Source organism: Arsukibacterium ikkense (assembly GCF_000987775.1).
GTDB lineage: Bacteria > Pseudomonadota > Gammaproteobacteria > Enterobacterales > Alteromonadaceae > Alishewanella > Alishewanella ikkense.
This window is the reverse complement of record NZ_LAHO01000016.1, coordinates 1-57340: the sequence shown is the minus strand read 5'-3', so window position 1 is coordinate 57340 and position 57340 is coordinate 1. Positions and strand designations below refer to the sequence as shown.

58 protein-coding genes (1 of these 58 cut by a window edge) are annotated in these 57340 nt (G+C 49.3%); 39 read left to right on the top strand and 19 right to left on the bottom strand.

The annotated features are described in order from the left end of the window. The 5 genes from hrpB to WG68_RS15465 all read left to right on the top strand — a co-directional run. Positions 1–1637: the 3' portion of an ATP-dependent helicase HrpB gene (hrpB, locus tag WG68_RS15485; protein ID WP_235357755.1), read on the top strand. The gene continues 916 nt to the left of window position 1, outside the view; the window shows 1637 of its 2553 coding nt (coding positions 917–2553); its start codon lies beyond the left edge, outside the window; its stop codon occupies positions 1635–1637. Beyond that, a complete protein-coding gene (gene mrcB, locus WG68_RS15480) occupies positions 1621–3870 on the top strand; it encodes a penicillin-binding protein 1B (RefSeq protein ID WP_046558632.1) in 2250 nt (749 codons plus the stop codon). The genes hrpB and mrcB overlap by 17 nt, the downstream gene beginning before the upstream one ends. Positions 3871–3912: 42 nt before the next feature. Then, the gene (locus tag WG68_RS15475; protein WP_046558631.1) at positions 3913–6075 is read left to right on the top strand and encodes a winged helix-turn-helix domain-containing protein; all 2163 of its coding nucleotides are present in this window, start codon (positions 3913–3915) and stop codon (positions 6073–6075) included. Between the two features lie 125 nt (positions 6076–6200). Then, positions 6201–6449, top strand: a complete 249-nt coding sequence (locus tag WG68_RS15470; RefSeq protein WP_046558630.1) for a hypothetical protein — start codon at positions 6201–6203, stop codon at positions 6447–6449. Between the two features lie 92 nt (positions 6450–6541). Next, positions 6542–8620: a winged helix-turn-helix domain-containing protein gene (locus WG68_RS15465; protein WP_046558629.1), complete on the top strand. Its 2079-nt coding sequence runs from the start codon at positions 6542–6544 to the stop codon at positions 8618–8620. Positions 8621–8631: 11 nt separating this feature from the next. Here the strand turns inward: WG68_RS15465 and hemL are convergent, their stop codons facing one another. The 4 genes from hemL to WG68_RS15445 all read right to left on the bottom strand — a co-directional run bounded on the left by hemL (position 8632) and on the right by WG68_RS15445 (position 13332). Next, positions 8632–9912: a glutamate-1-semialdehyde 2,1-aminomutase gene (gene hemL / locus WG68_RS15460; RefSeq protein ID WP_046558628.1), complete on the bottom strand. Its 1281-nt coding sequence runs from the start codon at positions 9910–9912 to the stop codon at positions 8632–8634. 61 nt (positions 9913–9973) lie between these two features. After that, positions 9974–10978, bottom strand: a complete 1005-nt coding sequence (locus tag WG68_RS15455) for an aspartate carbamoyltransferase (RefSeq protein ID WP_046558627.1) — start codon at positions 10976–10978, stop codon at positions 9974–9976. A 216-nt stretch (positions 10979–11194) separates the two neighbouring features. Then, positions 11195–11632, bottom strand: a complete 438-nt coding sequence (locus WG68_RS15450; protein ID WP_046558626.1) for a CopD family protein — start codon at positions 11630–11632, stop codon at positions 11195–11197. Then, a complete protein-coding gene (locus WG68_RS15445) occupies positions 11629–13332 on the bottom strand; it encodes a chloride channel protein (protein ID WP_046558625.1) in 1704 nt (567 codons plus the stop codon). Before WG68_RS15445 ends, WG68_RS15450 begins: the two co-directional genes overlap by 4 nt. A gap of 178 nt (positions 13333–13510) precedes the next feature. Here WG68_RS15445 and erpA point away from each other — a divergent pair, with 178 nt between their 5' ends. Further along, on the top strand, positions 13511–13852 hold the full coding sequence (gene erpA, locus WG68_RS15440) for an iron-sulfur cluster insertion protein ErpA (protein ID WP_046558624.1): 342 nt from the start codon (positions 13511–13513) through the stop codon (positions 13850–13852). Positions 13853–13933: 81 nt separating this feature from the next. Here the strand turns inward: erpA and WG68_RS19730 are convergent, their stop codons facing one another. Then, positions 13934–14107: a hypothetical protein gene (locus WG68_RS19730; protein ID WP_162836471.1), complete on the bottom strand. Its 174-nt coding sequence runs from the start codon at positions 14105–14107 to the stop codon at positions 13934–13936. Positions 14108–14359: 252 nt separating this feature from the next. Between WG68_RS19730 and WG68_RS19435 the strand changes: the two genes are divergently transcribed. Continuing rightward, positions 14360–14602: a helix-turn-helix domain-containing protein gene (locus tag WG68_RS19435; protein WP_019675992.1), complete on the top strand. Its 243-nt coding sequence runs from the start codon at positions 14360–14362 to the stop codon at positions 14600–14602. 22 nt (positions 14603–14624) lie between these two features. Here the strand turns inward: WG68_RS19435 and WG68_RS15425 are convergent, their stop codons facing one another. The 5 genes from WG68_RS15425 to WG68_RS15405 all read right to left on the bottom strand — a co-directional run bounded on the left by WG68_RS15425 (position 14625) and on the right by WG68_RS15405 (position 18700). Continuing rightward, positions 14625–15965 carry an AmpG family muropeptide MFS transporter gene (locus tag WG68_RS15425; RefSeq protein WP_046558622.1) on the bottom strand — a complete coding sequence of 447 codons (1341 nt, stop codon included), beginning with the start codon at positions 15963–15965 and terminating at the stop codon, positions 14625–14627. A 63-nt stretch (positions 15966–16028) separates the two neighbouring features. After that, entirely contained in the window at positions 16029–16349 is a 321-nt protein-coding gene (locus tag WG68_RS15420; protein WP_046558621.1) for a hypothetical protein, read from the bottom strand. Positions 16350–16403: 54 nt separating this feature from the next. Continuing rightward, on the bottom strand, positions 16404–16985 hold the full coding sequence (locus tag WG68_RS15415; RefSeq protein WP_046558620.1) for a peptidylprolyl isomerase: 582 nt from the start codon (positions 16983–16985) through the stop codon (positions 16404–16406). 4 nt (positions 16986–16989) lie between these two features. Next, positions 16990–17541, bottom strand: a complete 552-nt coding sequence (locus tag WG68_RS15410) for a YajG family lipoprotein (protein WP_046558619.1) — start codon at positions 17539–17541, stop codon at positions 16990–16992. Positions 17542–17545: 4 nt separating this feature from the next. Next, positions 17546–18700 (bottom strand): methyltransferase, encoded by a 1155-nt coding sequence (locus WG68_RS15405; protein WP_046558618.1) that lies wholly within the window; start codon positions 18698–18700, stop codon positions 17546–17548. A gap of 32 nt (positions 18701–18732) precedes the next feature. On the opposite strand from WG68_RS15405, the gene WG68_RS15400 reads away from it, so the two are divergent. From WG68_RS15400 to WG68_RS15345, 12 genes are all read left to right on the top strand, one after another. Then, positions 18733–19356 carry an alpha-ketoglutarate-dependent dioxygenase AlkB family protein gene (locus WG68_RS15400; protein ID WP_046558617.1) on the top strand — a complete coding sequence of 208 codons (624 nt, stop codon included), beginning with the start codon at positions 18733–18735 and terminating at the stop codon, positions 19354–19356. Between the two features lie 129 nt (positions 19357–19485). Then, positions 19486–19818: a BolA family protein gene (locus WG68_RS15395; RefSeq protein ID WP_046558616.1), complete on the top strand. Its 333-nt coding sequence runs from the start codon at positions 19486–19488 to the stop codon at positions 19816–19818. A 127-nt stretch (positions 19819–19945) separates the two neighbouring features. Then, entirely contained in the window at positions 19946–21139 is a 1194-nt protein-coding gene (fabV, locus tag WG68_RS15390; RefSeq protein ID WP_046558615.1) for an enoyl-ACP reductase FabV, read from the top strand. A gap of 334 nt (positions 21140–21473) precedes the next feature. Continuing rightward, positions 21474–22811, top strand: a complete 1338-nt coding sequence (locus WG68_RS15385; RefSeq protein WP_046558614.1) for a Na(+)-translocating NADH-quinone reductase subunit A — start codon at positions 21474–21476, stop codon at positions 22809–22811. A gap of 2 nt (positions 22812–22813) precedes the next feature. Further along, positions 22814–24019, top strand: a complete 1206-nt coding sequence (locus tag WG68_RS15380; protein WP_046558613.1) for an NADH:ubiquinone reductase (Na(+)-transporting) subunit B — start codon at positions 22814–22816, stop codon at positions 24017–24019. Next, on the top strand, positions 24012–24815 hold the full coding sequence (locus WG68_RS15375) for a Na(+)-translocating NADH-quinone reductase subunit C (RefSeq protein ID WP_046558612.1): 804 nt from the start codon (positions 24012–24014) through the stop codon (positions 24813–24815). The genes WG68_RS15380 and WG68_RS15375 overlap by 8 nt, the downstream gene beginning before the upstream one ends. Then, positions 24808–25437 (top strand): NADH:ubiquinone reductase (Na(+)-transporting) subunit D, encoded by a 630-nt coding sequence (locus tag WG68_RS15370; protein ID WP_046558611.1) that lies wholly within the window; start codon positions 24808–24810, stop codon positions 25435–25437. The genes WG68_RS15375 and WG68_RS15370 overlap by 8 nt, the downstream gene beginning before the upstream one ends. A gap of 10 nt (positions 25438–25447) precedes the next feature. Beyond that, a complete protein-coding gene (gene nqrE, locus WG68_RS15365; RefSeq protein ID WP_046558610.1) occupies positions 25448–26056 on the top strand; it encodes an NADH:ubiquinone reductase (Na(+)-transporting) subunit E in 609 nt (202 codons plus the stop codon). 20 nt (positions 26057–26076) lie between these two features. Continuing rightward, a complete protein-coding gene (gene nqrF, locus WG68_RS15360) occupies positions 26077–27303 on the top strand; it encodes an NADH:ubiquinone reductase (Na(+)-transporting) subunit F (RefSeq protein WP_046558609.1) in 1227 nt (408 codons plus the stop codon). Between the two features lie 82 nt (positions 27304–27385). Then, the gene (locus WG68_RS15355) at positions 27386–28417 is read left to right on the top strand and encodes an FAD:protein FMN transferase (protein WP_046558608.1); all 1032 of its coding nucleotides are present in this window, start codon (positions 27386–27388) and stop codon (positions 28415–28417) included. 3 nt (positions 28418–28420) lie between these two features. Further along, complete coding sequence (nqrM, locus tag WG68_RS15350; RefSeq protein ID WP_046558607.1) at positions 28421–28633, top strand: (Na+)-NQR maturation NqrM; 213 nt, start codon at positions 28421–28423, stop codon at positions 28631–28633. A 51-nt stretch (positions 28634–28684) separates the two neighbouring features. Beyond that, positions 28685–29551, top strand: a complete 867-nt coding sequence (locus WG68_RS15345) for an MBL fold metallo-hydrolase (protein WP_235357754.1) — start codon at positions 28685–28687, stop codon at positions 29549–29551. A 60-nt stretch (positions 29552–29611) separates the two neighbouring features. Here the strand turns inward: WG68_RS15345 and dbpA are convergent, their stop codons facing one another. From dbpA to ygfZ, 5 genes are all read right to left on the bottom strand, one after another. Next, positions 29612–30991, bottom strand: a complete 1380-nt coding sequence (dbpA, locus tag WG68_RS15340; RefSeq protein WP_046558605.1) for an ATP-dependent RNA helicase DbpA — start codon at positions 30989–30991, stop codon at positions 29612–29614. A 62-nt stretch (positions 30992–31053) separates the two neighbouring features. Continuing rightward, complete coding sequence (locus tag WG68_RS19595) at positions 31054–31419, bottom strand: bactofilin family protein (protein ID WP_046558604.1); 366 nt, start codon at positions 31417–31419, stop codon at positions 31054–31056. An 8-nt stretch (positions 31420–31427) separates the two neighbouring features. Continuing rightward, positions 31428–32378: a M23 family metallopeptidase gene (locus WG68_RS15330; RefSeq protein ID WP_046558603.1), complete on the bottom strand. Its 951-nt coding sequence runs from the start codon at positions 32376–32378 to the stop codon at positions 31428–31430. Between the two features lie 153 nt (positions 32379–32531). After that, positions 32532–33017: an FKBP-type peptidyl-prolyl cis-trans isomerase gene (locus WG68_RS15325; RefSeq protein WP_046558602.1), complete on the bottom strand. Its 486-nt coding sequence runs from the start codon at positions 33015–33017 to the stop codon at positions 32532–32534. A gap of 10 nt (positions 33018–33027) precedes the next feature. Continuing rightward, positions 33028–33999 (bottom strand): tRNA-modifying protein YgfZ, encoded by a 972-nt coding sequence (ygfZ, locus tag WG68_RS15320; protein WP_046558601.1) that lies wholly within the window; start codon positions 33997–33999, stop codon positions 33028–33030. 136 nt (positions 34000–34135) lie between these two features. On the opposite strand from ygfZ, the gene WG68_RS15315 reads away from it, so the two are divergent. After that, positions 34136–34387: an FAD assembly factor SdhE gene (locus tag WG68_RS15315; RefSeq protein WP_046558600.1), complete on the top strand. Its 252-nt coding sequence runs from the start codon at positions 34136–34138 to the stop codon at positions 34385–34387. After that, positions 34374–34814 (top strand): protein YgfX, encoded by a 441-nt coding sequence (locus WG68_RS19995; RefSeq protein ID WP_324292086.1) that lies wholly within the window; start codon positions 34374–34376, stop codon positions 34812–34814. The genes WG68_RS15315 and WG68_RS19995 overlap by 14 nt, the downstream gene beginning before the upstream one ends. Positions 34815–34825: 11 nt before the next feature. Here WG68_RS19995 and nadB read toward each other — a convergent pair whose 3' ends face one another. Continuing rightward, positions 34826–36436: an L-aspartate oxidase gene (gene nadB, locus WG68_RS15305; RefSeq protein ID WP_046558599.1), complete on the bottom strand. Its 1611-nt coding sequence runs from the start codon at positions 36434–36436 to the stop codon at positions 34826–34828. 215 nt (positions 36437–36651) lie between these two features. Here nadB and rpoE point away from each other — a divergent pair, with 215 nt between their 5' ends. The 11 genes from rpoE (at position 36652) to acpS (ending at position 45606) form a co-directional block, all read left to right on the top strand. After that, positions 36652–37227, top strand: coding sequence for an RNA polymerase sigma factor RpoE (gene rpoE / locus WG68_RS15300; RefSeq protein WP_046558598.1), 576 nt, complete (start codon positions 36652–36654; stop codon positions 37225–37227). Between the two features lie 35 nt (positions 37228–37262). After that, positions 37263–37865, top strand: coding sequence for a sigma-E factor negative regulatory protein (locus tag WG68_RS15295; protein ID WP_046558597.1), 603 nt, complete (start codon positions 37263–37265; stop codon positions 37863–37865). Between the two features lies 1 nt (position 37866). Next, positions 37867–38796, top strand: coding sequence for a MucB/RseB C-terminal domain-containing protein (locus WG68_RS15290; RefSeq protein ID WP_046558596.1), 930 nt, complete (start codon positions 37867–37869; stop codon positions 38794–38796). Positions 38797–38810: 14 nt separating this feature from the next. Beyond that, entirely contained in the window at positions 38811–39263 is a 453-nt protein-coding gene (locus tag WG68_RS15285; RefSeq protein ID WP_046558595.1) for a SoxR reducing system RseC family protein, read from the top strand. A gap of 155 nt (positions 39264–39418) precedes the next feature. Continuing rightward, a complete protein-coding gene (lepA, locus tag WG68_RS15280; protein WP_046558594.1) occupies positions 39419–41218 on the top strand; it encodes a translation elongation factor 4 in 1800 nt (599 codons plus the stop codon). Between the two features lie 11 nt (positions 41219–41229). Beyond that, positions 41230–42153, top strand: a complete 924-nt coding sequence (lepB, locus tag WG68_RS15275; RefSeq protein ID WP_046558593.1) for a signal peptidase I — start codon at positions 41230–41232, stop codon at positions 42151–42153. A 9-nt stretch (positions 42154–42162) separates the two neighbouring features. Then, the gene (rnc, locus tag WG68_RS15270) at positions 42163–42837 is read left to right on the top strand and encodes a ribonuclease III (RefSeq protein WP_046558592.1); all 675 of its coding nucleotides are present in this window, start codon (positions 42163–42165) and stop codon (positions 42835–42837) included. Continuing rightward, on the top strand, positions 42827–43735 hold the full coding sequence (gene era, locus WG68_RS15265; protein ID WP_046558591.1) for a GTPase Era: 909 nt from the start codon (positions 42827–42829) through the stop codon (positions 43733–43735). Before rnc ends, era begins: the two co-directional genes overlap by 11 nt. Positions 43736–43762: 27 nt before the next feature. Then, a complete protein-coding gene (recO, locus tag WG68_RS15260; protein ID WP_046558590.1) occupies positions 43763–44446 on the top strand; it encodes a DNA repair protein RecO in 684 nt (227 codons plus the stop codon). Between the two features lie 51 nt (positions 44447–44497). After that, a complete protein-coding gene (pdxJ, locus tag WG68_RS15255; RefSeq protein WP_046558589.1) occupies positions 44498–45229 on the top strand; it encodes a pyridoxine 5'-phosphate synthase in 732 nt (243 codons plus the stop codon). Continuing rightward, on the top strand, positions 45229–45606 hold the full coding sequence (gene acpS, locus WG68_RS15250; protein ID WP_046558588.1) for a holo-ACP synthase: 378 nt from the start codon (positions 45229–45231) through the stop codon (positions 45604–45606). The genes pdxJ and acpS overlap by 1 nt, the downstream gene beginning before the upstream one ends. On the opposite strand, the gene WG68_RS15245 is transcribed toward acpS, so the two are convergent. Beyond that, positions 45590–48328 (bottom strand): response regulator, encoded by a 2739-nt coding sequence (locus WG68_RS15245; RefSeq protein WP_046558587.1) that lies wholly within the window; start codon positions 48326–48328, stop codon positions 45590–45592. The genes acpS and WG68_RS15245 overlap by 17 nt on opposite strands. 98 nt (positions 48329–48426) lie before the next feature. Between WG68_RS15245 and rlmD the strand changes: the two genes are divergently transcribed. The 3 genes from rlmD to mazG are packed head-to-tail and all read left to right on the top strand — an operon-like array spanning position 48427 to position 52822. Further along, positions 48427–49764 carry a 23S rRNA (uracil(1939)-C(5))-methyltransferase RlmD gene (gene rlmD, locus WG68_RS15240; RefSeq protein ID WP_046558586.1) on the top strand — a complete coding sequence of 446 codons (1338 nt, stop codon included), beginning with the start codon at positions 48427–48429 and terminating at the stop codon, positions 49762–49764. Between the two features lie 9 nt (positions 49765–49773). Continuing rightward, positions 49774–51972: a GTP diphosphokinase gene (relA, locus tag WG68_RS15235; protein ID WP_046558585.1), complete on the top strand. Its 2199-nt coding sequence runs from the start codon at positions 49774–49776 to the stop codon at positions 51970–51972. A gap of 31 nt (positions 51973–52003) precedes the next feature. Further along, a complete protein-coding gene (mazG, locus tag WG68_RS15230) occupies positions 52004–52822 on the top strand; it encodes a nucleoside triphosphate pyrophosphohydrolase (protein WP_083981919.1) in 819 nt (272 codons plus the stop codon). 65 nt (positions 52823–52887) lie between these two features. On the opposite strand, the gene WG68_RS19225 is transcribed toward mazG, so the two are convergent. Together WG68_RS19225 and WG68_RS15220 are read right to left on the bottom strand one after the other, a co-directional pair. Then, positions 52888–53604, bottom strand: a complete 717-nt coding sequence (locus WG68_RS19225) for a helix-turn-helix domain-containing protein (RefSeq protein WP_052749128.1) — start codon at positions 53602–53604, stop codon at positions 52888–52890. A gap of 149 nt (positions 53605–53753) precedes the next feature. Next, the gene (locus WG68_RS15220) at positions 53754–54719 is read right to left on the bottom strand and encodes an integron integrase (protein WP_046558583.1); all 966 of its coding nucleotides are present in this window, start codon (positions 54717–54719) and stop codon (positions 53754–53756) included. Positions 54720–54968: 249 nt separating this feature from the next. Between WG68_RS15220 and WG68_RS15215 the strand changes: the two genes are divergently transcribed. The 4 genes from WG68_RS15215 (at position 54969) to WG68_RS15195 (ending at position 57229) form a co-directional block, all read left to right on the top strand. Continuing rightward, positions 54969–55400, top strand: coding sequence for a hypothetical protein (locus WG68_RS15215; protein ID WP_235357753.1), 432 nt, complete (start codon positions 54969–54971; stop codon positions 55398–55400). A gap of 474 nt (positions 55401–55874) precedes the next feature. Beyond that, positions 55875–56324, top strand: a complete 450-nt coding sequence (locus WG68_RS15205; RefSeq protein ID WP_235357752.1) for a GNAT family N-acetyltransferase — start codon at positions 55875–55877, stop codon at positions 56322–56324. A 92-nt stretch (positions 56325–56416) separates the two neighbouring features. Then, entirely contained in the window at positions 56417–56779 is a 363-nt protein-coding gene (locus WG68_RS15200) for a hypothetical protein (protein WP_152663129.1), read from the top strand. Positions 56780–56863: 84 nt separating this feature from the next. Next, entirely contained in the window at positions 56864–57229 is a 366-nt protein-coding gene (locus WG68_RS15195) for a nucleoside triphosphate pyrophosphohydrolase family protein (protein ID WP_046558578.1), read from the top strand. Positions 57230–57340: the final 111 nt, after the last annotated feature.

Sequence of the window (57340 nt, the reverse complement as noted above, 5' to 3'; positions counted from 1 at the left end):
TTGATACCGGCTTATGCCGGCGAGCCAGCTTTAACCCGCGCCATGGTATCAGTAAGCTGGAAACCGTGGCCATTAGTCAGGCTGCGGCAATACAGCGGGCGGGGCGGGCGGGGCGTCAGGCGCCAGGGCGTTGTTACCGGCTGGACACCCCAGAGTTGTGGCAACGACGGGCCGCATTTGAACCGGCCGAAATTGAACTGGCGGAATTAACCCAGTTACGCCTGGAAATTGCGATATGGGGCTGCCAGCCAGCCGATATTGATTGGTTAACGCCACCGCCAGCGGCCCATCTTGCCGTTGCCAGCCGCTTACTACAGCAGTTTGCTGCGCTGGACGACAACGGTCTTATCACAGCCTATGGCCGGCGCTTGTACCAAACCGGCAGTTCGGTGCGGTTAGCCAATATGCTGCTTTATGCCACCTTGCATGAGCCTCAGGTTCCGGGGCTGGGTTGGCTGGCGGCCCTGTTGGCCGCATTACTGGAAGATAGTCGTAACCTGCAGCCTGATATTGAGCAGCAGCTGCAAAGCCTGGCGCACAGTACACAGCTGGCGCAACATCAGCAGGCGCGACAGTTCGCCCGGCGTTTACATATTGAAAGTACCCGGGTGTTACCGTTGCAATGGCTGCCGTTGTTGTTACTGAGAGCTTTTCCGGATCAGCTGGCACAACGGCGGGGCCAGGGCTATTTGCTGGCCAATGGCGTGGGCGCGGTGCTGGCGCCGGATCACCCGTTACAGGATAGCGATTATCTGGTGGTGCTGGACATTCAGCAATGGCAACAGCAAAACCGCATCCGCCATGCGGTGGCGATTAAACTGGATGATGTGCTGACAGACTGGCAGCCACAATTAAGCTGGCAGCTGAAAACAGGCTGGCATGATAAAACCGCCAGCTTTAGCAGCGAACGCCAACGCTGTTTTGGCCAGCTGGTGCTGCAACGCCAGCCGGTGCAAGGCGTGATAACGGCGGCCGAGCGGCAGCAAGCCTGGCTGGACTATCTGGGCAGGCGTGGCCTGGCAGAGTTAAGCTGGTCTGACGCTGCGCAAAGTTTGTGTGCCCGCGTACAGTTGTTGCAACAGCACCAAGCCAGTGCCGAACTAAATTCAACTGCCAAAGGCGCAGCAGATTGGCCTGATTTCAGTCAGGCCGGTTTACTGGCTGAGCTGGCCAGCTGGCTGGGGCCCTATCTTGGCAATGTCAGCAAAAAAGCTCAACTGGCGCAGTTGCAGCTGGAACCGATGTTGCTGGCCAGATTAAGTTACCCGCAACAGCAGCTGTTGCAGCAGTTATTGCCGAACCACTGGCAAACGCCCACCGGCAGCCGGCTGAAGATTGATTACAGCCATCCTGGCGGGCCTCAGCTTTCAGTCAGAGTTCAGGAAATGTATGGTCAACTCACCACACCCGTGGTGTTAAATGGTGGCATTGCGCTGACCATTACCTTATTGTCGCCAGGCCGCCAGCCGTTACAAGTTACCCGCGATTTAACCAGCTTCTGGCAAAATAGCTGGCAGGATGTTAAAAAAGAAATGAAAGGGCGTTACCCCAAACATTACTGGCCTGATAACCCGGCCGAAGCGCAGCCAACAACAAAAACCAAAAAGGCGATGTTACGCGATGTCAACCCGAAGTAAAGGCGCCCGGGCGCCGAAAATTGTGGTCAGACCCTGGTGGCAGAAATTACTGCTTACCTTAGGGAAGATGGCGTTGGCGCTGCTGTTTGTGCTGGCAACGTACCTGATTTATCTTGATAGTAAAGTGACCCGCGCCTTTACCGGCCAGAAATGGCAGGTGCCAGCACAAATTTATGCCCGTAGCTTAGAGTTGTATCCTGGTATGGCGCTAACGTCGCTGCAGTTGCAAGCAGAATTAGAGCAGTTGCAGTATCAGCGCAATCCTGCAATGACTGCCCCTGGCCAGTACAGCGTATCGCGCAATCATGTCACCATTTTCCGACGGGCTTTTACCTACCTTGATGGCAATGAGCCTGCAACATTATTTAGCGTGGAGTTTAACGCCAGTGGCATTAACCGCATCCGTTATCGCCAGCAGCAGGAAGTAAACTTTGCCCGGCTGGAACCGCAACTGATTGAGCATCTGCTGTCACCTCATCAGGAAGATCGGGAGTTGGTGCGGTTAGAGCAGGTACCCAGCCTGCTGAAGGAAGGCTTACTGCTGATAGAAGATCGTGATTTTTATCACCACCGTGGCGTGTCACCACTATCTGTGTTGCGGGCACTCTGGGCTAATATCAGTGCCGGGCGCACAGTACAGGGGGGCTCTACGCTAACCCAGCAGCTGGCAAAAAATATGTATCTGACCAGCGACAGAACCCTGCTTCGCAAAGTAAATGAAGCGATGATAGCGTTGATCCTCGATTACCGCTTTAGTAAAGACCATATACTGGAAGCCTACCTGAATGAAATATTTCTGGGGCAAAACCATGCCACAGCCGTGCATGGCTTTGGTCTGGGCAGCCGTTTCTATTTTGCCAAACCTTTAACAGAGCTGCGCCCGGATGAAGTCGCCCTGTTAATTGGCTTGTTAAAAGGTCCGTCTTTTTACGACCCCAGACGTTACCCTGAACGCGCCATCAACCGGCGGGATCTGGTGTTACGTTTAATGTTCGAGCAGCATTTACTGGATAACGAGCAATATCAGCAGGCGTTACAACAGCCGTTACATTTAGTACCCCGCGGCCAATACCTGAATGCCCGTTTTCCGGCTTATCTGGATGCCGTTAAAAAAGAATTACGGCAGATTAATTTTGATCAACGGTTACTGAGCAGTGGCATTAAAGTCTTTACCTTTTTGGACCCCGGAGCACAACATCAGGCCGAGCTGACCGTGCGCCAGCAACTGGCCGGCAAAGATGAGCAATTGCAGGCAGCGATGTTAGTGGTTAATTATCAGCGGGCAGAAATCCAGGCGTTAGTGGGTGGCAAAGAAAGCGGTTTTGCCGGCTTTAACCGCGCGCTGGATGCCCGCCGCCAAATTGGTAGTATTATTAAACCGGTTATTTACCTGGAAGCGTTAAATCAGCCTGGCCGGTTTTCGCTGGCAACCATGCTTGATGATAAACCATTAAGTCTGCGTTCCAATAATCAGGATTGGCAGCCGCAAAACTTCGATAAGACTTTTCGTGGGCCGGTGCCGTTGATTACTGCGTTATCGGCATCACTCAATGTCCCAACAGTAAGGTTAGGTTTGCAGCTGGGCTTGCCGACAGTCAGCGAAGGCTTGCGTAAACTGGGCTTGCAACGCAGGGTAAACCTGCATCCGGCGGCGTTATTAGGGGCAATTGAACTTAGCCCGTTAGAGGTGAGTCAGCTGTATCAAACGCTGGCAAATGACGGCGTCTATCAAACGCTGGCCACCGTGCAGGCGGTGACCGATCAGGATGGCCACCGGCTGTATCACCGGCCGGGGCAGCGCTATAGCCGTTATCCGGTACAGAGTACATATTTATTACAACATGCCCTGATTACAGCAAGCCAGACCGGCACCGCCAAAGCGCTTGCTCAGGCCATGCCAACTACGGTATTTGCAGGGAAAACAGGAACTTCCAGTGATTATCGGGATAGTTGGTTCAGTGGTTTTGATCAACAAACGCTGTTAACCGTCTGGTTGGGGCGCGACGATAATCAAGCTATAGGTTTAACGGGCAGCAGCGGAGCTTTACCGTTATTTATCGATTATTTTAAACAGCAGGGAGCGCAATCGATCATTCGTTATTTACCAGAGCAGGTACAGGTGCAGGCGTTTTCGGCCAAAACCGGGGCGCCGGTGGCAGAAACTTGCGCTAACATATTGTTATTACCTGCAATATCAGTTGAAATGCAGCAACAGTTAAGTTGTGATAATTAGATTTAACAACGTTACTATATAAGGTCCGGCACACTGACAATTATGGAAATTAAACCCGAACGCTCACTGCTGGTTGGTGAATGGCACTATCTGGCAAGAGAAGATAAGCTGGTTAAATTAGATGAGCAGGGCGGCATTATCGCTACTGCTGATTTAGATAACCTTGGCCAGAAAGTTGTTAATTACTTTATTGTGCATGCTGGTAGCCTGGTGACAAAAGATCAGTTGCTGGCTGACGTTTGGGGGATCCGTGATGTATCTGATGGCCGGGTAATGCGGGTGATCCGTGCAATCCGGGTTGCTCTGGATGACGATACCCGCCAGCCTACCTATATTGAAACCATTCCTAAACGTGGTTATCGCTTTATTGCCAATGTGGCCGACATTCCAGAGCGGTCAATATTGGCAACAGAGGCGCTCAGCGCTGAACAAAATGCCGGCAGCAACACGCCGTCGCGCCGGCGGCAACCCGGAAAATGGCTGGCTCTGCTACTAATTCCGCTTTTAATGCTGTTTACCTGGCAGTTTTGGTTAAGCCCTGATGCGAATAAACAGGCTACTGAGCTTAACACCATTCCACTGTGGCGTTATAAACCCATTACCTCACTGGATGGACTGGAGTTTTATCATAATGTGTCGCCAGATGAGCGTTATCTGGTTTTTAGTTATGCCAGTGTGGGAACTGAACACATTGCTGTGCTTAAGTTGCAAGACTTACAAAACCACCGACGGGTGCAGTTGACAGATGAAGACTCCAATAGCCTGGGCGCCGCTTTTAGCCCGGACGGTACTAAAATTGCTTATCATCGAATGTTAGCGGATCGCGGTTGTGAAATTCGATTAATTGACTTGGAACCCCGGACAATGGCGGTAAAAACCGATAGTTTGCTTACCCGCTGTACACCGGAGTCGGTGTCGGCGCGAATTAGCTGGTCGCCGGATGGTCGCTATCTTGTTTATCCCAGCCTGGATGCTGAACAGCGGCAAATGGTGATGATGATGTATCCGCTGGCCGGTGGCAATGCCGAGCAGTTAACAGTGCCACCCACCAGCAGCTTTGGCGACTATGCTGGCCGCTATTCCCGCGCCGGTGATAAAATTGCGTTTATTCGTGATGCCGCCGGGGCAGCGCAAATTTGGGTGCTGGATTTAACCAGCAGGGCAACCCGGTTGCTGGTGCAGATTAATGATGCCTACCCGGGCAATATTGACTGGACCCTGGATGATCGCAGTATTATTTACCCCTCGGGCCCTACTTCACTGGGTATTGTTGATGTAGCCAGCGGTCAGAGCCGCGAGCTGGCTTATACGGATAATCATGCCAGCGAAATTCAGCTGGGGGCGGTAACGGGTAAAATTTATGCCTCGGTTGGTTTTTTTTCGCACACCAATATTAAAAAAGTAAATAATAAACTGGTTAGCGCTGAACCTGCAGCCAGCCTGGTGTTTAGCTCTAATCGTAATGAATCATCAGTTGAAATTAACCCCCGGCCAGCAGGGCCCACTGCAGTAGTGTCACGGCGCTCAGGTTTACCGCAGGTCTGGCTGTTTTATGCCGACGGGCGGCAGCAACAGCTCTCAGACTTTAGTTCACGTGAGCGGATCCGCAGTTTAGTATTCTCCCCCGATGGCAACCAACTACTGGTGCATTTAAATAGCGGTATCTGGCAGTTGGATCTGAAGGGGGAACTGAGGCAAATCGTTGGTCAGGATGGCGAGGCTGTTGCTAATCCGGCCTGGAGCAGAGATGGCAAAGAGGTATTTTATGCCCAGTCACGCCAGGGCCGCTGGGATATAATGGCTGCTTCTGTTGATAGCGAAATTGACAGACGGCTGCTGGCAACCGACCGTGAGTTATATCAGCAAAGCTATATTGCTGATTACAATATCTGGCGCGATGCCAATACAAAAAGCTTTATAATTGAATACAACAATGGTGAAACCCAGGAGCTAAAATTAGGAACGCCTGCAGATCAGGCTTTTTTTAAATTTGATTTACGCCAGCGGGGGTTTTATTTCAGCCATTTGCTTGATGATAGCCAATATCAGCTGCGGTATTTTAATCTTGCAACCAGTGAGATTAACACACAAGTTATAAACGACTTTTTGTATCATAGCCGCTTTAGTATCTCAGTTGATGAAACAGAGGTGTACTTTCTGGAAGCTGCCAGGGCCGATTTCGATATTGCGGAAATTAGTTATTAGAACGACTTTTTATAAGGTTTTTATTGAAAAATCATCGAGTTTAATCACGGGTTCAGGAGTAGGGTTTTAGTTGTTAAGCACAAGCTTGCGACCCCTAAAAAGTGATATAACTCGGAGATCGAATCATGATTAAAGTATTTAAAGCACTGGTTATTACTTCCGGCTTGACCTTAGCCCTAGCTGCCAGTAACGTGAATAACCATACTTTTGGTAGTGAGCAACTGATACTAGATGATTTATATGCTTGTCAGTGGTGGCCAACCTGCCGCGACCCGGATCAACAGAAACCGGTGCCATCAGATAGTTCTGCTCCTAAGCCAACGGGCGATACAGATACCACTAAAGATAAAAAAGATGAAACGCAGCTGGCCTGAGGCAGATTAATGCTGTTTCAAAAGCAGATACACTCTACTTTTTAGTTTATTAAGGTATAATCCGCCCTGACACTTTAGTCAGGCGGACCTTAATGTCGAATTTAGAACCCTTGGTAAAAATAGGCGACTGGTATTATCAGGCGGCTTATGGCCATTTACTGCCGGTGGCACCAGAAATGACCAATACCACGCCAGTAGTATTGGAACCAAGGCTGCACAGCCTGCTGAATTACTTTTTGCTGCATCCTAATCTGGTGATCACTAAAGATACCCTGATTGACGATGTCTGGCCTCCTTCCGAGGGCACTGATGCCGCGGTGATGCGCGCAGTTGGTGCCTTACGCAAAGTGCTGGGCGATAACGTTAAAGCGCCACTTTATATCGCGACCATTTCAAAAAAAGGCTATCGCTGGCTTTGTCAGATTGAGCCGCTAACCAGCAGCCAGTTTGCGCCGGCAACAGCCAGCCCGCTGCCTGCTGCGATTGCTCAGGTATCAAGGCAACATGCTGCTGTGCCTAACAGCTTACCCTGGCGCTTTATCAGTAGTGTCGGCGCCGCTTTGCTGCTGGGTGGGGCGGGCTTAGCCTACCTGCTGGCGAGCGTGACGGTAGTGCCATTTACCCAGCTGCCGGATACCGTAAAGCCGTTAAGCGCTATTACCGGGCAGGAGTTCTGGCCGACATTGTCAGCGGCGCAACAGCACGCTTTTTATGTTTACCGAACCACAGAAGCAGCGCCACAGCAACTGGCCCGGCAGGATTTAACCAGCCTGCAAGTCAGCTACAGTAGCGGGTATTATCAGCAAATCAGCCAACCGCAGTGGCTAACCGACAGTCAACTGCTGTTTCGGGCGCTGGATGAACAACAACAATGCTATTTTTATCAACAACAGGTACTGCCTGACTTTCAAACTGCCCGTAAAGTACTACCTTGTCAGCAGGTGATTCCGCAAGGGCTGGCGCTGCTAGCTGAGCAATGGTATTGGCTTGACTATGCTAGTGCGTCACAGCGCTATGAGTTATGGCAGCGCGGCGCAGATGGTACTGTCACGCGGGTACTGCAGTTACCGGCAACATGGCGCAGTGTTGACCAGCTGGTAGTGGTAGCAGGAGCGTTATATCTGATTGCTCAATACGATTTCTATCGTAGCCGGCTATTGCGAGTCGATCTGGCGAAGCAACAGCTGACAAATATTGCCGATTTTGACCAAAAAATTGTCGCCAGTAGCAGCTGGGATAGCCAACACGCTTTGTTAACGCTACTTAATAAGCCACTGCAGCTGCTTAACCTGAAAAGCCGCAAGCTGCTGAGCCTTGGCCCCATGACCTGGGGGCTGACTCAGCCACAGCGTTACCAACAGCGAATACTCAGTACCCAGTATCTGGATTACACCAGCGATATTGTGCAGTGGGTGCGTTCTGGTACTCAGCTCGATAAACAAAGTAGTGTGCAACCCAGTAACCGTAACGAGCGCTTGTTTGCAGCGAATGAGACGCAGCTGGCCTTTGTGTCAGAGCGGGCCGGTGATAATCAGATTTGGCTGACGCAAGACGGTGATAGTCGTCAGCTGTCACGCTTAGACAGCGGCCAGTATATTCAGCAATTACTCTGGCATCAGCAAACACTGTTAGCTGTAGTGGATAATAAGCTGTTTCAAGTGAGTTTAAGCGATGGCAGTTTAGCGCCAATTGTTGAGCAACGGGTGTCAGGACGGTATCAAAGCTGTGATAATCATTTGTACTGGACAGTACAGGATGACGACGGCTGGCAGCTGATGCATTATCAGCAACAGCAACCGGCAGTATTACTGTCAGGAGTAGTGAATGTAAAATGCGCGCCTGGCGGCTTAGTGCTGCAATTTTACAATGACTCGGTGCTGTCGTTTTGGTCGCCAGACCAACCAACCCAATTAAGGCCGTTGCCGGTCAGTTTAAATTGGCACCATATACTACCTGAGCAATGGACCAGCAATAACCAACAATTACAATGGCTAAACATAGCGCAGCGACAACTGCAGAGTTACGACTGGCACACGGCTGAAATTAGCAGTTATCCGTGGCCCACGGCGACACTGCCGCTGGAAATTCACAGCAGTAGTGCCGGCAGCTTTTATTCAGTACAACCGCGCCATTATGATACCGACATTGTCTGGCTTCAAAACCGCGGTTAGCTGGGCAGGTGCTAAAGTGCCGCGAAGCTTTTAGCCGCGGCATCGACCGTTGCGGCCAGATCGTCATCGCTGTGGGCCAGTGACAGAAAACCTGCTTCAAACGCTGAGGGCGCCAGATAAATACCCTGCTGCAGCATTAAATGAAAAAAGCGTTTAAACGCGTCGCCATCACATTGGGTAGCGTGCTGATAATTGCTTACCCGGGTTTCGCTGCTAAAGAAAAACCCAAACATGCCGCCAACCTGATTAAAGGTCATTGGCACGCCGTGTTGCTGTGCAGCGTTGCCAAGGCCGGTGATCAGCTGACTGGTTTTTGCAGTAAGCTTTTCATATACGCCGGGCTTGCTGATTTCGGTTAATGCCGCCAGGCCAGCGGCCATGGCAATAGGATTGCCCGACAGCGTGCCTGCCTGGTATACCGGCCCCAGCGGTGCAATCTGCTCCATTATCGCCCGCTTACCGCCAAAGGCGCCGACGGGCATGCCGCCGCCAATAATTTTACCCAGGGTAGTTAGATCAGGGGTAACCTGATATACCGCCTGGGCGCCACCTAAGGCGACCCGGAAGCCGGTCATTACTTCATCAAAGATCAATACGCTGTGGTATTGATCACAAATCCGGCGTAATCCTTCCAGAAAGCCAGGCTCTGGCGGGATGCAGTTCATATTGCCGGCTACCGGCTCGACAATAATACAGGCAATATCAGCGCCTTTTTCGGCAAAAATTTGTTCTACCTGGGCCAGGTTATTGAATTCACAGGTCAGGGTGTATTTAGCAAAGTCTGCCGGTACACCGGGTGAGTTCGGTACCCCCAGCGTCAGGGCTCCAGAGCCAGCCTTAACCAGTAATGAGTCTGCATGGCCGTGGTAACAGCCTTCAAATTTTAAAATGGTATCGCGGCCGGTATAGCCACGGGCCAGGCGAATAGCGCTCATCGTTGCTTCAGTACCTGAGCTGACCATCCGCACCATTTCCATTGATGGCACCAGTTGGGCGACTTTTTCAGCCATATCGATTTCGGCCGGGCAAGGTGCGCCAAAACTTAAACCGTTGGCGGCAGCCTTGATAACTGCATCGCGAATAGCCGGATGATTATGTCCCAGTAACATTGGCCCCCAGGAGCCAATGTAGTCGATATAGCGCTTGCCATCGACATCATACAAGTAAGCGCCGTCGGCGCGCTCAATAAATACCGGGCTGCCGCCAACACTTTTAAAAGCGCGTACCGGTGAGTTAACCCCTCCCGGGATAGTAAGTTGGGCACGTTGAAACAGGGTTTCAGATAAAGACATAATAAATTCCGTTAGCAGTTAGGTGTTGCTGTAGTGATGGCCGTGTTTTATACAGGCGACGTTACTTATTGGTGTACCAGGGCACAGCACATTCGTAATCTTTAACGATGTTTTCTACTCCCAGGGTCAGTGCAAACAAGGCCATTCGTACCAAAATGCCATTATCGGCCTGGCGGAAAATAGCAAGGTTGGGATTAAGGTTTAAATCGTTGTCTAATTCATTGGCTTCGATACGGGAATCGCGTGGCAATGGATGCATAATCACCGTATTCGATTTACAGTAGCGGGTATAAATTTCCTGATTTAACCGAAACTTGCCACGATACTGGTCAGCGTCGGCTTTTGATGGGAAGCGCTCTTCCTGAATGCGGGTTTGATAGACAATATCCGCATTTAAATGGCCTGCCAGTTTATCACTAATTACCAGTTGATGGCCGGCATTGGTCAGGCCGCTGATGATATCATCTGGCATCGCCAGTTCAGCCGGCGATACCAGGGTGAGTTTAACGTTGCGATACAAACAGAGTAACTTAGACAAGGAGTGCACGGTGCGGCCAAACTTTAAGTCACCTACCATGGCAATGTGCATGCCATCGATTTGCTGGCCCGAAGCGGCCAGTTCGCGTTCAATAGTAAACAGGTCAAGCAGCGCCTGGGTGGGGTGCTCATTGGCACCGTCACCGCCATTCAGTACCGGCACCCGGCTACCTTCAGCAAATTCCGCTACTGAGCCGGCCTGCGGGTGGCGCATGGCTATTACATCGCTGTAGCTGCTGATCACCCGGGCGGTATCAAATAATGACTCACCTTTAGATAAGGCTGAAGATTCCATGCCGGTAGTTTCCCGCACTTCGCCACCAAGCAGATTGAAGGCACAACCAAAACTGACCCGGGTACGGGTGCTGGGCTCGAAAAACAGGTTGCCTAAGATGGCGCCATCAAGCACCCGGGTGCGCTTTTTACGGCTGGCATAGGGTGCCATCTGGCGGGCTATATCAAAAATCTGAGTGATGCTGTCACGATCGAACTGTTTGACAGACAGGATATGCTGACCCTTGAAGCTCATAGTCAATACTCACTAAACACTTGCCGTTAGGCGCCGAACCCGGCGCAAAGTGGCCACTATTATACCTTATGGATTTCGAAATGCACGTAGGCGGCAAGACCGTGAATCTCCATGAGCTTAGCTGTACTAAGTGATTGGAGTGAATGGGTGCAGCCAACACCCGTGCAGTTTGAAAGACGACGGGTATATACGCAAAACCGGCTGGCAAAAGCGAGTTCAGCGGATCAGTGGTTTTAAAGTGGCCAGTAAAATAATAGCGAGCAGCAGTAGTACAGGTAGCTCATTAAAAACCCGGTAGAAACGCGGACTGTGCCGGTTGCGGTCGTGCTTAAAATCGGCCAGCAATTTAAAGCACCAGCCATGGTAGCCATACAGCAGTAGCACCAGCACCAACTTAAGATGCAGCCAGCCACTGGCAACAAACCAGGCTTTACCGTAGGCAGCAATTAACAACAGACCGAACACCAGGGTTAGGACGGCGAATGGCGTGACGAAAAACAACAAGCGTCGTTCCATCACTTTAAAGGTTTGATTGCAGTCGTCACTGCGGGTTTCGGCATGATAAACAAACAGCCGCGGCAGATAGAATATACCGGCAAACCAGGCAACCATAAAAAACACGTGCAACGCTTTATATAACAGGATCAGGCTCATAGTAGATTATTCTGTTTAGTCAGTAAGCTGCGAACCTGGTCCCAGCGAATAATGCCAATGGGTTCAGTCGGCGTATCCTGATAAATATACACCAGACCATCACGATTATCTTCCAGCAGAGAGAATACTTCGGCCATCGTTGTCTGATGAGACAGCCCCGCCACTTTCTGGTACTGAATAGCACTATCACCGCTGAGCGACAGGCTGACATCATAGCTGGCGGCAACAAATTCGGTGGTATCGCCCTGTGTTTGTTTCAGTAGCAACTGGGTTGGCGGCTGCAATAGCGCTAATTGCTGGCGCACTGTGCTTTCATCGGCATTACTGAGCAGCACATATTCTTTATTGAGTAAGGCCAGTACGCCGACTTTTTGCAGAATATCGTCAGCCGGCGCCAGTTTGTAAGGCATTTGCAAAAAGTCCAGTTGCATCATAAAAATGGATTTGTTGTTAAAGAACTGCACGGTCGTAACATAGGCCGTAATAATGACCACCATCGCCGGCAGAATAATTTGCTGGTTCGATGCCAGTTCGATGACTGCCAGTAAAGCTGCCAGGGGGGCATGTAAGGTTGCTGCCATTAGCCCAGCCATGCCCAGTACGGCGTAAGTGCCAGCGGTGCTGCTGTCGCCAATAAAGATAGCTGGCACAATCGCCAATATTGTACCTAATACAATACCAATGCCAAATACCGGGCCTATCACGCCACCGGGCACACCTAAGCCCAGGGCGACAATGGTTAATACCAACTTGCCGATAAAGATAACCAGTAACAGTTGCAAGTCGGTTGGATTATTAACCGCATGATAAATAGCCCCGGTTTCAGCCCCCATGGCATGTGGGATAAGGTAACCCACTGCTGCGGTAATCACCCCGGCCAACGCTAATCTGACTAATAATGGCCAATCTTTAAACCAGCGTATCAGCCGCATCAGATTTTGATTAAACAAAAATGCCACCGCACCAAAAATGATGCCGCAAATAATCAGGTAAGGAAAATGCCAGATACTGATCGCCACAATATCCAGTGACGCCAGTTCCCTGTCATGACCAAATACCAGTTGCGTGGCCAGCGCGCCAACTACCGACGCCAGCATGATCGGGATAAATACATGGATCCGGTATTCGCGTAACACCACTTCCATCACAAAAATAACAGCCGCTAACGGGGTGTTAAAAGAGGCGGAAATGCCGGCAGCAATGCCACAGCCCGCTAAAATACGAATGCTGTTGTAGGGTAGCTGTAAATAGCGGCCAACGGTACTGGCCCCATAAGCCCCCAGGTGAACCGAGGGGCCTTCCCGCCCGACCGAAAAGCCACTGGCCAGTGCAACGATGCCGCCAAAAAACTGATTTAAGGTGTTGCGAAAAGGCATAATGCCGTAGCGGGTTTTGATGCGGTGAATAACGAAAGGGATACCGAGCCGATAGTGCCGGTAGCCGGTGATAAACGCAATAACGCCAATAATAACAGCGCCAGCCAGCGGCAACAGCCAGACGATTTCGGGATCGGCACTGGCAAAGTCATCAGATTGGCTTAAAAAAAGGCTTTGTAATGCCACAATAGCCAGTCGGAAAATAATGATCAGTAAGGCCGCAATCAGGCCGCCAAGCATGCCCAACAGGCACAACTGTAAAGAGGTTTGTGGTAGAGCTAACCGGCGCTGCAACCCGGGCAGCCACTCTTGCCATCGCCGCATAAGAAGAATAATCAGTTAAACGATGGGCTAAGTCTAACATAAGCATCTGAGCTGGCAGATATTAATTGCTGTTGTAAGGTAAAATTAGCAGTGTGTTAAACCTATATCGGGGAAATACTTGAATAAATTACTCAGGTATTAGATAATTTGTGCCGTTGTAACCCCTGTTGGAGCTCTCATGTCTGATATGCAAATCCCTATAGAATTTACTGACGCTGCCGCTCGTAAGGTCGCAGCCTTGGTTAGCGAGGAAGAAAATCCGAACCTGAAGCTTCGGGTTTATATTACCGGTGGCGGCTGTTCAGGTTTTCAGTACGGTTTTACGTTTGATGAAAAAGTAAATGACGGTGATTTAACGGTGGAGAAGCAGGGGGTGGCGATGGTTGTCGATCCGATGAGCCTGCAATATCTGATGGGAGGCGTGGTAGATTACACTGACGGTTTGCAGGGCAGTCGCTTTATTGTCCAGAACCCGAATGCGACCACCACCTGTGGTTGTGGCTCATCATTTTCTGTTTAGAAAAAGTGGCTTTTTTGTAAATTATTTTAGACGGCTTTGGCTGATTTTTCGGCAAAGCCGTCTCTACGTTTGCTGGTTGCCTTATTGGCGGGTAGCAAACAACAACAAGGTTAAAACCAGCGCTATGACAAGGTTAAAGGCAATAATGTAGATAAAACCTTTTTTGCCCTGTGCCAGGCTCCAGTTGTTTTGCTGCAAATACAAATACCAGATGGCACACATTAATAAAGGTACTAGAAACAATAATTTAACCATTTTTAAAACCTCAAAATTCCTATAGTGATTACCGTTTTCAATCCGCATGTCGGTCGCTGCGTCGTTGCTTGCTTTTATCGATGTAAAGTAGTTGTACATTTTTTAACGCTTGTAGCTATACGCTCGTCGCATCCTATGGTTTAATTAACCGTTTTAAATTGCTTATTGCGTTGGCAATAAGGTTTGGATTTTTTTTCGCAGGAAGGCTGGTTGATCATAATAAAAGCGTAACACGCTGGGAGAACAAAAAATATGAAAGGTACTAAAAGTGTAATTTCAGACGAAAATAAACGTCTTTGTGTCTGGTTAAAGCGACAACGTCAGGACAAAGGCCACACTATGCGCAGTTTGTCTGAAATCTTAGGGACGCCCCATTCATTTATCGGTAAAGTTGAAAACCAGGAACGCCGCTTAGACGTCATCGAGTATGTACGTTATTGTCAGGCATTGGAAGTTGACCCAACCGAAGGGTTAAAGCAAGTGCTTAGCGCTTAAATTTAAACCACAGAAAAAGCCGCTAATCAGCGGCTTTTTTATTGGGTGCCAGTTCTTTAACTCTTGCCAGTACAATGATTAATACCAGTGCTGGAATGCCCATTACCGCCGTCATTATAAAGAAATTGCTGTAACCTAGCTGGTCAACCCATTGCCCGGAGAAACCACCGGTAAACTTTGGTAAAAGCAGCATTAATGAACTAAACATGGCATATTGCGTTGCGGTGAATGCTAAATTAACTAAAGACGATAAATACGCAATGAAGGCGCTGGTGGCAATACCTGCACTTAAGTTGTCGGCCGAGATAACCAGTGTCAGCCACATCAAATCGTATCCAATATGGCTTAATGCGGAAAACAAGATATTTGTTATCGCGCTTAACAGGGCGCCGACAAATAACACCTTGATAACGCCAAACTGATTAATCAGCACGCCGCCAAGGGCTGCGCCAACCAACGTCATGATTACCCCGAAAATTTTAGAGACGCTGGCAACTTCTTCTTTGCTATAGCCCATGTCCACATAAAAAGCATTGGCCATTACGCCCATCACCACATCTGAAATTCGATAACAGGCTATCAGTGCCAGAATAAGTAAAGCATGCCACTTATAGCGTTCGAAAAAATCAGTAAAAGGGGCCACTACAGCTTGTTTCAGCCAGGCAACAAAACGTTGAACTAGCGTACCCTCAATAAATTGCTGTTGCTTCAGGCCACTTTCCGGTTCTTTGCAAAGTAACGTCGTTGCGATGCCAGGTAACATACAGAGCCCCATAACCAGGTACGCTTGCTGCCAGCCAGCTAAATCATACGCTGAACCATCAGAGAATATAGCGGCTAACCACAGGGTACCGGCTGACGCCAGAATCATCGCTAACCGGTAGCCTGAAAGATAGGCAGCAGCAAGGGCTGCCTGGAGTTCAACCTCAGCACTTTCGATACGAAAAGCATCAACATTAATATCCTGAGTTGCAGAGGCAAATGCCAGTATCACTGCCAGCGTGGCCATCAGTGCCAAATTCTGTTGTGGATCGGTCAGGGCAATACTACAAATGGCAAAAGTAACTAAAACCTGCGAGGTAAGCAGCCAGCTGCGTCTTCTGCCCAGGAGTTTGTGTAACAGCGGAATTTTCAGGTGATCCGCTAACGGCGACCACAACCATTTTATTGCATAGGCTAAAGCCACCCAACTAAAGTAACCAATGTCTGCACGTGATACTTCTGCTTCACGCAACCAAAACGATAACACGCCGAAAACCAGCATCAGCGGCAAACCACTGGAGAAACCCAAAACGAAGATACTCAGCACCCGGCGTTGGAAATAAATACCCAGGCCAGACAGCCAGCAAAAATAAGAAGTCAAAGAATATATCCGGTCAGGAAAGCTGTGTGCAAGCTTACCTTGCTGATAATTCAGGTCAAGTGATTAAGGTCTGACACCAATACAATCCAGCGGGCAATGGCCTTTACCGCGCAAAAAACACAGGCAATCCTGAATATTTCTGCGCAGCTGGCGGTTATGCCGCAAGCTATGGGCAGACCAGAATTCCAGTTCATGCAGCAGATGCCAGAATACCCACTCTCGTAAGCTGCCGGGAGCGCCTGCCCGCATTTGAAATTGCGACCATTCTTCCAGAGTATCCCAGACAAACAAATGTAATTCGCTGTGGGCAAGCCGACCGCGTAAAAACCGGGATACGTAGTACACCAGTTGCTGAGATTTAAGTTCGATAAATCGTTCTGTCATGGTCTGCCTTAACTGTTGCAAAAGGGCCAACAATTAAGGCAAGTATAGCCGGTTTTACTCGCTTGGCAGCAGGCGCACCGTTTTTAATAGCAGCGGCTGGCTTGGTACGTCAGGCCAACCGAGCTGTTCACTGGTTTCGGTTTCCAATGCATTGATTTTATCCAGCACGTCAAAGCCACTGACCACCTGACCAAATACGGCATAGCCCCAGCGCGAGCCGGGATCGAGGCTGTTGTTGTCGGCGAGGTTAATATAAAACTGGCTACTGGCACTGTGTGGGTCAGATAGTCTGGCCATAGCAATGCTGCCATATTGGTTTTTCAGACCGTTGCCTGACTCGTTAAAGATAGCTTTACCTTGTTCAATCTCTTTAAATTGCATGTTGTAGCCGCCACCTTGCACCACAAAACCGGCGATTAGCCGATGAAATACGGTATTATTGTAGGCGTTACGTTTTACATAACTTAGAAAGTTATTGACGGTAAGCGGTGCGCGGCTGCGATCCAGCTCCAGCACTATAATGCCGGCGGTGGTGTCCAGTTCAACCCTTGGGAACAGATTATTGGGCTGCATAAACTGGCCGGCCTGTAACGGCAACACCCACAGCGCTACCAGAAAAGCTAACAATACACGCATTGTCTTATCTCCTAATAAAGGTTTGCCAGCTGTCGTCACCTAACAGGTCGGTAAGCACCTGTTCGGTCAGCACCCTTAACTCGCGTTCAATCACGGCGATATCGGCTCGCAATGGCGCTATTACCCGGCTGTCGCCACTGTAAGCTTTAGAAAAGCTATTACCGTTATTTTGCACCAGCACTGTCATTGTTACCTGGTTAACGACTTCATGATCGAGTGGCCGTTGATTGACCCGGGCCTGTAACTGATTAATCTGAATGGTTAGTGAGCGTTGACTCTGGCTACTGACATTGGCACCGCGGGCACGCAGTGCATCTGCTACAGTTTGTTCCAGTTCTGCTCTGAGATCATTGGCGGTGGCGTAACCATCGCTTTTATTACCCCGTTGAATAACCAGGGTATTCAGGCTTGAACGGTGATCAAGCAGGTAAAAGCTGAATGTGCTTTGCGCCAGGGACGGCGCCTGTGGCCAGAATACTTGCGGGCTGACAATTAACATTGGCGGCTTACTGGCGCATCCGGCCAGCAAGAATAAACACAGCAACACAGTTCGCATCGGCTTAGCTCCTTTTAATGGCTTCTAGTATTACAAACTTTGGATTTGCGGCTAACTGTTGGCAGTGGCCAAATAACCGCTGCAGTTGCTGCTGATAATTCAGGTGACGGTTAGCCACAATACGCAAGCGGCCACCGCGTTTCAATACCCGTTTAGCCTCGGCAAACATTTGGGTGGCGATATGCGTCGTAACTGTCTGTTGCTGATGAAAAGGCGGGTTACAAATAATCTGATCAGCCGTTTGATCGGGTTGGCTGGCCAGGCAGTCATCCACGATAAATTCGGCACTCGCCAGGCACTGCGGGATGTTCAGTTCAACATTGGCTTTAGCCGATGCCACTGCCATATAAGACTCATCCGTAAACACCATATGCATGTCTGGCTGCTGCTTTAGCATGGTCAGCCCCAATACACCATTACCACAGCCTAAATCGATTATAAGCTGGCCTGCGGTGTCCTGCGGCAGATGCTGTAGCAAAAAACGCGCACCTAAATCTAACTTTTCCCGCGCGAAAACATTAGCATGATTAACTAAGATAAAGCCGGATTCTTCCAGTGGCCATTGCAATGGGAATAGTGGCTGCGTTTTAGCAGGACCGGCCTGACAGCGGATTAACCGGCATTTTTTTACCGTGAGAGACGCCTGGGCCTGACCCAGTTGCTTATCGAACATGTCCAGCACATTGCGGTTAATATCTTTGGCTTTAGCTGCTGCCAGAATGACAGTGCTGCTATTCACCACTGCGGCCAGCTGGCTTAAAATAAAACTCAGATAACTATGGTTATTGGGCAGCTTCAGTAACACTATATCCGCGGTGGCCGGCAACGGGGTTACACTGTCATAACTTACCAGCGGCTGGCTGTCCAGGGCATTAGCTGCCCGGTTGTGTGCGATTGCTTGCTTTGCCAGGTAAGAATCAGTACTGCTGACTTGCGGGCAGTGCGCCAACGCACAGGATAGCGCACCAAAGCTGTCATTAATGATCAGTAACTGCGGTGTGGTAGCATGTGCTTGTTGGTATTCGTTAATCGCGCTGTTCGCTGCATCTATAAGCAGCTCATCGGCGGCGTCCCAGGCTTGCAAACTGCGATTCGGTTGATTGAGTGGCCAGCGCTGGAGTGTCAGATTGATCTGACCGAACTGAAATTGGGTATTCATAGCAACAACGTCTTAGCAGAGAGAGCCGCATTTTGACACGCCAGACGCAGAGCGACAACCGCAAAGCGGTTGCACAGCACTTTTTATTGCCTGATGCAGCGTTGACGCTTTGGCCAGGCTGGTTAAACGCTGATGCAAGCCACGCGTTGCAAACCCGGCTTATTGCTGAATTAGCCTGGCGCCAGGAGCAAATCCGTATTTACGGCAAAACCGTCAAGATCCCACGCCAGCAGGTCTGGATGGGCGAGTCCCATTGCAGTTATCAATATTCTGGTGTGCGCTTTGAGCCAACGCCCTGGCACCCAGCCGTGCAGCAGCTTTGTCAGCAGGTAAGTGATGCGACTACCAGTGCTTTTAATTGCGTATTGCTTAATCTGTATGCAAATGGTCAGGACCATATGGGCTGGCATGCGGATGATGAACCGGAACTAGGTATGGCGCCGCTTATTGCTTCACTCAGTTTAGGCGCGAGCCGCCGGTTTGACCTCAGGCATAGAACCCTGAGCCATCGGCTGCAATTGCAACTGGACAATGGCAGTTTATTACTGATGGCCGGTGCCTGTCAGCAGCACTGGCAGCATAGCCTGCCCAAGCAACGTCGGGTGGCTGCGCCACGGCTTAACCTTACTTTTAGATATATAACGCCAGTTTGTTAGACAAAACTATTTTTAGTAAGGCTGCCAGTTTGTTAGCTGGCGGTGTTAACCCAAGCCTGAAAAAGCAGGCGACAACAACGGTCTGCTTAACTAAGATCAGTTTATATCTCACGTCAGGGAATGAGAACCATGTTAATTCATACCGCTATAGAACAAAAATTACTGAACGCCTTTGAGCCGGTGTTTTTAGAAGTGATCAACGAAAGTGGCAACCATAACGTACCGGCCGGCTCTGAATCGCATTTTAAGGTGGTAATTGTGACACCGGCTTTTGACGGTATGCGTTTATTGCAGCGCCATCGGGCAGTGAATGCCATTGTGGCCGAAGAGTTAGCTGAAAAAATTCATGCGCTGGCTTTGCACACCTATACCCCGTCTGAATGGTACGAATACTATGCAGAGAAACCACCGGCCTCACCGAAATGTTTTGGTGGTAGCAAAACCGATAAAGCCCTGTTTTAGGGTTGTCTGACTAGATTTATCTGGCTAATTTGCGCGCAAATGAAATAAACAGGCTGATCAGACCTGTTTTCTGCGTTAAAGTTTTACACTAGCGTAATTTTTTAGCGAGCTAACAGCAGGACTTCATATGGTTATTCAACCGAAAATTCGTGGTTTTATCTGTACTAATGCGCATCCGGTAGGCTGTGCTGAGAATGTTAAACAGCAAATTGACTATGTTAAGCAGCAGGGGCCGGTCACCAATGGTCCGAAAAATGTGTTGGTTATCGGGGCGTCAACCGGTTATGGCCTGGCGTCAAGAATTACTGCCGCCTTTGGCTCAGGTGCAAACACCTTAGGTATCTTTTTTGAAAAAGCGCCTACTGACAGCAAAACAGGATCTGCCGGCTGGTACAACACCGCAGCCTTTGAGCAAGCTGCTGCCACTGAAGGTTTATGGAATAAACACCTGAATGGTGATGCTTTTACTGATGAGCTAAAAGCCGAAGCGATTAACCTGATCCGCAGCGACATGGGCAAAATTGACTTAGTCGTCTATAGCCTGGCGGCACCACGGCGTAAAGATCCGGTTAGCGGTGAAGTGTATAGTTCAGTTTTAAAGCCGATAGGCCAAGCCTATACAGCCAAAAACCTGAACACCACTAAGCGCGAAATTGAAGAAGTGTCGGTAGAGCCGGCCAATGACGATGAAATCTTCAATACCGTTAAAGTAATGGGCGGTGAAGATTGGGAGCGTTGGTTAGATCAACTGCATGCTGCCGGCGTACTGGCCGATAACTGCCAGACGGTAGCTTACACCTATATTGGTAAAAAGCTGACCTGGCCCATTTATGGTAAAGCGACTATTGGCCGGGCCAAAGAAGATTTAGATCGGGCTGCCGGTGCCATCCGCAGCAAACTTAGCGACGTTAAAGCTAAAGCCTATGTGGCATCACTCAAAGCGCTGGTGACCCAGGCCAGTTCTGCTATCCCCATTATGCCACTGTATATTTCCTTGTTATACCGGGTGATGAAAGAGCAGGGCAGCCATGAAGGCTGTATTGAGCAAATTAACGGCTTATTCCGTCTTGGCTTGTACAGCGACACGCCTTTGCTGGACGATGGCGGCCGCTTACGGATGGACGGCAAAGAGCTGGCTGATAACGTACAGGATAAAGTGGCCGCGCTGTGGGATCAGGTAAGCACTGACACCATTGACAGCCTGACCGACTATGATGGCTACCATACTGAATTTTTACATTTATTTGGTTTTGGTTTTCACGGGGTTGACTACGATGCCGACGTTGCGGCGCAGGTACCCTTGGCAAATCTTGCTAACTAATTAGTCGTATTGACAAGCCGCCAACTGGTGGCTTTTGTTTGCGCTTGTTTTAGCACTGCGCCGCGCTATCCCAATCAAGTGGGTACTTCAGCAGTGAAATTGGCTGGTGCCAGCTGACCAAATTCGCTGGTCAGGGTTCAATGATTTTGCAGAGAATTTTTCGCTGTACCATGGATAGCGGCTGGCTTTAATGCTAGAATTCGCGACTTTAATACGTGTATCTGATTAAAAAATAATCGCTGCGGGGGTTATATTAGTATAATCAGGTGTGCTGCACTGGCTGCAGCTGAAAAACTAGACCCGGTTTCTTCTCAAAATAGTAGTGCAAGTACGTATGATAAAACTCAAAAAAGGCTTGGACATTCCCCTTGCAGGCAGTCCTAAACAAGAGATCAGTACGGGTAATGCCATTACTACCGTCGCCGTTTTAGGTGAAGAGTATGTGGGCATGCGTCCGACAATGTCAGTCGAAGTAGGTGATACGGTAAAAAAAGGTCAGGTGCTTTTCGAAGACAAGAAAAACCCTGGCGTTAAATTTACCGCGCCGCTTGCGGGTACGGTCAAAGAAATTAATCGTGGTGCTAAGCGCGTACTGCAATCAGTGGTTATTGCCGTTAGTGGTAATGATGCTGAGCAGTTCACCCGTTATAGCAGTGATCAGCTGGCAGGCTTAAGCCGCGAGCAAGTCACCCAGAATCTGCTTGACTCGGGCTTGTGGACTGCCTTGCGCACCCGGCCGTTCAGCCAGATCCCAGCCACTGACAGCCAGCCTCGTGCCATTTTTGTCAATGCGATGGATACTAATCCATTAGCCGCTGACCCTACGGTAATTATTAATGCAGAAGCGGAAGCCTTTACTCAGGGCCTGACGTTGTTAAGCAAGCTGACCGATGGCAAAGTATTTCTGAGCAAGAAAGCTGGCAGCCAGTTACCGGCCAGTTCAGCGGTAGAAGTTGCTGAGTTTGATGGCCCGCATCCGGCAGGCTTAGTAGGTACTCATATTCACTTCTTAGAACCAGTCAGCATGAAAAAAGTGGTATGGCATATTGGTTATCAGGATGTGATTGCCATGGCGAAGCTGTTTTTGACAGGCGAGCTGGATGCTAACCGGGTTGTTGCTTTGGCCGGTCCTGTAGTGAAAACGCCACGGCTGGTGAAAACTGTGCTGGGTGCTTCTTTGGCAGAGCTGACCAACGATGAACTTAATGACGGTAAAAACCGTATAATTTCAGGCTCAGTGTTGGCTGGTAGCAGTGCCCATGGTGTACATGGTTATTTAGGCCGTTACCATAATCAGGTGTCGGTGCTGGCCGAGGGTTATGACAAAGAGTTTTTAGGTTGGATAGCCCCCGGTGCCACTAAATTTTCGGTTACCCGTGCATACTTGTCACATCTGAGCCCGAAGCGCCTGTTCAATATGACAACCACCACTAACGGCTCAGCGCGGGCTATGGTGCCAATTGGTAATTATGAGCGGGTAATGCCGCTGGACGTATTGCCAACGTTGTTGTTACGGGACCTGGTTTCCGGTGATACCGACAGCGCCCAAACCCTGGGTTGCCTGGAGTTAGACGAAGAAGATTTGTCATTGTGTACCTTTGTATGCCCTGGTAAATACGACTACGGTACTATTCTGCGCAACTGCTTGACGACCATCCAGAAGGAAGGCTAATCATGAGTTTAAAGCATTTTTTAGAGCGCATTGAACCGCAATTTGAGAAAGGCGGTAAGTATGAAAAGTGGTACGCGCTGTATGAAGCCGTTGCTACCGTGTTATACACCCCTGGTTTAGTAACCAAAAATGGCACTCATGTGCGTGACAGTATCGACCTGAAGCGGATTATGATCTTCGTTTGGCTGGCCTTGTTCCCGGCACTGTTCTTTGGTATGTACAATATCGGCCACCAGGCGGTTGAAGCGCTGATTGCCGGCTATGGCATGCCAGACAGCTGGCAGGTGGCTATTTTCCAGCTGCTGGGCGGCAGTTTAACTGAGGCCTCTGGCTGGGGCGTCAAGATGCTCTACGGCGCAGTCTGGTTTTTGCCTATTTACGCTGTGACTTTCGTGGTAGGTGGTTTCTGGGAAGTGTTGTTTGCTTCGGTGCGTAAGCACGAAGTCAACGAAGGCTTCTTCGTCAGCTCAATCCTGTTTGCGTTAATTCTGCCCGCCACTATCCCCTTGTGGCAGGTTGCTTTGGGTATTACTTTCGGTGTGGTAGTGGCCAAAGAAGTGTTCGGCGGTACTGGCCGTAACTTTTTAAACCCTGCTTTGGCCGGCCGTGCTTTTCTGTTCTTCGCTTACCCGGCACAAATTTCTGGTGATGCGGTATGGACCGTCGCTGACGGTTACTCAGGCGCAACCTGGTTAAGCAAGGCGCAAATGGGCGAACTGGATTATGCTGCTAACACCCAATTGTGGTGGGATGCCTTTATGGGCTTTATTCCCGGTTCAGTGGGCGAAACCTCAGTGTTAGCATTATTAGTTGGCGGCTTAGCCTTGATCTACTTCCGCATAGCATCCTGGCGCATTGTGCTGGGTGTGATGATTGGTATGATCTTAACCAGCTACCTGTTTAATGCTATCGGCTCTAACACTAACCCGTTATTTGCCATGCCATGGCATTGGCATTTGGTGCTGGGTGGGTTTGCGATTGGTATGTTCTTTATGGCAACAGACCCGGTATCGGCATCCTTTACCAATCAGGGCAAGTGGGCTTACGGTATTTTGATCGGTTTTATGGTGATTATGATTCGGGTGGCAAACCCGGCATATCCGGAAGGCATGATGCTGGCCATTCTGTTTGCTAACCTGTTTGCACCACTATTCGATTTCTTCGTGGCGCAAGCCAATATTAAGCGGAGGCTGGCACGCAATGTCTAGTAATAATGACACCATCAGCAAAACGCTGATAGTAGTAGTTTCTTTGTGTTTGGTATGTGCCATTGTGGTGTCTACTGCAGCGGTTCAGTTACGCCCTTTGCAAAACAAGAATAAACTGCTGGATTCTCAGGTAAACATTCTGCGCAGTGTTGGCCTGATTGAGGGTAAAGCCTCACCACAAGTGATTGCTGAAACCTTTAGCAAGCATGTTGAATCACGCTTGGTTGACTTACAAACAGGTGAAATCGTTGCTGACTGCGATAAAGCTTGTGCTGAAGCTTTTGATTATCGCCGGGCGATGCGTGACCCTGCGCAAAGCAATGCTTTGGATGGGGCAGCCGATGTTGCGTCTATCCGACGGGTTGCTGAGCGGGCGCCGGTGTATCTGACTTACGATGCCGATCGCAATCTGAAATCGGTAGTGTTACCGGTACATGGTTATGGTTTGTGGTCGACTATGCATGCTTTTTTGGCATTGGAAGTCGATGGTAATACCATTATCGGCCTCAATTACTATGAGCAGGGTGAAACCCCGGGCTTAGGTGCTGAAATCGAAAACCCGCGCTGGAAAGCACAATTCCAGGGAAAAAAATTGCTGAATGAAGCAGGTGAGTTAGCGCTGGAAGTGAAAAAGCCCGGCAATGCCAGCCCTGACTCAGCTCATGAAGTTGACGGTTTATCAGGGGCAACCTTAACCGCCAACGGGGTGCAAAATACCTTTACCTTTTGGATTGGTGAGAATGGCTTTGGTCCATTCTTAGCGAAAGTGCGTCAAGGAGCCTTAAATAATGGCTAATGCAAAAGAAATAAAAACGGTTCTGTTTGGACCTGTTTTTGCCAATAACCCGATTGCCTTGCAGGTATTGGGGATTTGTTCAGCACTGGCGGTAACAACCAAGATGGATACCGCTTTGGTGATGTGCTTTGCACTTACTTTTGTGGTGGCATTCTCTAACCTGTTTATCTCAATGCTACGCAGTCACATACCTTCAAGTGTGCGGATCATCGTGCAAATGACCATTATTGCGTCGTTGGTAATTGTGGTCGATCAGTTCTTAAAAGCCTTTGCTTTTGATTTGTCTAAGCAATTGTCGGTATTTGTTGGTTTGATCATTACCAACTGTATTGTGATGGGCCGGGCTGAAGCCTACGCCATGAAAAACTCGCCTGGTATGAGCTTTTTAGATGGTATTGGTAATGGCTTAGGTTATAGCGTGGTATTGCTGGTGGTAGCCTTTATCCGTGAATTGGGTGGTTCTGGTTCGCTGTTTGGCGTGCAAATTATGCCGCTACTGAGCGAAGGCGGCTGGTATCAGCCAATGGGCTTCCTGCTGATTGCGCCCAGTGCTTTTATTATTATCGGTTTGTTTATCTGGGTATTGCGTGCATATCGCCCGGAACAGGTAGAGAAGGCATAAGGAACAGCAAATGGAACATTATTTAAGCTTATTTGTACGTGCCGTCTTTATTGAGAATTTGGCACTAGCCTTCTTCTTAGGCATGTGTACCTTTTTAGCTGTATCGCAGAAAATTAAAACTGCGTTCGGATTAGGGGTAGCCGTTATTGTGGTACTGGGTATTTCAGTACCGGTTAATAATCTGGTGTTTCACCTGCTACTGGCGCCTGGTGCTTTGTCCTGGGCAGGGTTTCCTGAAGCAGATCTAAGCTTTCTGGGATTTTTAACCTATATCGGGGTTATTGCAGCGTTAGTGCAAATTCTGGAAATGACGTTAGATAAGTTTTTCCCGGCACTGTACAACGCCCTTGGCATCTTCTTGCCACTGATTACCGTAAACTGCGCTATTTTTGGTGCGGTGGCCTTTATGGTAGAGCGCGATTACAACTTTACTGAAAGCGTGGTATTTGGCGTCGGTAGCGGTGTAGGTTGGGCGTTAGCGATTACCTTACTGGCCGGCATCCGTGAAAAGCTGAAGTACGCTGATATTCCAGCCGGTTTGCGCGGTTTAGGGTCTACCTTTTTGGTAGTGGGTTTAATGGGATTAGGCTTTATGTCTTTCTCTGGCGTTTCACTGTAAAGCAGTAGAAGGAAAATACAATGCAAGAGATATATCTTGGCGTTGGCATGTTTACCGTCGTGGTTGTGATGCTGGTATTTATTATTCTGGCAGCAAAATCTAAACTGGTAGCCAGCGGCGACATTACAATTAGTATTAACCATGACCCAGACAAAGCCATTAAAACCAAAGCTGGCGGTAAGTTATTAGGCGCCCTGGCTGACAATGGCATTTTCCTGTCATCAGCTTGTGGCGGTGGTGGTACTTGCGGCCAGTGCCGGGTCCATATTAAATCAGGTGGCGGTGAAATTCTGCCAACTGAAATGGGTCATATCAGTAAAGGTGAAGCCCGTGAAGGCTGTCGCTTGTCCTGTCAGGTTGCGGTTAAATCTGATATGGAAATTGAAGTGGAAGAAGAAATCTTCGGTATTAAAAAGTGGGATTGTACGGTTATTTCTAATGACAACAAGGCCACCTTTATTAAAGAGCTGAAGATGGCTATTCCGGATGGCGAGTCAGTGCCGTTCCGGGCCGGTGGTTATATTCAGATTGAAGCACCAGCTCACCATGTTAAGTACAAAGACTTTGAGATCCCGCAACAGTTCCGTGGTGATTGGGAACGCTTTAATTTCTTCAGCTTAGAGTCAAAAGTAGACGAAGAAACTATCCGTGCTTATTCGATGGCTAACTACCCGGACGAAGAAGGCATTATTATGCTGAACGTGCGGATAGCAACTCCACCCCCGAATAACCTGAGCCTGCCGTGTGGCAAGATGTCTTCGTTTATCTGGGGCCTGAAAGAAGGCGATAAAGTGACTATCTCCGGACCTTTTGGTGAATTTTATGCCAAAGAAACCGAAGCAGAAATGGTATTTATTGGTGGTGGTGCGGGTATGGCCCCAATGCGCTCACACATTTTCGACCAGTTACGACGCTTAAAATCCAAACGGAAAATTAGTTTCTGGTATGGCGCCCGCTCTAAGCGTGAAATGTTTTATGTCGAAGATTTCGACATGCTGGCGGCTGAGAATGACAACTTCGAATGGCATGTGGCGTTATCTGATCCACAGCCAGAAGATAACTGGGAAGGTTACACCGGGTTTATTCATAATGTAATTTATGAAAACTACCTGAAAAACCATAAAGCCCCGGAAGACTGTGAGTTTTATATGTGCGGTCCGCCAATGATGAACAAAGCAGTAATTAACATGCTGAAAGATTTAGGTGTGGAAGACGACAACATTCTGTTGGACGACTTCGGCGGCTGATACGCGACCACCTTAGTAAAATCAAAAGGGGTAACGTTATGCGTTGCCCCTTTATGCTATTAATATGCGAGCAGGACTTACCATGAAACGCTTTGTATCTATTTCACCTATTTGGTTTATTGTCATAAGCTTATGGATTACCGGTTGCTCGCCGGCTGCCAAGCAGCCGCAGGAACACGCGCTGCAGGGTAATACCATGGGTACCACCTACAGCGTTAAGTTCTACGGCCAGCCGGCAATTGACATTAAGGCGTTGCAGCAGCAAATGGAACTGGAGCTGGAACTGATTAACGACTTAATGTCGACCTACCGGCCAGCGTCTGAATTGATGCGCTTTAACCAGTTGCAAAGCAGCGAGCCCTTCAGCTTAAGTGAACCAAGCCGCAAAGTGATTGCCGAAGCGATACGCGTTGGCGAGCAAACTGGCGGCATTATTGATATTACCGTTGGTCCTCTGGTGGAACTGTGGGGTTTTGGTGCCGCTGGCCGGATAGTCGCGCAGCCCGCCGCTGAGGCATTGGCGGCCGTGCGTGGTTATGTAGGCCTGGATAAAATCAGCCTGCATGACAACCAGTTAACGAAGCAGGATCCGAGAGTAGCCATAGATTTATCAACTATTGCTAAAGGTTATGGTGTTGATCGGTTAGCAGAAATCTTGCAAGCAGCTGGTATTAATGATTATCTGGTCGATATTGGCGGTGACATGCGGGTTAACGGTAGCAAGCCTGACCGCGCCTGGCGGGTGGCAATTGAAAAACCGGTGGCGGGTACCCGTGCCATGCAGCGCATTATTGAGCCCGGTGATATGGCATTAGCAACCTCCGGTGATTATCGTAATTTCTTTGAACAAGACGGTATCCGTTATTCGCATTTGATTGACCCACGCACTGGTGCCCCTATTTCGCACCGCACGGTATCCAGTACGGTGTTGCACCCCAGTAGCATGACAGCAGATGCTTATGCGACAGCGCTGCATATTATGGCTGCTGAAGAGGCGCTGCAATTTGCCAATAAATACCAGATCGCCGCCCTGCTGATTGTAAAAACCGATGAAGGCTTTAGTGAGCTGGTCAGTGAGGCATTTCAACCCTTTTTAAGCGAAGAAGAGAGATAGACAATGGCGGTATTTTTATTTACCTTTGGTTTATTCCTGGTGGTGGTACTTGCCATGGCCGTGGGCTTTATTGTACAACGCAAAACCCTGGCCGGCAGCTGTGGCGGCCTTGGCGAACTTAATATTGCCAAAGCCTGTGATTGTGACAAGCCCTGCGAAAAACGGCTGAAGCGGCTGCAGAAAGAGAAAATGTGGCAGGATAATAAAATCATCTGAATGGTTTATCGTTACGTATAGGGTAAACTTTTAATTTAACTAAGGATAATCATGATGCCAAGGTTACTACCCTACACGTTAATACTGCTGTTGCTATTAAGTTTACCAGCGCTGGCCAATCGTTTTGCCAACGTGGAAATAAAAGCTACGCCGCTGGCAGACAACCTCTTTCTGTTAACCGGCTCTGGTGGCAACATGGCTGCGCTGGTGACGGCGCAGGAGGTTATTTTAATTGATGCCCAGTTTGCAGAGCTGGCAGATAAAATTAATGCAAAACTGACTGAAATCAGTGACGGTAAAGCCCTCGGTACCCTGATTAACACCCACCTGCACGCCGACCATGTTGGTGGCAACAGCGCGCTAATGCCTAAACGAATTATTGCCCATGATAATGTGTTAACGCGTTTAACTGCCGATCCGGCGTTCCCGCGTTCAGGGCTACCGACTGAAACCTTTAGTAAGCAGTTAAGCCTGCACGTCGGTGGTCGGAAAATCCGCCTGGAATACTTGCCACCCAGCCACACTGACGGTGACGTTATTGTCTGGTTTGAAGACAGCAACGTACTGCATATGGGCGATATGTTGTTCGAAGGGCGTTTTCCGTTTATCGATTTAAACAATGGCGGTTCGGTGCGTGGTTATATTGCTAATATCGCCTATGTTATCGACCTGATTGATGACGATACCAAAGTGATCCCAGGGCATGGCGAGCTGACCGACAAGGCTGGCTTGCAGCGCTTTTATCAAATGATGCTGCAAACTCTGGCTCAGGTTGAACAGCAGCAGGCCAAAGGCCTGAACGCGGAGCAAATAGTTGCGGCCGGCCTGGGCGAGCAGTGGCAAAGCTGGCACTGGAATTTTATTACTGAACAGCGCTGGATTAACACCTTATTACAAGCTGAGCCATTAACTCAGTAAAGTGGGCAGCGTTGCCAGTGTTATTTTGCTGGCAACGGCTGCAACAGGCTTAGCCTGGCGTTATAAACGCCATACCCGGTATTTTTTGCCTTTCATGCGGCCTTCGTTTAATAACGTCAGTGCCTGTTTCGCTACGTTACGGCTGACTGCAACAAAAGCGACTGTGTCCAATAACTGAATCTTGCCAATATCCGCAAAGGCAATACTGTTGTTACTGGTAAGGGCTCCAACGATATCGGCTGGACGTAATTTATGCTTTTTACCGCCGTCTATTTGCAGGGTTTGCATAGCCGGCTCTGGCAGGCTTTGCTGTAATACAGTATTAGCGGGTAGGGGCCGCGCGGTGATCTCCAGGTTTAATTGCTCAGCCAACGCATTAAGCTTTTGACCATCGTCCGGGCTTAACAACGAGCAGGCAATACCGCTGTTACCGGCACGACCGGTGCGGCCAATCCGGTGGGTATGGGTCGCCACATCATGTGCCAGCTGATAGTTGATCACTAAATCCAGTTTTTCAATATCCAGGCCCCGGGCCGCAACATCTGTCGCCACTAACACGCTGACACTGTTATTGCTGAATTTAAGCAGAGCATGTTCGCGATCCCGCTGCTCTAAATCACCGTGCAACGCCATCACGCTGACGCCCGCCTGCATTAAGGTGTCGGCTAAATCCTGGGTTTCCCGCTTGGTATTGCAAAAGACAACAGTGCTGGCGGCCTGAAACTGGTGCAATAACAATTTAACCGCGTCAGCGCGCCGGGTGCCGTCCAGCTGAAAAAATTGTTGCTCGATAGTGCTCTGGGTATGCGGACTGGCCACTGTTACCGTAACGGGTGACTGCATAATATTATCGGCAATCTGACGTACAGCCTTATCAAAGGTAGCGCTGAATAACAGGGTTTGCCGCTGGGCTGGTACCTCTGCCAGAATGGCATTCAGAGCATCGGCAAAGCCCATTTCCAGCATGCGATCGGCTTCATCCAGCACTAAGGTGGTTAAATTGCTTAAATCCAGCCGTTGTTGCTGTAAGTGATCCAGTACCCGGCCCGGTGTGCCAACAATAATATGGGCGCCATGTTCCAGTGAGACGATCTGGCTGCGGGTCGGCACGCCACCACAGAGAGTCAGCACTTTAATATTATGAATGTTGCGGGCTAATTTGCGAATTTCGGCAGCAACCTGTTCAGCCAGTTCGCGGGTTGGGCATAGCACCAGGCTTTGAATACGAAAGCGCTTTACATCCAGCTTGGCCAGCAAACCGAGGGCAAATGCTGCGGTTTTACCTGAGCCGGTTTTGGCCTGAGCAATCACATCCTGGCCAGCCAGAATAGCAGGCAGGCTTTGGGCCTGTACCGCTGTCATGTCGTGATATTCGAGGCTGGTTAAGCATTCAAGCAGGGGGGCTGGCAAAGCCAGTTGGCTAAAACATTGGTCAGACACGATGATTTCCTGTAACTAAATAACAGGACGCCGCCTGCAAAGGGGCGGCATTATAGCAGAAGTTACTGTGCTTTGTTCTCAATTCTGTTTTCTGAGCGGCTGGCAGAGTGTTTTTCCGCTTTCTGATCCGCGATCTGCTCTACTTTAGTATCAGGCTTGCTCAGGCTAACTACCTGCTCTTGTGAGGTTGGCTGAGTTTCACCAATAAAGCTACCGCCACGTTCAATGCACAAGTCGTCACTGTGAATGATGCCATGAGCTTTACCGTGCGGTAATATTTCTACCGTGTTGGCAAACAGTTCACCGTCAAATAAACCATTAATGATGACTTTGTCGGCCGTTACCTGCGCCTTTACCCGGCCGGCAGCACTGATAATCAGGGTTTTTTCGCTGGTAATCACGCCTTCAACATAGCCATCTACCTGCATATCACAACTTAGTCGGATGCTTCCGATAATTGAGCATCCCGCAGCGACAACAGTTGTAGTTGTGTGCTTGCTTTGGTTTGTAGCATCGTTACTAAAGAATCCCATTTAATGCTCCGTTCTTTTTCAAATACCAGGTCAAAATTATTGCTGTCCCAGTCCATAAAGTGCTGAGGATTCAGTGACCGGTCTAAAAAGTGAATTTCATAATGCAGATGCGGTGCCGTTGAGTTACCGGTATTGCCAGACGTTGCTATCAGCTGGCCTTTGTGCACGAAGTTGCCGTTCGCCACCTTAAATTCATCTAAATGTGCATATAACGTTGAAAAGCCAAAGGCATGGCGAATTTTTAACAGGTTGCCATAACCATTCTTACTCGGGCGAACCGCTTCCACCACACCGTCGGCCGGCGCATAGATAGGGGTGCCGCGGTTAGCCGATAAGTCAATGCCATTATGATGTTGTTGCTTGCCCATAATAGGGTGTGTGCGTACCCCAAAGCGAGATGAGCGGCGCCGGAACTCTAAAGGCGAACCGTTTGGCACTAATTGTAACATGGCCATTTTTGCGCTGGAGTTTACTGTAGCCGTGTCCAAACGCGCTTCTAAATCTTGTGGGAATTCTTGTTCCAGCCCCAGTGTCAACTCAATTTCGCCCAGCCGGGTGCTCACCTGCAGCATCTCATCTTGTTTTATACTGAGTTCGTGCTGTAGTTGTTCGCGGGTCTGGCTAAGTTCGGTGATCTCTGCTGCCAGATGCTCAGCTTGTGCGGCCAGCAGTTGTTGCTGGTTTTTGGTGTGGTCAACCGTTTTCAGTAAATAATCGATCACCGCCGCTGTAATAATTACCGTAAATAAAATGAGCCATAAGCTAATGACGGCATTGCGTTTAAACAATTTGCTGATACTAAAGTGGCGGGTACCATTGATGCTCGATACCGAGATAATAATGCGATCTTTCATCTGATATAACAGCTTTTACAATGGTTGCAAATAAGATAAGAGGTCAAAATAGGGTGCTTTGTCGCTGCTGTCAAGGTTTTCGTCGCGTGGTGTTAGCGCAAAACCGCAGCCGGATGCTGCGGTTTTCAGTTTAATTGTAGTGTTGCTAAAGGCTTAGTGGCTGTCGGTGCCATCAATACCATGAACATGGCCATGTGCTAATTCTTCTTCGGTAGCATCCCGTACTTTCAGCACTTCAACTGCAAAACTTAACTCGATGCCAGACAGTGGATGGTTGCCATCTACCACCACTTCTTCGTCGGTCACCTCCAGAATAATCACGGGTTGCTCGCGGCCATCTGGCCCGGCAGCCCGAAAACGCATACCCGGCGAGACGTCCATGCCTTCAAACATCGACTTGGGTACAGCTTGCACCAGTTGGTCATGGCGTTCGCCGTAGGCTTCTGCAGGCGCTATGGTGGCCGTAAAGGTGTCACCAATAGTTTTGCCGGCTAAAGCTTGTTCTAAACCGGGGATTAATGCGCCATGGCCAAATAAAAACACCAAAGGCTCGCCATCAATAGATGAATCCAATTGGTTACCCTGAGCATCGGTAACGGTGTAATGCATGGCGACGACTTTGTCTTGGGAAATGGTCATGAAAACCTCTTTAACTTAAATGATAAGGTAACGGTAGCAACTGCAATGCTGGCGCACTGTCTGATTTTAACCGCAATGAGTCTGCCGGTGTTATGTCATTAGGCAGTACAGCAATTAACCACAGTTGGTTATTGATATTGACGGCATTAATAACCTGGCCCACCCGGCGCCAGTTGTCGTTGAACTGTTGTTCGATGTCGCAGCCTGCAGCAGGGGCTTCATCGGTTTCGGCTTGTAATATCCAGGCAGCGCGCTTATTGCGGCCCAAATATTTCATTCTGGCCACCGTTTCCTGGCCTAAATAGCAACCTTTACTAAAACTAATGGCATCTACCGCCTGTAAGTTAAGCATTTGCGGCACAAATTCGCCAATCAACGGCTGCTCCAGATAACATAAACCATGCAGAATATGCTGTTTTAGCCACAGGGTTGGTGCTGCTAATGGTAAGGTGCTGTCTAATAGTGTAATGGCGTCTGGTTTTGGCATTAGCAACATATAATGCTGGTCGGCCAGTTGCAGCAGTGCGCTCTGGTTGTGCCGGCTCAGGCCGCCCTTGCCAGCTGGCGGCGTAAAGCCCAGCTGGCGGATCAGCTGTTCTGCACCTTCGCCAGCGATACCCAGCACAGCAAAAGTATCCTGGCAAGGCTCAAAGCTGGCTTTGGAGAATACGGCGAATTTGCGCCACTGCGCCAAAGACGCGTTCAGTTCATCACGAAAGGCAACCACCAGCAGATCGTCAGAATGCTCAAGCAGATGAAATACCGACCAGGTTTTACCCTTGGCATCGCAATGGGCACCGCGTAAAAAGCTGTCAGCGTTAAGCTGATCAACATCGCAGGTTGTTTGGCTTTGCATATATTTGCGATTATCAGCACCCGATATTCTGATAACCTCAAACGCCGGCAGCGGCGCGATAAAAGCGCCCTGAACCTGATTAGACAATTGACCGTAACTCTGTGCAGTTAGCCAGGATGTATGCATTGTTTATATCACCAGAAGTATCACCAAAGCGAAGATAGTTGTAACATTGGGGCAGTCAAACAAAGCTCAACCCCACAGCGGCAGATTTGTCAGGCTGGCGCTATTTTTATCAGATATTTAGCAGTAAGGGATCAGAATGACAGAATTAATGATTAAACCACGTTTGCGCTGGGCTTGCCGTCGCGGCATGCTGGAGCTGGATGTGCTGTTGGCCCCGTTTGTTGAAGAAGGCTATGACGCTTTGTCACTGCAGCAAAAGCAAGATTTTGAGCGCTTGCTGGCATGCGACGACCCTGACTTATTTGCCTGGTTTATGGGCCATGCTAAGTCTGCTGATCCAGCGCTGCAAGCGCTGATTAGGGTTATTTTAGACCGTGTCCGGGTGTAGTGTCTCAATTAAGCTGTCGCGTTGGCGCCAGTACGGTATATTGGCGCTGGGCAGTCTGTTGTTTGCATTATTTTGTATTGAGCCCCTGCCGCTAGTGACGCTGGGCCTGGCCGCGCCCTTTCTCTGCGCTCTGTTTTGGTTGGGCATAAGCTGTTATCAACAAGGGCCGCCAGCTATGGGCTTAACATTAAACGTTGACGGTCAGTTGCGTTGGTGGCAAAGCGCTTTGCCCGCGGGACAGTTGATGGTGGGTAGCCTGGTCAGCGAATATGGTTTATTGCTGCGCTGGCACGATGCTGATAATCGACAGTATCAGCAATGGTTGCTTTATGATCAGCTGACAATTGCCGATTACCGCGCGCTGGCCAGGCAGTTAAATCAGGTTAACTGGCAAGGCCAGAGCAACAGCAACCACGGCAACAGTTAATAACAGAGCGCTTAAACGCTTGCTATGGGCGTCAGAGTGGTTGGCAAGGCTTCAGGTAACAGCTCAGGGTAATCGAGATTATAGTGCAGGCCCCGGCTTTCTTTGCGGGCCATGGCGCAGCGGATAATCAATTCTGCAACCTGGGCCAGATTGCGCAGCTCCAACAGGTTATGGCTTAGCCGGAAATGGCTGTAATAGTCGTGAATTTCAGATTGTAATAATTCCACCCGGTGTAAGGCGCGCTCCAGCCGTTTGTTGGTGCGAACAATACCGACGTAATCCCACATAAACAGCCGCAGTTCATGCCAGTTGTGGGTAATGACAATTTCTTCATCGGAATCATTTACCCGGCTTTCATCCCATGGCGCAATAGCAGCGTAACGAGCACTGGCCGATAACTGGCTTAAAATATGTTTGGCAGCAGCTTGCGCAAACACCACACATTCCAGCAGTGAATTACTGGCCATCCGGTTGGCTCCATGCAAACCGGTGTACGCGACTTCGCCAATGGCGTACAGGTTGTGTAAATCGGTCTGGCCATTCAGGTTGGTGACAACGCCGCCACAAGTGTAGTGCGCAGCCGGGACTACCGGTATTGGCTGGCGGCAAATATCAATACCAACACTTAAACACTTGGCATAAATCGTCGGAAAGTGCTCGATAATAAAGTTTTTCGGCTGGTGGCTGATATCCAGATACAGACAATGCGCACCGAGTCGCTTCATTTCGTAGTCGATTGCCCGGGCTACAATGTCCCGTGGTGCCAACTCGGCGCGCTCGTCAAACTCCGGCATAAAACGGCTACCATCAGGCCGGCGCAAATAAGCGCCTTCACCGCGCATCGCCTCGGTGATTAAAAAATTCGGCGCATCGGGGTGATACAAGCTGGTGGGATGAAACTGGTTAAACTCCATGTTGGCTACCCGGCAGCCGGCCCGCCAGGCCATGGCAATGCCATCGCCACTGGCCACATCCGGGTTACTGGTATATAAATACACTTTGCTGGCACCGCCGGTGGCCAGCGCCACAAAATGTGCTTTAATGGTTTCTACCTTGGCGTCTGTTTTATTCCAGACATAGGCGCCATAGCATTTTTTCGGATCCAGCCCCAGTTTGCTGCCATTAATTAAGTCGATGGCATTGTAGTTTTCCAGCAGCTTGATATTTGGGTGGCGTTTAACCTGGTCGACCAGGGTTATTTGCACAGCCTGGCCGGTGGCATCCGCTGCATGTAAAATACGCCGGTGGCTATGGCCGCCCTCGCGGGTCAGGTGATACTTCAGGCTGCCATCGCTATCCTGGTACTGATCAAAGGGTACGCCTTGCTGTATCAGCCAATGCATCGCTTCTTTGGCATGCTCGGCGGTATATTGCACGGCAGTTTCGTCACATAAGCCAGCGCCGGCAATTAAGGTGTCGTTAACATGAGAAGCAATACTGTCATTTTCGTCAAACACGGCGGCAATGCCGCCCTGGGCATATAAGGTAGAGCCTTCACGTAGCGGCCCTTTGCTCAACACCAGCACTTTCGCATCAGCAGCCAGCTGTAGTGCCAGGGATAAGCCAGCCGCACCACTGCCAATAATTAAAACGTCACAATGATATTCATTTTGTCGTGTCATGCGATACACTTATCCCCATTGAGCCTTAATGTTTGGGTAACCTTGGGGTTACCGCTGCCAATACCCGACAGCCAGACTGTTGGATCAGCTTATTGTAGCGGTTTTGTCATAATATACAGAACTATTTATTGTGGCCATGGTCAGAGCAACAACGCCAGACATGGGCCATGTATAATCGACATCCTAATCAGTATTACAGGGGACAGGCTCACAGAATGAGCGAGCAAGAATTAGATTGGCAAATTGTCCAGCGGGTACAACAAGGTGATAAAGCCGCATTTAATCTGTTGGTAAAAAAATATCAGCATCGGATTGCGAACTTAATTTCCCGTTATGTCTCTAACCATGGAGATGTGGCAGACGTTGCGCAGGAAGCATTTATTAAAGCGTATCGGGCGATGCCGGGTTTTCGTGGTGAAAGTGCTTTTTATACCTGGTTGTACCGCATTGCGGTTAACAGTGCAAAAAATTATCTGGTAGCAAACGGCCGCAAGCCGCCGGCTACCGATGTTGATGCGGAAGACGCAGAGTATTTTGAAGGTAGCGATGCTTTAAAAGAGCAAGATTCGCCAGAGCGATTATTATTGTCTGATGAAATTCGGACAGTGGTGTTTAATACCATAGATAAATTGCCTGATGAACTTCGTACCGCTATTACTCTCAGAGAGCTTGAAGGGTTAAGCTACGAAGAAATTGCAGAAGTGATGGCTTGCCCCATAGGTACGGTGCGCAGTCGGATCTTCCGGGCACGTGAAGCAATAGATATACAGCTTAAACCGTTAATAAGTTAACCCTTACAATAAACAGCAAGCAGACAGGAAATATTATGTCGTCAGAAAAGCAAGATTGGCTCTCAGCCGCGAGTGATAACCGGCACATCAGTGATACTGAGCTTGACCAGTTATTGCGCCAGCCAGAGCTACAGCAAAAGCTGGAACGATACCAACTGGCTGCGGCTATTTTCCGGCAGGAAAAAACAGCGCCTCTGCCTGAAAATTTTAGCGCTGACATCGCCGCATTATTGCAAGACGAGCCCACTTATCAATTAAGCCAAAGCCGTAGCTTGTTACAAAAAGTAGCTGCGGGTTTACACTATGCAGCAAATGGCAGTTGGTTAAAACCTGCTGCCCAGGGCGCTGTGGCGGCCAGTGTGGCGTTATTTGCTGTACTAGGGGTGCAACAATATCAGCAGCCACTGGAACAGGAGTTACTGCTGCCCAGTCCGGTATTGCAAACTAATCCGATAGGCGGTTTCGCTACCCCGGTTAGTCTGAGTTCAACCACAGCAGATAGCCGTTTTGTAGAGCAGGAGCAACAAGCCATGCAAGAGCAACAACGGCGACTGCAGGCGTTATTGCATGCTCATCGGCAGCAGGTGCGGACTATGGAGCAAGATAAAGCCACAACCGGGCAAGAAAACGAGCAGTAATATGAGCAAAGTAGTAAGCTTTTGTTGCACCCTGTTGTTATTGTGCAGTAGCTTGCTGCAGGCTGATGAAGCCGGTTGGGCTCTGTTTGAACGTGTTCAGCAAAGTGTTAAACAGTATAATTTTGATAGTTCTTTTGTGGTGTTCAAGGGTAGCCAGGTAGAAACCTTCCGCTGGCAGCATGGCCGTAAAGGTGACAAAGAAATTGAACATCTGGTGCCCCTGGACGCCGAAGGGGTCGATATTTTACGCCGTGACGGCGTTGTCTATTATTTTTTAACTGATCGTCCGGCCCTGGTGACATACAGCAACACTATTAAAGAACTGCCTGCGATACTTTTTCAAAACAGCCAGCAAATTCGTCAGCTTTATACGGCAGTACCCGGTAGCAGCATGGTGATGTCCGGCCATACGGCGCAGCTGCTGCGCCTCAGCGCTACGGATCCGGGCAGGCACAGTTACTGGTTGTGGATTGAAGCAGAGTCGGGTTTCCCGCTGCGCATTGACGTGATGTCTGAACAGCAGGCACCACTGGAACGCTGGTTAGTTACCCATATGCGCATTAGTGCTGAATTCCCTGATAATCTGCAGCGCTTGCTGGACAGCGAACTCCCTGAACCCGCGCCGCGTGCCGCCGGTGCCCGCTTACCTGATACTCAGCTGCAGCTCACCTGGTTACCCGCTGGTTACCAGTTGGTAGATACTCCCTACGTTGCACCACAGCTGCAGCAAAACCTGCTTAGTTACTGGTTGCTGACAGATGGTTTGCATCAGGTATCAGTATTTGTGCAACCGAGCCAGCGCATGCCAACCCAGGCCTATCGTGACGGCGCTACCACTATTTATATGCTAAGCGCCGCCCAGCACGATATTACGGTTATCGGCCCGGTGAGTATTGATGTGGCAGAGCGACTCGCTGGCGCAGTGCGCTAAAGGCAGGGCTGAACATGATTGAACAAATCGCGACAGTGCTGGCCGTTGAAAGTGACGGTGTATGGCTGGGCACTACACCAGTGAGCACCTGCAATAGCTGTCAGGTCAGCAATGATTGTGGTAGCGGTATTGTTGCCAAAACCCTGACGCCACGGCAAAGCCGGTTTTTTGTGGCGACCGATGTGCCGCTATTACCCGGCGAGCGGGTTACGGTGGCAACGTCTGAACAGCAGCTGGTGCTGGCGGCGCTGCTGGTGTATTTGTTGCCGTTGGTGTTGCTATTGGGGTTTGCTTTACTGGTGCATTTCAGCTGGCAGGCAACCGAAGGTTGGCTGGTGCTGGCAGCTGCTGTGGGTGCAGCTTGTGGTTTGGCGATGGCCCGCTACTATGGCAACAAGATGGTGCAACAGCAGCCGCTGATCATTACGGCCGTATTACCTGAATTAAATGTCCAGCAAGTGTCCTGAGCCATTGGCGAAGAACACATAGCAAGCTTGCCGCTTATAGAGTACAATTCCCGCTAATTTTTTACAGCATCGGTATCACAATAACTGTGCTTTTACCTGGCACATTGCAGCTTATTGTTAGTACCCCCAGTATATTTCGGACATTCGCGGATCACATGGCAAAACTTAATAACATCAGAAATTTCTCCGTCATCGCCCACATTGACCATGGTAAATCGACGCTTTCAGACCGGCTGATCCAATATTGTGGCGGCTTAGCCGATCGCGAAATGCAGCAGCAGGTGCTGGACTCGATGGATCTGGAGCGTGAGCGCGGCATTACTATTAAAGCGCAAAGTGTCACCCTGAACTATACCGCTGATGATGGCATAACTTATCAGCTGAACTTTATTGATACCCCGGGTCATGTCGATTTTACCTATGAAGTCAGCCGCTCGCTGGCTGCTTGTGAAGGTGCTTTATTGGTGGTGGATGCCGGCCAGGGCGTGGAAGCGCAAACCGTCGCCAACTGTTACACCGCATTAGAAATGAATCTGGAAGTGATCCCGGTACTGAACAAAATCGACTTACCCCAGGCTGAGCCAGAGCGGGTAGCCGAAGAAATTGAAGATATTATAGGTATTGAAGCGCTGGGGGCAGTGCAGTGCTCGGCTAAAACCGGCTTTGGTATTAAAGATGTCCTGGAAACTATTGTTAAAAAAATTCCACCGCCGGAAGGCGAAGCCGACCAGCCGACTCAGGCACTGATTATTGACTCCTGGTTTGACGCCTACCAGGGCGTCGTGTCGCTGGTGCGGGTAAAACATGGTTCAATCAAAACCAAAGACAAAATTAAAGTGATGTCGACCGGTCAGGTGTATGAAGTGGACAAAGTCGGGGTCTTTAGCCCGAAAGCTACCAATACCGGTGAGTTAAAAACCGGTGAAGTGGGTTTTGTTATTGCCGGTATTAAAGAAATTAAAGGTGCGCCTGTAGGCGACACCCTGACGTTAGCCAAAAACAGTGCAGACAAGCCCTTACCGGGTTTTAAACGGATTAAACCGCAGGTTTATGCGGGTGTGTTTCCGGTATCCAGTGATGACTACGAAGACTTCCGTGACGCGCTGGCGAAGCTGAGCCTGAACGACTCCTCCTTGTTCTATGAACCGGAAAACTCGGGTGCGTTGGGTTTTGGTTTTCGGATTGGTTTCCTCGGCATGTTGCACATGGAAATTATTCAGGAGCGACTGGAGCGCGAATACGACTTAGATTTAATTACCACTGCGCCTACCGTAGTGTACGAAGTGGTGAAAAAAGACGGCGAAGTCATCCTGATTGATAACCCCAGCGATTTACCGGCAGTGAATGATATTGCTGAAATTCATGAGCCGATTGTGGAGGCGCATATTCTGGTGCCGCAGGAATACCTGGGTAATGTTATTACCCTGTGTATTGAGAAGCGCGGTACCCAGACCAATATGCTGTACCACGGCCGTCAGGTCGCGGTGACATACGAGCTGCCAATGGCGGAAGTGGTAATGGACTTTTTTGACAAGTTAAAGTCAACCAGTCGTGGTTATGCCTCGCTTGATTATGCCTTTAAACGCTTTCAAACTTCTAACATGCAACGGGTTGATATTCTGATTAATGGCGAGCGGGTAGATGCGCTGGCGATTATCAGCCATATCGACTTTGCCCAGAGCCGAGGCCGCCAGTTAGCCGAAAAACTAAAAGAGCTGATCCCGCGGCAAATGTTTGATATTGCTATTCAGGCTGCGATTGGCAACCATGTGATTGCCCGTACCACCATTAAGCAAATGCGCAAAAACGTGCTGGCAAAATGTTACGGTGGTGATATCAGCCGTAAGAAAAAGCTGTTGCAAAAGCAGAAAGACGGTAAAAAACGGATGAAGCAGGTGGGTAACGTTGAAGTGCCGCAAGAGGCCTTCCTGGCCATTTTGAAAGTTGGCAAATAAAAGGGAAACGCATGGCCGGTTATTTTGCAATATTATTAGTTTTACTTACTCTGGTCAGCGGCCTGATTTGGCTGTTTGATGCGCTGGTGCTGGCACCCAAGCGCAAAGAGCGGCTGGTGCTGGCGCAAAGCGGCGCGGCGGGTCAGTTACCGGCTGAAACCAGTGATACCTTATTAAAAGAGCCGGCAGTGGTTGAAACGGCAAAGTCGATTTTTCCGGTGATTGCGGCTATTACCTTATTTCGCTCGTTCTTATATGAGCCGTTTCAAATTCCATCAGGTTCAATGATGCCGACCTTGCTGGTAGGTGATTTTATTCTGGTCGAAAAATACTCCTATGATGTGAAAGACCCGGTATGGCGCAAAACGCTGTATCACAACAAGTTACCTAAGCATGGTGATGTTGCGGTATTTAAATACCCGGAGCAGCCCACTGTCGATTTTATTAAACGTATAGTTGGCTTGCCGGGCGACCGGATTATTTACCGGGATAAGCAGCTGTATATCGAGAAGGCCTGTGTTGAGGGGCAAACCAGCGGTTGTGGCGCCCTGGAGCGGGTAGCGCAAACCCTGCTGCCAGACAATCAGTTTTATCAGGGGCAGCTGCCGCAAAGCCGCTACCGCGAAGCACTGGGTGAAAATGGCCATGACATCCTGGTGACCCGCGGCGTGCCTGATCAAATCCGGGGTTACTATCAGCAACAGGGCACCGCTGTCGACGAATTTATGGTACCGGCAGGCCACTACTTTGCTATAGGTGATAACCGTGATAATAGTCGTGACAGCCGGTTCTGGGGTTTTGTGCCCGCCGACAACCTGGTAGGTAAGGCGGTATTTATCTGGATGAGTTTTGAATTCAGCGAGAACCCAAATAGCTGGTTACCAGGCTGGGTACCGGTTGGCGTGCGGTTTGAGCGCCTTGGTAAAATTGAATAAGGCAGGCTGATGCTACAACCGGTTAAACCGTTAATGAATAAACTGGGGTATCAGTTTGCTAACCCCGAGTTGCTGGAGCAAGCGCTAACTCATCGCAGCTGCAAAGGTAAGCACAATGAGCGGCTGGAGTTTCTGGGTGACGCTGTGCTGGGCTTGATTATTGCCCAAACCTTATTTGAGTTATTTCCGCAAACCCGCGAGGGTGACTTAACCCGGATGCGCTCGGCGCTGGTAAAAGGGGTAACCCTGGCAGAAATTGCGCAGGAATTAGCAATAGCTCAGTATTTACGGCTGGGGCCGGGTGAGCTGAAAAGCGGCGGCCATCGGCGCGAGTCAATCCTTGCTGATGCGCTGGAAGCGATTTTAGGTGCTATCTTTTTAGACAGCGGCATGGAAGCCTGTCGTGAGCGAATTCTGACATGGTTTGGTGAGCGCTTAAAGCAGATTGCGCCCGGCGAACAGAAAGATTCTAAGACCCGTTTGCAGGAATATCTGCAAGGCTTGCGCTTGCCATTGCCAGTGTATGACGTGATCGCGACGGCCGGTGAGGCTCATCAACAAACTTTTACAGTGCGTTGCACTGTCCCTGGCCTTAAGCCTATTACTGCCGCAGGCAGTTCACGGCGTAAGGCCGAACAAGATGCTGCACATGCGGCTTTGGAACAGATTAAAAATGAACGATAACCCTGCGCCGACTACCTATGCCGGTTTAGTGGCAATAGTGGGCCGGCCTAATGTTGGCAAATCTACCCTATTAAATAAACTGGTTGGCCAGAAAGTCAGTATTACCTCTAAGAAACCGCAAACCACCCGTCACCGGATAGTCGGCATCGATACGGTTGATAATTATCAGACGGTTTACGTCGATACACCAGGTTTGCATATTGATGAAAGGCGGGCCATTAACCGGCTGATGAATAAAGCCGCCAGCAGTTCTATCGCTGATGTCGAGCTGGTGTTGTTTGTGGTGGAAGGCACCCGCTGGCACGATGATGATCAGATGGTACTGAATAAGCTGATTGCCTCTGAAAAGCCGGTGGTGTTGGTGGTAAACAAAGTGGATTTATACAAGGATAAATCTGAACTGTTGCCGCATTTGCAGTGGTTGGGCAGCCAGCTTAACTTTGTTGACGTGGTGCCGTTATCTGCTGAGAGCGGCGATAACGTGGCGGCACTGCGTAAAGTGGTGCAGCAACACTTGCCTTTGTGTGAGTTCTTTTTTCCGGAAGACTATATTACTGACCGCTCGCAGCGCTTTATGGCGGCAGAAATTGTCCGCGAAAAACTGATGCGCTTTCTTGGTGATGAACTGCCTTACTCGGTAACAGTTGAAATTGAGCGTTTTAAGTGGGAAGAGAAGCATTTTCATATTGCTGCCTTAGTATTGGTGGAGCGGGAAAGTCAGAAACGCATGGTAATTGGCAATAAAGGCGAACGGATTAAAACCATTGCCACCGAAGCCAGGCTGGATATGGCCACCATGTTAGAACAGCCGGTATTTCTGCAAGTGTGGGTAAAGGTAAAATCGGGCTGGGCCGATGACGAACGTGCCTTGCGCAGTCTCGGTTATGGTGAAGATTAACCGTGTTCAGAACTGAGGCCTAAGCCAATGCAGCCGCTATGTCCCGCCTACATTCTGCATAGCCGGCCGTTTCAGGACAATAAACTGCTGCTGCAGCTGTTACTGCCAGAGCAGGGCCGGGTATCGGCAGTGATCCGCAAGCGCCAGGGCAAACAACGTTTTGCGTTGCAGCCATTTCAGCTGTTTACCGTGGCACTGACCGGGCGCAGTAGTTTAAAAACGGTGGCAACCTTAGACGAACTGGCGCCGGCCAGACGTTTTAACGGTAAATTTTTGTTTAGTGCGCTTTATTTAAATGAATTAATTTGCCGGCTCTGGCCTGACGATATGGCGGCTGAGCAGTTATTTGAGCATTATCAGCAAAGCCTGACGGCGCTTAATCTGGCGCAGCAAGCGCCTGAGCAACTTGAGCCTTGTTTGCGTGAGTTCGAATTTGCCCTGTTAAGCGAACTGGGGTTAGCGGTCGACTGGCAGCACGATGCCAGCGGCACTGCGTTGCACGCTGACGGCCAGTATGGCTGGCAGCCAGAGCAAGGTTTTGTTGCAGCTAACTCGGGTTGGCCGGGGACGGCACTGTTAGCGATTGGCCGGCACGACTGGCAACACAGCGGCAGCCAACAGGTAGCCAAGCAACTCAGCCGGCGGTTACTGGCGCCCTTATTGGGCGACAAACCGCTGCGCAGCCGGGCCTTGTTTAAGCTAGAGGTTTAACAGGTATATTTTCGTCGCAATCTGCATCCACAACCTAATACCGGAGCCGTTATGAGCCCTATTTATCTTGGTGTTAATATTGATCACGTGGCCACCTTACGTCAGGCCCGTGGTACCAGCTACCCTGAGCCGTTGCATGCGGCGCTGCTGGCTGAGCAAGCCGGTGCCGATGGCATTACCGTGCATTTGCGTGAAGATCGGCGGCATATTATTGACCGCGATGTGTTTTTACTGCGCCAGACCCTGAGTACCCGTCTGAACTTTGAAATGGCCGTTACCGACGAAATGCTGAATATTGCCGGTAAACTCAAGCCTCACTTTTGCTGCTTAGTGCCGGAAAAGCGCCAGGAGCTGACCACTGAAGGTGGCCTGGATGTGGCCGGGCAGCTTAGCCGGATGACCGATGCGGTCAGCCAGCTGGCGACAGATAATGTTCTGGTGTCGTTATTTATTGATGCCGACCACGCCCAGATTGCCGCGGCTGCTGCCAGCGGTGCGCCCTTTATTGAAATACACACTGGCCGCTATGCCGAGGCAACCGATAGCAAGGTGCAACAGGCTGAGCTGGCCAGAATTACCGAAGCGGCAGCGTATGCGGCATCGCTGGGACTAACCGTAAATGCCGGCCACGGCCTGCATTATCATAATGTGCAGCCGATAGCGGCAATACCGCAGATGTATGAGCTGAACATTGGCCATGCCATTGTTGCCCGCGCCATTTTCAGTGGTTTGGCCGGTGCGGTAACGGAAATGAAAAGGTTGATGGTGGAGGCCCGGCGCTAATGGCCATTATTGGTTTAGGCACCGATATTGTTGAAATAAGCCGGATTGAGCAAAGCCTGGCCCGTTCGCCTGGCCTGGTTAAGCGGGTGCTGACCGACACAGAGCAGCAGCGTTTTGCCGGCCATGCGCTGGCCAGCCGTTATTTTGCCAAACGCTTTGCTGCCAAGGAAGCTGCTGCTAAGGCACTGGGTACCGGTATTGGCCGTGGCGTATCGTTTCAGCATATTGAAATCAGCAATGATCAGCATGGCCGGCCGCTACTGCAGTTCAGTGGTTACGCCGCTGAGTTGGCCAACAGCTTAGGGGTCAGACAGTGCTGGTTATCACTAAGTGATGAGCAGGCGTATGCGATGGCCACGGTTATTCTGGAAGCTTAAGCTGTTCCAGCCAGCGGGTATCCAGCAGGCATAGTGCACTTAATACATCGTCCAGTTCAAACAGTTCGGGCTCTAATTGTTGCAGACTGATGCCGCTTTTCAGCTGGGTTTCCAGGGTCTCGGCCAGTGTTTTCAGACTGGGCACCCCGGTGTAGCAGCAGGCACCATGCAGTTTATGGATCAGCTGCAGCAGTTGCTCGGCATTATTAGCGCTGATTGCTGCAGTTAATTGTTGCTGGGTCTCAGGCAAGCCGGTTAACAGCATTTTCAGCATATCTTTGGCGAGCGCCGGCTTGCCGCCGGCGCGTTGCAGGGCAATTTTCCAGTCAATCAGGCCATTAGCATCACGGCTGGGATGGTGGGTGTCATTATCCGTATGACTCTGGCCTATCAGTGGGCAAAACTCCTGCAAGGTGTAATGCAGCATTTTGTCGTCGAGCGGTTTACTTAAAAACTCGTTAAAACCCAGTGATAGCAAGCGTGCCCGCTCGCCAGCCACCGCATGGGCGGTAACGGCAATAATGGGGGTATGTTCGTTTAACGAGCTTTGCCGGATCCGTTGGCAGGCACTAATGCCATCCATCACCGGCATATTAATATCCATAAAAATAATGTCGTATACATGCTGGGTGGCCTTTTGCCAGGCATCAGCACCGTTGGTGGCAGATTCAAGTTGCTCCACCAGTTCGGTCAGTAGGGTATTAATCAGTTTCAGGTTGGCTTCGTTATCGTCAACCGTCAGAACTTTTAGTGCAGCCCTGGGGGCTGCTAAAGGTTGCGGCAGATTATTGGTCTGATCTAAATAGGGTTTTGCCAGCGCAAAAGCCAGTTTTCGTTGATGGGTTGGTTTAGGCAGGCAGGCATTGGCACCTGAAGAGAGCATGGCTTCGCGCAAATTAGGTGACAGCGTATTCACCAGCAAATAGGTGTGCTGGCAACTGGGCCGGATTTGCTGCACTAAATTGATCACCAGATTCACCTGATTAATGGCAATCGCCCTGCCAATTAAGCCGATATCGTATTGCTGGCCATGGTTTAGTGCTTGTTGTAACTGGCCTTTAGTGGCGCAGGCAGTAACTTGCAAACCCCAGCCATGCAGCAGGTTAAGGGTGGCTTCCCGCGAGTATTGTTGCGGCTCAAAATACAGCAGGGTTTTGCTTTCCAGCACTTCAGTGGGCAGCGGTTCTGCTACCGATAAATAATGGCGCTGACATTTAATGGTAAACCAGAAGGTTGAGCCCTCAGCCGCTTTACTTTCAAAGCCGATATTACCGCCCATTGCCTGCACCAGGCGCTGCGAGATCATCAGGCCGAGGCCTGAACCACTTTGATGATCATTGGGTTGGCTGCTGCTGAAGCCCTGGAAAATATGCTGTTGTTTATCTTCATGAATGCCACGGCCGGTGTCTTGCACCGAGCAATGCAGGATCAGCTGATCTTCGTTCAGCAAGGTGCTGCTAACCCGGATCACAATGCTGCCATGTTCGGTAAATTTAATGGCATTACCGGCGATATTCATCAGCACCTGGGTCAGGCGGCCCGGGTCGGCGATTAAATCATCCGGGCAGCCGTTGTCTATCATCATCACCAGCTCAAGATGCTTATCGAACGCATTGGCGGCCAGCAGCTCGGTGGCATCGTTTAACAGATCGCGCAGCGAAAAAGGCTCGGGGTTTATTGACATCCGGCCTTCTTCCAGTTTGGAAAAGTCCAGCACGTCATGCACCAGGTGCAGCAGGCTATTAGCCGACTTTTGAATGGTGCTCAGGTAATCATGCTGGTTGGCACTGAGCTGGGTTTTCAGCAACTGCCGGGTAAAACCGATCACGCCATTTAACGGGGTGCGTAATTCATGGCTCATTTTCGCCAGGAATTCTGATTTCTGCCGGTTTTCTTCCAGCGCTTTGCGTCGGGCGAAATCCAGTTGAATATTCTGGACTTCCAGCTGCTCCATACTGAGCTGTAAATCGCTGGTAACCTGCTCAATATTCTGGTGCATTTCCTGCTCCAGCGAGCTGAGCTGGGTGCTGAGTTGGTTGATACTGGCCTGAATCTGGTCGAGCTCTTTAATGCCTGACACATTGTGTTGCTGCTGATAATGGCCGGCTTGCAGTTGTTGCAACTGCAGCTGCAGCTGACTTAGCATCGGCTGAATTTTCTGACGCACCAGCTGACTTAGCAGTACACACAACATAATAACGGCGACAACTAACATCACCACATGCAGTTTGTAGCGTTGTTGCTGCAACAAAATGTGCTCATTTTGTAAATGCAGCAGCAAATAGGGCGCCGCGGCCGCTGGGCTGTTGTCAAACCGCAACGGTTGATAGGCCAGCAAACTTTGTTCATAGGGTAATAACTGAGCCGCAGCGCTGTTACTGGCAGCAGTAATTGGGGGGTAGTTGGTTGCCCTGTGCTGTGGATTACTGCTGGCCAGCAGCTGGCCGTCGCTGCTAAACAGCGCTATATTGCTTAGCAGTGGCGAGTTCAGGCGGTGGCTGGTGTTGAGCAGTTCCTGAATGGCAATGATATTATTGTCTTGCAGCAACTTTTCGCTGCTAATAGCCAGTGGTACCGCGATATTTCTGGCCTGAACTGTCAGGTTAAGCTGCAGCTCCGCGGTTTTACTGTACGTAAAATAGCTGCCCAGGCCTACACTGGCCAGCACGGCGGGCAGTAAAGCACAGAGTAATATCCAGTAGCGTAAAGCAATTTTCGTCATTCGCGCCAAGGCTTGATACAATAGTTGCGGGCTGGCCCATAATGACACAACAATTTGTAATTGCCTACAGCACATACTTCAGTTGGTAAAGAGTTCAGATGGTAACACTATATAAAGCAAAGACTAAAGCCAGAGTGAACAAGGCTATCCTGACCCTGGATATCGATAGCACCGACTATGAGGTTAATGGTCTTAGCCGCTATCAGCAAAAAATTGCCTTTGTCAGCGGTGCGCTCAGCGGCGAAAAAGTACAGGTACAGGTAACGGCAGATAAAGCGGGCTATTTAAAAGCCCGCACTTTGCGTGTACTGACTGCTGCACCAGAGCGACAAACGCCGTTTTGTCCGCATTTCAGCCAGTGTGGTGGTTGCCAGCTGCAATATCTGAGTACTGAGCAGCAACAGCTGCTTAAACAGCAGGGGGTAGACCAGCTTATTCGTCACCAGACCGGCCTTGGTGCCTTGCCGTGGCAGCCCATGCTAAGCGGGCCAGCGCTGCATTACCGGCGCAAAGCCCGGCTGGGTGTCTGGTACGACAAAAAGACCCGGCTACTCAGTGTTGGGTTTCGCGCTGAGGGTAGTAAAAATATCAGCGCTATCAACCAATGCAGTATGCTGCGCCCGGAACTGGCAGCGGCGTGGCAGTTGTTGCCGCCGCTGATCAAAGCTTTACCCGAGCCCGGGGCTGTTACCCACCTTGAGTTATTTAGCGCAGGCACGCAGCCCTACGTGGTAGTGCGCCATGTTAAACCGCTCAGCCCGGCGCAGCAGCAAGGCTTTAGTCAGGCGTGGCCCGACGCATATTTTCTGGGCGACGACGGCAGCGGTAGCTTACAGGCGTGGCAGGCCGACACGCCGGTGCCGGCCTATACCCTGACAGAGCAAGACCTTCAGCTGCAGTTTCAACCCGGTGATTTTATTCAGGTGAACGAGGCCGTGAACCAGCAATTGGTTAGCCAGGCCTTGGCCTGGCTCGACGTTGACGCTAATGACGTTATTCTGGATTTATATGCCGGCATTGGTAATTTCAGCCTGGCACTGGCCCGGCACGCCAAAGCGGTGCAGGGTATTGAAGGTGTGGCCAAAATGGTGCAACAAGCGGCAACCAATGCGCAGTTGAATGGTCTGACTAATGCCAGCTTCGCCCAGGCGGATCTGCACCTGCCCTGGCCAGATGCGCCATGGCGTCAGCAGCATTACACTAAAGTGCTGCTGGACCCGGCCCGGGCCGGAGCGCAGGGAGCGATAGAGCAGGTTGCTGCACTTAAAGCGGCACAAATATTGTACGTGTCGTGCAACGCGGCCACCTTTGCCCGCGATGCCAAAGTATTACTGGCTAACGGCTACCAGTTGCAAAAGCTGGCCGGGGTAGATATGTTCCCGCATACCAGTCATTTGGAGCTAATGGCATTGTTTAGCAAGGCCGTTAAAAAATAAGGAGTTTCCATGGTCAGGGTTCGTCAGTCTCATAGTAGTGGCTATCATGGCGGTGATACGCTGGAATGGCTGTGTTCACTGGGGTTGACTGAGAAAAAGATCAGCGCCTTGCTCAACTGCGGTTTATGGTTAAAGCAGCAAGGCCTGGACGATAGCATTGCCCAGGTGCGTACCGGCTGGGAAATGGTTGAAATTCTGGCTGACTTAAAAATGGACCATGACTCGCTGCTGGCGGCGCTGTTATTTCCGGCGTTTGACGCCCATCTGTTAACCGAAGATAAGCTGGCGCTGGAATTTACCCCCACTGTGATTGGCTTGCTGCACTCGGTGCAGCAAATGGATGCCATTCGCACTATTCCTACCGGTGCCAACCAAAGTGTTAACCCACAACAAGCTGACAATTTACGTAAAATGCTGCTGGCCATGGTGGAAGATGTGCGGGCGGTGGTGCTGAAACTGGCGGCGCAAATTTGCTATTTGCGTGATGTAAAAGATACCGATGAAGAAACCCGGGTACTGGCCGCCAAAGAAACTAACGCGATTTTTGCGCCATTGGCCAACCGGCTGGGCATTGGCCAGTTAAAGTGGGAGCTGGAAGATTTAGCATTTCGTTACCTGCACCCTGGCGTATATAAGCAAGTAGCCAGTTTGCTGGAAGAAAAGCGGCTGGATCGCGAGCAATATATGCAGGATTTTGTTGCCTCGGTGCGGCAGAAAATGCAGGAAGCCAATCTGGATGTGGAAGTGTATGGCCGGCCCAAACATATTTTCAGCATCTGGAAAAAAATGCAGAAAAAACAGCTGAGTTTTGATCAGCTGTTTGATATCCGTGCGGTGCGCATTGTCGCCGAGCGGGTGCAGGATTGTTATGGCGCGCTGGGTATAGTGCATACCGGCTGGCGCCATTTACCCAAAGAGTTTGACGATTATATTGCCACGCCAAAACAGAACGGCTATCAGTCTATTCATACCGTGGTGTTAGGGCCGCAGGGCCGGGCAGTGGAAATACAAATACGTACCCGGCAAATGCATGAAGACGCCGAACTTGGCGTGGCTGCGCACTGGCGCTATAAAGAAGGCGCTGCAGGCAGTAATAAAGTGGTGGCCAATGATGAAAAAATTGGCTGGCTGCGTAAGTTACTGCAATGGCAGGAAGACGTGGTAGACGGCACCGACTTAGCCGAAGAGCTGCGCACCCAGGTGATTGAAGACCGGGTATATGTGTTTACCCCCAAAGGCGATATTGTCGATTTGCCGATAGGCTCGACGCCGCTTGATTTTGCCTACTATGTACACTCTAACGTGGGCCACCGTTGTATTGGCGCCAAAATATCCGGCCGCATAGTGCCTTTTACCTATCAGCTGAAAACCGGCGATCAGGTGGAAATTCTCACCGGGCGCGAGCCTAATCCCAGCCGCGACTGGTTAAACCCCAATTTAGGCTATTTAAAATCCAGCCGGGCCCGCTCGAAAGTGCAGTATTGGTTCCGGCTGCAAGATCGGGATAAAAACCTGGCTGCCGGCAAAGAGCTGCTGGATACTGAACTGAGCCGCTTAAATCTGTTAATGGAGTACCCGGCCAAAGTACTGAGCCGCTTTAATGTCAGCTCGATGGACGAGCTGTTGGTGGGCATTGGCGGCGGCGAAATTAAAGTGACCCAGGTGGTGCACTTTATTCAAAGCCAGAGTGGTAAGCTGGAGCTGCCAGAAATTGACCCCAGGCTGAGAACCAAACCCTTACCGGCTACCAAAACCAAAAGCGACGTGGTGGTGCAGGGGGTAGGTAATTTATTAACCCATATGGCCGGTTGCTGCCAGCCGCTGCCGGGCGATGCCATTATTGGTTATATCACCCAGGGCCGTGGTATTGCCATTCACCGCGACGACTGCGACCAGTTTAAAACTCTGCAGGATACGCACCCGGAACGGGTGGTTGATGCTACCTGGGGCGACAAATATGCTTCGGGTTATGAAGTGGATATCCGGATTGTGGCGCACGATCGCAACGGTTTATTGCGTGATATCACCAGCATTTTAGCTAACGAAAAAGCCAACGTTACGAAAATGAGCAGCAGTTCAGATATTAAAGAGCAAACCGCGGTAATTAATATGACCATGGAGCTATACAACCTGGACTCACTTAATAAATTATTAAGTAAAGTCAGCCAGATAGATGATGTGATAGAAGCCAAGCGCTTTCATCATTAAGCCGTTAAAGCCAAAAATAAAAGAGAGCAGTGTGGCAGATAATATTCAACGCCTTTTAAGCATAATGAGCGCTTTGCGTGACCCGCAAACCGGCTGCCCGTGGGACCTTAAACAAAGCTACGCCAGCATCGTGCCCTACACCCTGGAAGAAGCCTACGAAGTGGCCGATGCCATTGCGCGTGAAAACTTTGACGAGTTAAAAGATGAGCTGGGCGATTTATTGTTTCAGGTGGTGTTTTACGCTCAGCTGGCCAAAGAAGACGGCCGTTTTGCCTTTGATGACTGCGTGGCCGCCATTTGCGACAAACTAGAGCGGCGCCACCCGCATGTGTTTGGTGAGCTAAGCGCAGATGCTGCCCCTGATGCAGAAAAGGTGCTTAATGCCGAACCGCTTAATGCAGAAACAGTGCTGCAAAACTGGGAAGCGCTGAAAAGCGGCGAGCGCATAGCAACCGGGCAGCACAGTGTGCTGGATAATATCCCCATGGCCATGCCAGCACTTAGCCGCGCTTACAAGCTGCAAAAACGCTGCGCTAACGTCGGCTTCGACTGGCCCGATGTAAGCGGCTGCTGGGATAAGGTAAAAGAAGAAATACTGGAAGTGGAGCAAACCGCACCAGGAAGTAAAGCGTTAGAGGAAGAGCTTGGCGATTTAATGTTTGCGCTGGTTAATGTGGTACGCAAACATAAACTCGACCCCGAAGCGGTGCTGCGCGCCGCCAATAGCAAGTTCGAAACGCGCTTTCGTGGTGTAGAGCAGCTATTGGCCGAACAAGATAAAACCCCACAGCAAAGTAACCTGGATGAAATGGAGGCATTGTGGCAGCAAGTTAAACACCAAGGCCGGTAACGGCGTTATCCACCACCGTAAATACGCGGCCAACTATGAGTTTAAGCTTATAACAAAGAAGTTCGTCACCACCTTTTGCTGAGATAAAAGCAACAAAAGCCGCCCATCATTAGCATGGCGCCCAGCGACACGAAAATATAAAAAACTCGATGGTCTGGCGTCAATTTCTGCTGAATAAGCAGGAACCGTCTTTTCGCGCCAGCCACGTCAATATCATAAAAATTACCCCGGTCCTGACGCCAACTGACTTGCTGATACTCTAAACGTGAAAATAAGGGGTGCTCTGTCAGCTTTTGGCGCTCGGGTTCGCTACGCATTCTGCGTTCAAACCATTCATAATTGGGCATCTCGGTAAACAGGGTTATTGCTTCGTTCTCATTGATTACGCCCTTAGATTCATAAACATAGCTGACATAAGCGTAATCTTTCATGGCAATGCCCGCTGAAAAAATCAGGGTGCCAAACATTTCCATCGCCAGACCAGCAATTAACCATCGTTTTCTGCTGGCGGTTTCGGCTCTTTTACGGGTAATAATAAACTCACGCACCAGTGCAATGTCTTTTAGTTTCTCAAGTTCATTACTAGTGACCTGTTCGCTGATCTGCTTTACCCTGAACTGATATATTTGCATCAAGCGGTCAAAAATCTCCGCTGACGGTACGGCTTTATCGTTTTCCAACTTAGACAGGTACGACTGTTCTATCGCTATCTTGCTGGCTGCCTCGGGCTGAGTCCAGCCGGCGTTTTCACGTTGGGCTTTTAAGTATTCACCGAATTTCATCTGTGTCTCCTAATCGTTTCTTAACAGCATAATATGTTGAATTAACGATTGAATTCTTGGGTATTCCTGTCAGGAAAGCGAGGTGAATAGTAAGTGATATTGAGGAATATGCAAAATGTCTGTAAAAAGCCATTGTCAAAAAAGTGTTATCATACCAACATCGACAGTGGGCTTTTTACGCCGCTGGCGCCTTGTTTTAGAACGTGGGTGTATATCTGGGTGGTACGCACATCGGTATGGCCAAGCTGCTCTTGCACGGTGCGGATATCTGCGCCAGACTCAAGCAGGTGAGTAGCGAACGAATGGCGTAGCGTGTGGCAGGTAACATTCTTGCTTATTCTGGCCTTTCTGGCGGCTATTTTAACTTCCCGCCTTAAACACGTTTCATCCAGGTGATGTCTGCGCAGTAGTTTACTGTCAGGGTCAGCATTAAGCCTGCCGGATGGAAATAAGTATTGCCAACCAATTTGCTTTGGTGCGCCCGGGTTTTTGCGGGCTAACGCGAAAGGTAACCAAACACCACTATACTCAGGGTTTTCCAAGTCAGCCTGGAAGTACTGCAGAACATATTGGCTTTGTTGTTTAAGGGCCGGTACTAGCTCAGGCGCCAGGGTGACCCGCCGGTTTTTATTACCTTTACCTTGCCACACCATCACTGATAAATAGTCGTAATCAATGTCATGCACGCGTAACCTAACGGCTTCCATCAGCCGCAACCCACTACCGTACATTAATTGGGTAAGTAGTTTATATTTAGGGTCAACTACCTTTAACAGCGCAGAAATTTCGCTACGGGTTAATACCACGGGTAACTTTGGTGAAACCTGAGAGCGATTAAAATTCAAATTCAGTGATAGCGGTTGCTGCAACACTTTACTGTAGAGGAAACTCAGTGCATTTAATGCGGTAGCCTGGGTTCGCGGCGCTACGTTACGCTGATTTACCAAAAAGCTTAAAAACGTCTCTACATCCTGGTCTGACAGAACCGAAGGATGCTGTTTTTTATGATAAAGAATGTAAAACTTTATCCAGTATAAATAACCTTCAACTGTTCTTTTGGCATAACGGCGGGCATACATAAATTCAGCGATGTACTGTAAAAATGGCGATGCCATAAGAAACACCTCTTAAATAAATGGGTATGTATGAACATACAGTAGTAGGTAGATTAATTGTTAGCAAGTGAATCGCAAGCTTAAACCGCGCTTTCCCCAATCTGTGCCCGAGAACGCCACAAAAATATATTGATTTTTAGAAGCTTAAAGCGTAACTTCAATTTTTTTACAAAAGATAGAATGTAATTTACACGGCATGAAAGCGTGGACGTTACAATTTACTAAGCTGTTATCTCTAATGAGGTTATTTTGAAAACCCTAATAATTTTAATATTTACTTTATATTCAAGCCATTCATACGCCTGTAGTTGCGCTGAACTTTCTGGAAAAGAGGTAATGGAAAGTGATTACGTTGAAAATGTATTTATTGCATTCGTTAAAGACGCAAAAGCGATATCTTCAAACGGGAAATATTCGAGAGTGGTAGCTAGTTTCGATATTGAGAAGATATTTAAAAGAAGTGAAGTGATGCCAACAACGGTTGAGACTTACCTAGATAGCGCGGCATGTGGCTTCCCAATTGAAGTAGGCTCGAAATATGTATTCATTACAGATATAAATGGCTCAGTTAACTATTGCACAAGCAGATTAATTCCTAAGTATAGTTATGACCTAGAGATTGAAAGGTACTTAAAAGACCTAGAGGCTAACATGAGTAAATTAGAGATAACAAAGCATTAAAGCGGACAAAAATGAAAAACAATTTTCGCCGCTTAATGCGGCGTTAAGTTTGTATGGACGAAAATTTCTCCGTAAAAAATGTTCTACTATTTCTGTCATTTTTTTTGGCGGCATATTTGTTATTTGAATATTTTTACTTCGGCGGTGTAAGAGGTTCTGAGATCGAAGGACGAATAAAACTTGTAAAACAGCACAACTTTGTGAAGTCGAATTACGTTTTAATCGCGGACGTTGAACTTGATGATGGCAGTGTTATAAAGGCCTCTCTGAAGAATTGCTCACGTTCTATACGAGGTAGCACGATTAAAGTTGTAGAGTTCAACCCTTGGCCTTTACTATATAAAAATTACAAAATAATTTGCGATGAAAAAACTTAACAAGCGCCATCAAAAACGCGCCCTTTGGGCGCTCGACTCGCAACAAGTTGCTCGCGTTTGTGGCGGGCGTTAGCATTTCAGGATGGTAGGTGTTCATTTGAGAGTTCGTGAAGCAAAGCCTGAAGATGCATTAAGATTGTCTGAATTGTATAACCAGTTGGTTAATAACACTGCGGTAAATGTGGAGCCAGAACAAATACAGACTCTTTATGAGGATGCGCGCTCAAAGCTATTTGTCTGTGACTACCAAGGTAATGTTGTCGGGAGCGGGCTAGTGTCATTGTGTTCTGATGTTATGTTTCGTAAACAGCCGTTTGCTGTAGTAGAAAACGTTATTGTTGATGTTGCTGCTCGCGGGCTTGGTGCTGGTACTGCCTTATTCAAGGCAATAGAAATTTTTTGCGTTAGTACAAACTGCTCTAAGATCATGCTTCTTAGCTCATCGCAGCGGTTAGATTCCCACGCATTTTTTGAAAAGCAGGGTTTTAAAGGGGCGGTCAAGCGTGGCTTTGTTAAGTATCGGTCTGCATTTACCAGTTCAGGGTAAGATGCTAACAAGCGCCTTAAACATCGCGGCCTGCGGCCGCTGGACTCGCAACAAGTTGCTCGCCGTTTAGGCGTGCGTTAGGCTTTTTGATCATGCGTTCTTTTCTAGTTAACACTTATGTTGGGTTAATGCTTCTGTCCCTTTTCGGAGGCGCTATCTTGTTAATTGGCGCTGAGGCATATTCAGCACTAGTGTCAGTGCCTTTTGCATTATTGGGTTTGCTAGCCGTTTTTTTTGGCAATAATTACTTATCCGACATAAAACATTATAAGTTTCGGGAGTTGAGGTATGAAAAAAAAATATATTTTGGTTACATCTTAGGTGTGCTGGCAGTTCTCCTGTTTGGCGTTGCTACCTCAACCACGGGATTTCTAATTGCAATTGGTTACGCATTGCCATCTATTATTTTTGTAAGTTACTTTGTTTTAAAATGTGGCAGGGTAAAAAATGCCTAACAAGCGCCTTAAACATCGCGGCCTGCGGCCGCTGGACTCGCAACAAGTTGCTCGCCGTTTAGGCGCGCGTTATGCATTACTGATATGACTGATTTCAGAAACCTGACATTAAAGGAAGAAGCGGGGCTAGCGATATTTTCGGTAGTATTCTTTAGCTTACTTGCATTTTCTGTCTATGGATTTACATTTGATGACTTCATATACATAAGTAGGCGTAGTAAATTCTGCTTTTCTGGGTTTAACCGTGTAATGTTTTTTTCTTCACTATTAATTTTAAGCCTAACTTTTAGCTTAATGGCGGTATTTGGTTATCTCCTCAAATTTAAAATAGTAGAAAAAAGGAAACCAGGTTCAATGAATGATAACGTTCTTTTAGTGCCACTCGCTTCGTCATTTATTGGTTTAGCTATTACATCACTTTTTGCGAGCTATGCTTGTTTTTCAGGTTAAGGTAATGCATAACAAACGCAGTCACAAACGGCCACTGCGTGGCCTGGACCTCAACCGCTGCGCGGGTTTCGGCCTGTGCTGCGAGCGTTATATGTACGGAAAGTTATGACG

Bases quoted from the DNA above. Each gene is read 5' to 3' on its own strand.
- erpA (WP_046558624.1), top strand. From the start codon at position 13,511: ATGTCTGATATGCAAATCCCTATAGAATTTACTGACGCTGCCGCTCGT.
- WG68_RS15405 (WP_046558618.1), bottom strand. From the start codon at position 18,700: ATGAATACCCAATTTCAGTTCGGTCAGATCAATCTGACACTCCAGCGC.
- WG68_RS15220 (WP_046558583.1), bottom strand. From the start codon at position 54,719: ATGGCATCGCCATTTTTACAGTACATCGCTGAATTTATGTATGCCCGC.
- nqrE (WP_046558610.1), top strand. From the start codon at position 25,448: ATGGAACATTATTTAAGCTTATTTGTACGTGCCGTCTTTATTGAGAAT.
- WG68_RS15295 (WP_046558597.1), top strand. From the start codon at position 37,263: ATGTCGTCAGAAAAGCAAGATTGGCTCTCAGCCGCGAGTGATAACCGG.
- WG68_RS15385 (WP_046558614.1), top strand. From the start codon at position 21,474: ATGATAAAACTCAAAAAAGGCTTGGACATTCCCCTTGCAGGCAGTCCT.
- recO (WP_046558590.1), top strand. From the start codon at position 43,763: ATGCAGCCGCTATGTCCCGCCTACATTCTGCATAGCCGGCCGTTTCAG.
- WG68_RS15470 (WP_046558630.1), top strand. From the start codon at position 6,201: ATGATTAAAGTATTTAAAGCACTGGTTATTACTTCCGGCTTGACCTTA.
- WG68_RS15245 (WP_046558587.1), bottom strand. From the start codon at position 48,328: ATGACGAAAATTGCTTTACGCTACTGGATATTACTCTGTGCTTTACTG.
- WG68_RS15315 (WP_046558600.1), top strand. From the start codon at position 34,136: ATGACAGAATTAATGATTAAACCACGTTTGCGCTGGGCTTGCCGTCGC.
- lepA (WP_046558594.1), top strand. From the start codon at position 39,419: ATGGCAAAACTTAATAACATCAGAAATTTCTCCGTCATCGCCCACATT.
- acpS (WP_046558588.1), top strand. From the start codon at position 45,229: ATGGCCATTATTGGTTTAGGCACCGATATTGTTGAAATAAGCCGGATT.
- WG68_RS19435 (WP_019675992.1), top strand. From the start codon at position 14,360: ATGAAAGGTACTAAAAGTGTAATTTCAGACGAAAATAAACGTCTTTGT.
- nadB (WP_046558599.1), bottom strand. From the start codon at position 36,436: ATGACACGACAAAATGAATATCATTGTGACGTTTTAATTATTGGCAGT.
- WG68_RS15345 (WP_235357754.1), top strand. From the start codon at position 28,685: ATGATGCCAAGGTTACTACCCTACACGTTAATACTGCTGTTGCTATTA.
- pdxJ (WP_046558589.1), top strand. From the start codon at position 44,498: ATGAGCCCTATTTATCTTGGTGTTAATATTGATCACGTGGCCACCTTA.
- nqrM (WP_046558607.1), top strand. From the start codon at position 28,421: ATGGCGGTATTTTTATTTACCTTTGGTTTATTCCTGGTGGTGGTACTT.
- WG68_RS15290 (WP_046558596.1), top strand. From the start codon at position 37,867: ATGAGCAAAGTAGTAAGCTTTTGTTGCACCCTGTTGTTATTGTGCAGT.
- WG68_RS15450 (WP_046558626.1), bottom strand. From the start codon at position 11,632: ATGAGCCTGATCCTGTTATATAAAGCGTTGCACGTGTTTTTTATGGTT.
- WG68_RS15370 (WP_046558611.1), top strand. From the start codon at position 24,808: ATGGCTAATGCAAAAGAAATAAAAACGGTTCTGTTTGGACCTGTTTTT.
- WG68_RS15420 (WP_046558621.1), bottom strand. From the start codon at position 16,349: ATGACAGAACGATTTATCGAACTTAAATCTCAGCAACTGGTGTACTAC.
- WG68_RS19595 (WP_046558604.1), bottom strand. From the start codon at position 31,419: ATGCAGGTAGATGGCTATGTTGAAGGCGTGATTACCAGCGAAAAAACC.
- WG68_RS15415 (WP_046558620.1), bottom strand. From the start codon at position 16,985: ATGCGTGTATTGTTAGCTTTTCTGGTAGCGCTGTGGGTGTTGCCGTTA.
- WG68_RS15395 (WP_046558616.1), top strand. From the start codon at position 19,486: ATGTTAATTCATACCGCTATAGAACAAAAATTACTGAACGCCTTTGAG.
- WG68_RS15195 (WP_046558578.1), top strand. From the start codon at position 56,864: ATGACTGATTTCAGAAACCTGACATTAAAGGAAGAAGCGGGGCTAGCG.
- WG68_RS15375 (WP_046558612.1), top strand. From the start codon at position 24,012: ATGTCTAGTAATAATGACACCATCAGCAAAACGCTGATAGTAGTAGTT.
- fabV (WP_046558615.1), top strand. From the start codon at position 19,946: ATGGTTATTCAACCGAAAATTCGTGGTTTTATCTGTACTAATGCGCAT.
- WG68_RS15355 (WP_046558608.1), top strand. From the start codon at position 27,386: ATGAAACGCTTTGTATCTATTTCACCTATTTGGTTTATTGTCATAAGC.
- WG68_RS15465 (WP_046558629.1), top strand. From the start codon at position 6,542: ATGTCGAATTTAGAACCCTTGGTAAAAATAGGCGACTGGTATTATCAG.
- nqrF (WP_046558609.1), top strand. From the start codon at position 26,077: ATGCAAGAGATATATCTTGGCGTTGGCATGTTTACCGTCGTGGTTGTG.
- rnc (WP_046558592.1), top strand. From the start codon at position 42,163: ATGCTACAACCGGTTAAACCGTTAATGAATAAACTGGGGTATCAGTTT.
- relA (WP_046558585.1), top strand. From the start codon at position 49,774: ATGGTCAGGGTTCGTCAGTCTCATAGTAGTGGCTATCATGGCGGTGAT.
- ygfZ (WP_046558601.1), bottom strand. From the start codon at position 33,999: ATGCATACATCCTGGCTAACTGCACAGAGTTACGGTCAATTGTCTAAT.
- rpoE (WP_046558598.1), top strand. From the start codon at position 36,652: ATGAGCGAGCAAGAATTAGATTGGCAAATTGTCCAGCGGGTACAACAA.
- WG68_RS15455 (WP_046558627.1), bottom strand. From the start codon at position 10,978: ATGAGCTTCAAGGGTCAGCATATCCTGTCTGTCAAACAGTTCGATCGT.
- hemL (WP_046558628.1), bottom strand. From the start codon at position 9,912: ATGTCTTTATCTGAAACCCTGTTTCAACGTGCCCAACTTACTATCCCG.
- mrcB (WP_046558632.1), top strand. From the start codon at position 1,621: ATGTCAACCCGAAGTAAAGGCGCCCGGGCGCCGAAAATTGTGGTCAGA.
- WG68_RS19225 (WP_052749128.1), bottom strand. From the start codon at position 53,604: ATGAAATTCGGTGAATACTTAAAAGCCCAACGTGAAAACGCCGGCTGG.
- rlmD (WP_046558586.1), top strand. From the start codon at position 48,427: ATGGTAACACTATATAAAGCAAAGACTAAAGCCAGAGTGAACAAGGCT.
- WG68_RS15410 (WP_046558619.1), bottom strand. From the start codon at position 17,541: ATGCGAACTGTGTTGCTGTGTTTATTCTTGCTGGCCGGATGCGCCAGT.
- WG68_RS15445 (WP_046558625.1), bottom strand. From the start codon at position 13,332: ATGCGGCGATGGCAAGAGTGGCTGCCCGGGTTGCAGCGCCGGTTAGCT.
- era (WP_046558591.1), top strand. From the start codon at position 42,827: ATGAACGATAACCCTGCGCCGACTACCTATGCCGGTTTAGTGGCAATA.
- lepB (WP_046558593.1), top strand. From the start codon at position 41,230: ATGGCCGGTTATTTTGCAATATTATTAGTTTTACTTACTCTGGTCAGC.
- WG68_RS15475 (WP_046558631.1), top strand. From the start codon at position 3,913: ATGGAAATTAAACCCGAACGCTCACTGCTGGTTGGTGAATGGCACTAT.
- WG68_RS15285 (WP_046558595.1), top strand. From the start codon at position 38,811: ATGATTGAACAAATCGCGACAGTGCTGGCCGTTGAAAGTGACGGTGTA.
- WG68_RS15200 (WP_152663129.1), top strand. From the start codon at position 56,417: ATGCGTTCTTTTCTAGTTAACACTTATGTTGGGTTAATGCTTCTGTCC.
- WG68_RS15330 (WP_046558603.1), bottom strand. From the start codon at position 32,378: ATGAAAGATCGCATTATTATCTCGGTATCGAGCATCAATGGTACCCGC.
- WG68_RS15380 (WP_046558613.1), top strand. From the start codon at position 22,814: ATGAGTTTAAAGCATTTTTTAGAGCGCATTGAACCGCAATTTGAGAAA.
- WG68_RS19730 (WP_162836471.1), bottom strand. From the start codon at position 14,107: ATGGTTAAATTATTGTTTCTAGTACCTTTATTAATGTGTGCCATCTGG.
- WG68_RS15325 (WP_046558602.1), bottom strand. From the start codon at position 33,017: ATGACCATTTCCCAAGACAAAGTCGTCGCCATGCATTACACCGTTACC.